The organism is Nostoc sp. (assembly GCF_036919555.1).
Taxonomy (GTDB): domain Bacteria; phylum Cyanobacteriota; class Cyanobacteriia; order Cyanobacteriales; family Nostocaceae; genus Nostoc.
This window is the reverse complement of sequence record NZ_JBALCS010000010.1, coordinates 1-40903: the sequence shown is the minus strand read 5'-3', so window position 1 is coordinate 40903 and position 40903 is coordinate 1. Positions and strand designations below refer to the sequence as shown.

37 protein-coding genes and 2 pseudogenes are annotated in these 40903 nt (G+C 43.1%); 18 read left to right on the top strand and 21 right to left on the bottom strand.

What is annotated here, in order from left to right; translation table 11 throughout:
* Positions 1 to 208 precede the first annotated feature (208 nt).
* Positions 209 to 2800 carry a primosomal protein N' gene (priA, locus tag V7K36_RS03975; RefSeq protein WP_335113394.1) on the bottom strand — a complete coding sequence of 864 codons (2592 nt, stop codon included), beginning with the start codon at positions 2798 to 2800 and terminating at the stop codon, positions 209 to 211.
* A 783-nt stretch (positions 2801 to 3583) separates the two neighbouring features.
* Between priA and V7K36_RS03970 the strand changes: the two genes are divergently transcribed.
* From V7K36_RS03970 to V7K36_RS03945, 6 genes are all read left to right on the top strand, one after another.
* Positions 3584 to 4756 (top strand): RpoD/SigA family RNA polymerase sigma factor, encoded by a 1173-nt coding sequence (locus tag V7K36_RS03970; RefSeq protein WP_334829369.1) that lies wholly within the window; start codon positions 3584 to 3586, stop codon positions 4754 to 4756.
* 290 nt (positions 4757 to 5046) lie between these two features.
* Positions 5047 to 5565 (top strand): GNAT family N-acetyltransferase, encoded by a 519-nt coding sequence (locus tag V7K36_RS03965; RefSeq protein WP_335113392.1) that lies wholly within the window; start codon positions 5047 to 5049, stop codon positions 5563 to 5565.
* 155 nt (positions 5566 to 5720) lie between these two features.
* Entirely contained in the window at positions 5721 to 6056 is a 336-nt protein-coding gene (petJ, locus tag V7K36_RS03960) for a cytochrome c6 PetJ (RefSeq protein ID WP_335113397.1), read from the top strand.
* A 415-nt stretch (positions 6057 to 6471) separates the two neighbouring features.
* Positions 6472 to 7197, top strand: a complete 726-nt coding sequence (locus tag V7K36_RS03955) for a pyridoxine 5'-phosphate synthase (protein WP_335113395.1) — start codon at positions 6472 to 6474, stop codon at positions 7195 to 7197.
* Between the two features lie 140 nt (positions 7198 to 7337).
* Complete coding sequence (locus tag V7K36_RS03950) at positions 7338 to 8057, top strand: SnoaL-like polyketide cyclase (protein WP_335113390.1); 720 nt, start codon at positions 7338 to 7340, stop codon at positions 8055 to 8057.
* A gap of 65 nt (positions 8058 to 8122) precedes the next feature.
* A complete protein-coding gene (locus V7K36_RS03945) occupies positions 8123 to 8452 on the top strand; it encodes an MgPME-cyclase complex family protein (RefSeq protein WP_300421040.1) in 330 nt (109 codons plus the stop codon).
* Between the two features lie 223 nt (positions 8453 to 8675).
* Here V7K36_RS03945 and V7K36_RS03940 read toward each other — a convergent pair whose 3' ends face one another.
* The 3 genes from V7K36_RS03940 to V7K36_RS03930 all read right to left on the bottom strand — a co-directional run bounded on the left by V7K36_RS03940 (position 8676) and on the right by V7K36_RS03930 (position 9576).
* Complete coding sequence (locus tag V7K36_RS03940; protein WP_335113388.1) at positions 8676 to 8996, bottom strand: hypothetical protein; 321 nt, start codon at positions 8994 to 8996, stop codon at positions 8676 to 8678.
* 115 nt (positions 8997 to 9111) lie between these two features.
* Positions 9112 to 9276, bottom strand: coding sequence for a hypothetical protein (locus tag V7K36_RS03935; RefSeq protein WP_335113386.1), 165 nt, complete (start codon positions 9274 to 9276; stop codon positions 9112 to 9114).
* A gap of 108 nt (positions 9277 to 9384) precedes the next feature.
* Positions 9385 to 9576 (bottom strand): hypothetical protein, encoded by a 192-nt coding sequence (locus V7K36_RS03930; RefSeq protein ID WP_335113384.1) that lies wholly within the window; start codon positions 9574 to 9576, stop codon positions 9385 to 9387.
* A 156-nt stretch (positions 9577 to 9732) separates the two neighbouring features.
* Here V7K36_RS03930 and glyA point away from each other — a divergent pair, with 156 nt between their 5' ends.
* From glyA to V7K36_RS03895, 7 genes are all read left to right on the top strand, one after another.
* Positions 9733 to 11016, top strand: coding sequence for a serine hydroxymethyltransferase (gene glyA, locus V7K36_RS03925; protein ID WP_335113382.1), 1284 nt, complete (start codon positions 9733 to 9735; stop codon positions 11014 to 11016).
* Between the two features lie 97 nt (positions 11017 to 11113).
* The gene (locus tag V7K36_RS03920; RefSeq protein WP_335113380.1) at positions 11114 to 12364 is read left to right on the top strand and encodes a competence/damage-inducible protein A; all 1251 of its coding nucleotides are present in this window, start codon (positions 11114 to 11116) and stop codon (positions 12362 to 12364) included.
* 154 nt (positions 12365 to 12518) lie between these two features.
* The gene (locus V7K36_RS03915) at positions 12519 to 12674 is read left to right on the top strand and encodes a hypothetical protein (protein WP_335113378.1); all 156 of its coding nucleotides are present in this window, start codon (positions 12519 to 12521) and stop codon (positions 12672 to 12674) included.
* Positions 12661 to 12831, top strand: coding sequence for a type II toxin-antitoxin system VapC family toxin (locus V7K36_RS03910; RefSeq protein ID WP_335113376.1), 171 nt, complete (start codon positions 12661 to 12663; stop codon positions 12829 to 12831). The genes V7K36_RS03915 and V7K36_RS03910 overlap by 14 nt, the downstream gene beginning before the upstream one ends.
* A gap of 84 nt (positions 12832 to 12915) precedes the next feature.
* On the top strand, positions 12916 to 13083 hold the full coding sequence (locus V7K36_RS03905; RefSeq protein WP_335113374.1) for a hypothetical protein: 168 nt from the start codon (positions 12916 to 12918) through the stop codon (positions 13081 to 13083).
* Positions 13084 to 13093: 10 nt separating this feature from the next.
* Complete coding sequence (locus V7K36_RS03900; protein ID WP_335113372.1) at positions 13094 to 13705, top strand: hypothetical protein; 612 nt, start codon at positions 13094 to 13096, stop codon at positions 13703 to 13705.
* 2 nt (positions 13706 to 13707) lie between these two features.
* Positions 13708 to 13917, top strand: a complete 210-nt coding sequence (locus V7K36_RS03895; RefSeq protein ID WP_335113370.1) for a type II toxin-antitoxin system HicB family antitoxin — start codon at positions 13708 to 13710, stop codon at positions 13915 to 13917.
* An 89-nt stretch (positions 13918 to 14006) separates the two neighbouring features.
* On the opposite strand, the gene V7K36_RS03890 is transcribed toward V7K36_RS03895, so the two are convergent.
* Positions 14007 to 15539, bottom strand: a complete 1533-nt coding sequence (locus tag V7K36_RS03890; protein ID WP_335113368.1) for a hypothetical protein — start codon at positions 15537 to 15539, stop codon at positions 14007 to 14009.
* Positions 15540 to 15741: 202 nt separating this feature from the next.
* Between V7K36_RS03890 and V7K36_RS03885 the strand changes: the two genes are divergently transcribed.
* Positions 15742 to 16536: an LmeA family phospholipid-binding protein gene (locus V7K36_RS03885; RefSeq protein ID WP_335113366.1), complete on the top strand. Its 795-nt coding sequence runs from the start codon at positions 15742 to 15744 to the stop codon at positions 16534 to 16536.
* A 911-nt stretch (positions 16537 to 17447) separates the two neighbouring features.
* Here the strand turns inward: V7K36_RS03885 and V7K36_RS03880 are convergent.
* The 8 genes from V7K36_RS03880 to V7K36_RS03845 form a co-directional block, all read right to left on the bottom strand.
* Entirely contained in the window at positions 17448 to 18839 is a 1392-nt protein-coding gene (locus V7K36_RS03880) for a UDP-glucose dehydrogenase family protein (protein WP_335113364.1), read from the bottom strand.
* Between the two features lie 123 nt (positions 18840 to 18962).
* Complete coding sequence (locus V7K36_RS03875) at positions 18963 to 19913, bottom strand: UDP-glucuronic acid decarboxylase family protein (protein WP_335113362.1); 951 nt, start codon at positions 19911 to 19913, stop codon at positions 18963 to 18965.
* 401 nt (positions 19914 to 20314) lie between these two features.
* The gene (locus V7K36_RS03870; RefSeq protein ID WP_335113360.1) at positions 20315 to 22453 is read right to left on the bottom strand and encodes a cation:proton antiporter domain-containing protein; all 2139 of its coding nucleotides are present in this window, start codon (positions 22451 to 22453) and stop codon (positions 20315 to 20317) included.
* 139 nt (positions 22454 to 22592) lie between these two features.
* Entirely contained in the window at positions 22593 to 23249 is a 657-nt protein-coding gene (locus V7K36_RS03865) for an HAS-barrel domain-containing protein (RefSeq protein ID WP_334829399.1), read from the bottom strand.
* 95 nt (positions 23250 to 23344) lie between these two features.
* Positions 23345 to 23542, bottom strand: a complete 198-nt coding sequence (locus tag V7K36_RS03860; RefSeq protein WP_335113358.1) for an NAD(P)H dehydrogenase subunit NdhS — start codon at positions 23540 to 23542, stop codon at positions 23345 to 23347.
* A gap of 309 nt (positions 23543 to 23851) precedes the next feature.
* A complete protein-coding gene (gene rodA, locus V7K36_RS03855) occupies positions 23852 to 25180 on the bottom strand; it encodes a rod shape-determining protein RodA (RefSeq protein WP_335113356.1) in 1329 nt (442 codons plus the stop codon).
* A 15-nt stretch (positions 25181 to 25195) separates the two neighbouring features.
* A complete protein-coding gene (locus V7K36_RS03850; RefSeq protein ID WP_335113354.1) occupies positions 25196 to 26290 on the bottom strand; it encodes an Mrp/NBP35 family ATP-binding protein in 1095 nt (364 codons plus the stop codon).
* Between the two features lie 186 nt (positions 26291 to 26476).
* Complete coding sequence (locus V7K36_RS03845; RefSeq protein ID WP_334829407.1) at positions 26477 to 27001, bottom strand: SRPBCC family protein; 525 nt, start codon at positions 26999 to 27001, stop codon at positions 26477 to 26479.
* A 454-nt stretch (positions 27002 to 27455) separates the two neighbouring features.
* On the opposite strand from V7K36_RS03845, the gene hemF reads away from it, so the two are divergent.
* Together hemF and V7K36_RS03835 are read left to right on the top strand one after the other, a co-directional pair.
* Positions 27456 to 28499: an oxygen-dependent coproporphyrinogen oxidase gene (gene hemF, locus V7K36_RS03840; protein ID WP_335113352.1), complete on the top strand. Its 1044-nt coding sequence runs from the start codon at positions 27456 to 27458 to the stop codon at positions 28497 to 28499.
* A 260-nt stretch (positions 28500 to 28759) separates the two neighbouring features.
* Positions 28760 to 29128 carry an STAS domain-containing protein gene (locus V7K36_RS03835; RefSeq protein WP_334829410.1) on the top strand — a complete coding sequence of 123 codons (369 nt, stop codon included), beginning with the start codon at positions 28760 to 28762 and terminating at the stop codon, positions 29126 to 29128.
* A gap of 92 nt (positions 29129 to 29220) precedes the next feature.
* On the opposite strand, the gene V7K36_RS03830 is transcribed toward V7K36_RS03835, so the two are convergent.
* Entirely contained in the window at positions 29221 to 29826 is a 606-nt protein-coding gene (locus tag V7K36_RS03830; RefSeq protein ID WP_335113350.1) for a chromophore lyase CpcT/CpeT, read from the bottom strand.
* Between the two features lie 209 nt (positions 29827 to 30035).
* Between V7K36_RS03830 and psb29 the strand changes: the two genes are divergently transcribed.
* Positions 30036 to 30743 (top strand): photosystem II biogenesis protein Psp29, encoded by a 708-nt coding sequence (gene psb29, locus V7K36_RS03825; protein ID WP_335113348.1) that lies wholly within the window; start codon positions 30036 to 30038, stop codon positions 30741 to 30743.
* Between the two features lie 114 nt (positions 30744 to 30857).
* On the opposite strand, the gene V7K36_RS03820 is transcribed toward psb29, so the two are convergent.
* The 4 genes and pseudogenes from V7K36_RS03820 to V7K36_RS03805 form a co-directional block, all read right to left on the bottom strand.
* Positions 30858 to 31220 (bottom strand): phage holin family protein, encoded by a 363-nt coding sequence (locus V7K36_RS03820; protein WP_335113346.1) that lies wholly within the window; start codon positions 31218 to 31220, stop codon positions 30858 to 30860.
* 224 nt (positions 31221 to 31444) lie between these two features.
* A complete protein-coding gene (locus V7K36_RS03815) occupies positions 31445 to 32128 on the bottom strand; it encodes an ExbD/TolR family protein (protein ID WP_335113344.1) in 684 nt (227 codons plus the stop codon).
* Between the two features lie 44 nt (positions 32129 to 32172).
* Positions 32173 to 32901, bottom strand: a complete 729-nt coding sequence (locus V7K36_RS03810; protein ID WP_335096956.1) for a MotA/TolQ/ExbB proton channel family protein — start codon at positions 32899 to 32901, stop codon at positions 32173 to 32175.
* Positions 32902 to 33040: 139 nt separating this feature from the next.
* Positions 33041 to 35283 (bottom strand): annotated as a pseudogene (locus V7K36_RS03805) (ATP-binding protein).
* Positions 35284 to 35563: 280 nt separating this feature from the next.
* Here V7K36_RS03805 and V7K36_RS03800 point away from each other — a divergent pair.
* The gene (locus V7K36_RS03800; protein WP_335113342.1) at positions 35564 to 35890 is read left to right on the top strand and encodes a YkvA family protein; all 327 of its coding nucleotides are present in this window, start codon (positions 35564 to 35566) and stop codon (positions 35888 to 35890) included.
* A 53-nt stretch (positions 35891 to 35943) separates the two neighbouring features.
* Here the strand turns inward: V7K36_RS03800 and V7K36_RS03795 are convergent, their stop codons facing one another.
* The 3 genes and pseudogenes from V7K36_RS03795 to V7K36_RS03785 all read right to left on the bottom strand — a co-directional run.
* Entirely contained in the window at positions 35944 to 36321 is a 378-nt protein-coding gene (locus V7K36_RS03795) for a GxxExxY protein (RefSeq protein WP_335113341.1), read from the bottom strand.
* A gap of 8 nt (positions 36322 to 36329) precedes the next feature.
* The gene (locus V7K36_RS03790; protein WP_335113339.1) at positions 36330 to 39536 is read right to left on the bottom strand and encodes a glycoside hydrolase family 15 protein; all 3207 of its coding nucleotides are present in this window, start codon (positions 39534 to 39536) and stop codon (positions 36330 to 36332) included.
* Between the two features lie 446 nt (positions 39537 to 39982).
* A pseudogene (locus tag V7K36_RS03785) lies at positions 39983 to 40903 on the bottom strand (ribosome assembly protein 4); the annotation flags it as partial.

The window sequence follows — 40903 nt, the reverse complement described above, 5'->3', positions numbered from 1 at the left end:
TCAATCGAATATGCTGCCATCTCTAAATAATCTGTTTTTTTACATCTTTCAAGTTTACAATCTTTGTGGCTGGTTTGATATCAAATTGCTGTAAGATGTTTCCAGGAACTAAAACCTTGGTTTTTAGGCTTTATAGAATGAGCCTTCTGAGTTTCGTACCGGGAACTAGTCTAAACTCCAGTACTGATATTAGCCGTTTGGAATTGAGTTAAATAATATTGATCGGGTCTACATCAATGGTCAAGCTAACAGATTGGGGACAAAGCGATCGCACTTCTTCCCAATCTGGCAATTGTGGTAAGGCATCGGGGGCAAATTTAATCAATATCTGCCAGCGATAACGATTAGCTACCCGTAAAATACTCGCTGGTGCTGCGCCTAATATCTCAAATTCTTCTTCTGTACTCAAGGCTGTGGCAATAATTTGCGCCGTATTCTGCACTTGAATGGGATCGAGACTACTTAAACGCAACAAAATTAACCGCCCATAAGGGGGATAATTGAGTGCTTGGCGTTGTTCTAACTCAGCTTCAGAGAAAGACAGATAATCGTGCGATCGCACTGCTGCAATTACCTGATGCTCTGTAGTATAAGTCTGCACAATTACCCTACCCGGATCATCACCTCTCCCAGCACGTCCAGCGACTTGAGTCAAGGTTTGAAATGCCCGTTCACTGGCGCGATAATCTGATAAATTTAGCAATCCATCGGCAGCAACGACGCCCACAAGTGTCACCTGCGGTAAATCTAAACCTTTGGTAAGCATTTGCGTTCCTACTAATAAATCTGCTTCGCCGTTGGCAAATTGGGTAAGTAGGGTACGGTGTGAGCCTTTGTTGCGGGTGGTATCGCTATCAAAGCGAATCAAGCGCAATTCTGGGAATTGTCGCGCTAATTCTTGCGTTACTCGTTGAGTACCGCTACCGAAAAATTTCAGGTAAGGGGAACTACAATCAGGGCAGAATTTGGGATGCGATCGCGCATAGTTACAATAATGACAACGCAATAATTCCGGCGCTTTTTCTTCGGTGTGGTGATAGGCTAACGACACATCACAGTGCGGACATTCCAACACATATCCACAACTGCGGCAAGATACAAAAGTACTGTGTCCCCGGCGATGGATAAATAAAATCCCCTGTTGTTTTCTCTCTTGCAACTGTTGCAAAGCTGCTTGCAGCGATCTACTAAATATAGAACGATTTCCCTGCTGCAACTCTTGCCGCATATCGACGATTTCCACTGGCGGGAGAGGGCGCGAGTTGATGCGTTCCGGCAAACTTAAGTAATGAGTGCTGAGTGCTGAGTGCTGAGTGCTGAGTGAGGAGTTAAAATTTCTTTCTTGTCCCCCCTCTCGGCTTGGGGAGAGGGGGCTAGGGGGTGAGGTTCCGACGCTAACCCAACTCTCCAACGAAGGGGTAGCGGAACCCAACACCAAGGGGCAATTTTCTAATTCTGCTCGCCACTGGGCGACGGTACGGGCGTGGTAGGTGGGTATGGGGGAGTCTTGCTTAAAGCTGCTGTCGTGTTCTTCATCTAAGATGATTAAACTCAAGTTGAGCAAAGGAGCGAAAACGGCGCTGCGGGTACCAATGACAACTTGGGGTTCTCCTGTGAACATTTGTCGCCAAGTGTCGTAACGTTCACCATCTGAGAGGGCGCTGTGATAGACGCTGACTTTATTACCAAAACGGGCGCGAAAACGATCAGTTAGCTGGGGTGTGAGGCCAATTTCTGGGACTAAGACAAGGGCGGATTTGCCTTGGTTGAGCAGGGGTGCGATCGCTTGCAAATATACTTCGGTTTTCCCCGAACCTGTCACCCCATGTAATAAAACTTGAGCAAACCCATCTAACATCTGGATTGTTTCTAAGGCGCTAGCTTGGGCTGCATTTAATGACTTTGGTTGATCTTGAGCGAATGCTGGGCCTTGTTCTGTTCGCAATACTTCCCGTTCTTCGATGACGATGTAACCCTTTTGGGCGATCGTCTTGAGGGTAGAGGAACTAGCATTGCAAATTTGCAATAATTCATTTTGCCATAACTCACCACCACGCCGCCGCAGCACTTCTAAAATCTCTCGTTGGCGAGTAGTTAAATCATGATCGATTGTACCTATGAGCGTGACTGCTTTTTGGAGCTTTGGTCGAGTTAGTCGTGGTGGTTCTAAGTAGCTTTCTACTAAACCGAATCGTAACAACTCCCGAATTCCCCGATAAGCAGATTTGACTTTTTGTTGGAGGTAGACGAAACTGTAGTCTCCTACCGACTGCGCTTGTAAAAGTTCCCAAATTTGCCGTGCAGTTGGAGTCAGAAAAGCTGAAGGATTGGGAGATGCCAGTAAATAATTACTTCCCTCTGCCCCTCTGCCTCTAATGACGCGGATACGACGCTGCGATCGCCCCAGCAACCCTGGTGGCAGAGCAACCCGGATCACTTGAATTAGAGGCGTATAGTAATATGCAGCAACTCGATTGAGTAATTCCCAATAAGCACTTGGGAAAAATCCAACGCTGACTATATCTTCTACTTCCCGGATTTTTTCTGGTGGTAAATCGACATTTGGTTGTGACAGTAACCGAATAGCGATCGCTCCTAATTGTTGCGCTCCAAATGGCACACTCAGAATATCCCCTGGTTTTATTTCTAACTGGGCTGGCAATCGATAAGTAAATAGTCCTATACTTCCTGGACAGTCTACCAGTACTTCAACCCACCTATTAAGAATTGTACCCGACTGGTATGATTCACTAGGTTCAGCTACCACCAAAGGAGATAAATTTACGTCATTAATATACATATTTGCTGACTTTATAGTTTAACATTTTAGTCACAATTAACCTAGCTAACTAAACTCTATTTTTTTGCTTTTTTGGACTCAAATGGTATTTCCCAATACTGTTATCCTTCATAATACTTGATAAGTTTCCTCTTATGTAATCTACTAGACAATTTTGCCTCTTCTATACGTGCAATAAATATTTTGTGCCTACCTTACAAATAAAAGCATCTCGGCTAAATCTACAAAAGTTACTCCAACTACTAAATAGGGAGTAGCCTTTTTCCGCCTATCGATAGATATTCAACCCTTTCTGTATATGAGATTATTTTATACATGATCATCCCGAAATTAAGCTGCCATTATTGTAATTTCTATCATGTCGGTAACTTTAAATCGGGAATGCATAATCCCAGCAGCAGGTTTTCGATTTATCCAGTGGCTTCCAACCCCTAAACATTAAAATTGTTTAGAAAAATATATGAAAGTTTAGAAAATTGGGATGGTTAGCTGAGATTTTTATATTTGTTAAGGTTGAGAAAGTTTGAGGAGGATTTGACATATTTGATAATTCAGAAAAAAATGAAGAATATATATGTTGTGAACCTGAGAAGAAAGTTTTGTTGGGTACCAGGGCTAGTTTAGTTATAAGTTGTATCTAACCGTAACCTATAGTTTGTCGGTAGATACGTATTTTTATTTCTCAATAGAAATTAGCAGAAGCTTGTATTTCGCTATATAAACGGGTGCATTCGTCCATTAGGGAAAACTACCAAGCCTCAAACGAGTAGCTGTAACTAAATTATGTACCAAACAAAACAACAATCCCTAAAGGAAACTATGAATATTGTTGAATTGGGAAAAATGGAAATACTGGAGAACACTGCTGATAGCGAAGAACCATCACTCGAAAGTTTAGATCCAGTAGCAGATGAAGAATCTCCAATTGTAGTAGAAAATCTGGAATCAGACGAACGGGATGGAGATGAGATGGGGGCGGCTCGTCCTTCGGGATATAATAAAACCGAACATGATGATGCCGTAGGCGCGTTTTTTAAAGAAATGGCGCGTTATCCGCTTCTAAAAGCTGATGAAGAGGTAGAGTTAGCGCGGCGAGTCAGGTTTCTAGAAGAAGTTAGGGAATTACAAGCTGCCTTACAGTTAAAACTGGGACAGGAACCTAGCAAACTAGAAGTGGCTTCCGAGCTAGAAATGACGGAAAAGCAATTAGAAAGTCGCTTGTATCAAGGTAGAGTAGCGAAACGCAAAATGATTCGCTCCAACCTGAGATTAGTAGTTTCTATTGCCAAGCGATATTTGAATCGGGGAGTGCCTTTTCTGGATTTAATTCAGGAAGGAGCAATGGGATTAAATCGCGCTACAGAAAAGTTTGATCCAGATAAAGGATATAAGTTTTCTACTTACGCCTATTGGTGGATTAGACAAGCGATTACCAGAGCTATAGCTAATGATGCGCGGACAATCCGGCTACCTATTCATATTGTTGAAAAGCTTAACAAGCTGAAAAAAGCCCAACGCGAACTCAAACAAAAACTCTCTCGTAATCCCACCGAAGCTGAAATGGCAGAAGCTTTGGAAATTAGTGTGCAACAACTACGCCAGCTACAACAACTACGGCGTCAAGCACTTTCTCTCAACCACCGCGTCGGCAAAGAAGAAGACACGGAATTGATGGATTTGCTAGAAGATGAAGATAACTTGTCTCCAGAAGCAAAAATGAATGAAAACATGATGCGTCAGGAGATTTGGGAAGTCTTGGGTGACGTGTTAACTCCACGGGAGAAAGATGTGATTTCTCTGCGTTATGGTTTGACAACCAGCGAACCATGTACCTTAGAAGAAGTTGGCAATATGTTTAATCTTTCTCGTGAGCGAGTGCGACAAATTCAAAGCAAAGCTATGCGAAAATTGCGGCGTCCTCACATTGCTAAACGTTTAAAAGGTTGGTTGATTTAATTACATTGATCAAGATATACCTGATCTAATTAGCTCTACTAACGAATATGCTTTAAAGAAAGTGCAAAACTGTGAAGTACCCCGTCTTACCTTGTCTGCGACACGCTGCGCGAACGGTTGAAGATGGGGTTTCTAAACTTCAACTAACATAAGGATGCTCTTATTCGTCTTCCGGGTTTCCCGTTTCAACCGCTATAGCTACGTTAGGTATACACAAGGGTTTTATTTAGTCATTACTCATAAAAAATTGCACAGTTGACCATAGACTATGAACTATGGACTATAGAGGAATGACTTTGCGTAGCAATTTGATTGTGCGTTTTGCTGAACCAGCCGATTACAGCGTACTGTTTGAATTAATTCAAGGACTTGCAGAGTATGAAAAATTATCTCACGCGATCGCTGGCAATGCTCTGGCACTTAAGGAGCATTTATTTGGTTCACGGAGGTATGTAGAGGCAATCTTAGCAGAATATGCGGGTCAAGCTGTTGGTTTTGCCCTATTTTTTCATAATTATTCAACATTTCTGACTAAGCCAGGAATTTATCTGGAAGATTTATTTGTTTTACCAGAATATCGCAGGCAAGGTATTGGTAAGGCTCTCATTACTAAAGTAGCCCAGATAGCTGTAGAACGTGATTGTGGGCGATTAGAGTGGAGTGTATTGGATTGGAACGAATCAGCCCAAGAATTCTACCGTAGTATGGAAGTATCTATATTAGATGATTGGCGAATTTGTCGTGTTACAGAAGATGCGCTTATTAAATTAGGACTGTCAAATAGTGCCCCGACAACAAATGTGGTTTAAATAAATGAAAACTGCTGTAAAATCCCGAAGATTCAAAATCTAAAAACTTTAATAAAAGAAGTTTGACAGATTGTCATTTGACTATGGCAACGCCTCAACTGACAATTAGGGAAGATATTGCACCGAATAAGCCGTTATTGTACAGGGAACACCAAATGAAAAAAATGATTACAGTGATGCTGTTAGGCATAGCAATCTTCACCTTTGCCTTCAGTAATCCAGCATTGGCAGCAGATGCTGTTAGTGGAGCTAAAGTATTTAGTACCAATTGTGCTTCTTGTCACGCGGGAGGTAAGAATCTGGTTCAAGCTAACAAAAACCTGAAGAAAGATGCTTTAGAAAAGTATGGTTTGTACTCAGAAGAGGCGATTATTGCCCAAGTTACAAAAGGTAAAAATGCCATGCCTGCTTTCGGCAGTCGTTTGAAACCTAACCAAATTGAAGATGTAGCAGCTTATGTGCTTTCAGAAGCAGATAAGGACTGGAAGTAAACTAAAATCTAACTTCAAAAATTAACAATTAGCGGGGCTTTTTGTCCCGCTAATTTTAGGATTGCCGAAATTGTCAAATAGGATGCTTATACCAATTTTGGATTTTAGACTTTGGATTTTGGTGAAGCAGCACGATGAGCCAGACACTAACAGTGTGTTTCCCGACGACAACCCCTTTCTCTCCTTATAATAATTCTCATTATTTAATAAATGTTGTCTCTTGTTTTTTCTGCAATAATTTATTCTTTGCAAGTCACATTATATAGGTGTTTTTTTACAGACAATCACTACTATCAAAGTAAATATTGGAATCCGACGTAAACGCATACCTGTACAGAGGTTGTTAGTACAGATAATATAAATAAGGAGAGTGTCAAGAAATTTGGCATATACATCGATTCGGGAGAAATTTGGGGTGCCTACACTTGGCGTTAACATTGACCACATCGCCACTATCCGGCAAGCACGGCGGACGGTGGAACCAGACCCCGTGGCGGCGGCGGTACTGGCAGAATTAGGGGGTGCAGATGGGATTACGGTGCATCTGCGTGAAGATCGGCGGCATATCCAAGATCGGGATGTGCTAATATTGCGGCAAACAGTGCGATCGCATCTTAATTTAGAAATGGCCGCTACAGATGAAATGCTAGCGATTGCTCTCGATATCAAACCAGATTACGTGACTTTAGTCCCCGAAAAGCGCCAAGAAGTCACAACAGAAGGCGGACTAGATATTATCGGGCAAATTGCTAGAATAGGTGAGATTGTCGATAAATTGCAAAGCGCTAGCATTCCAGTTAGTTTATTTATCGACGCAGAGATAGCACAAATCGAAGCATCTGTCAAGGTGCAAGCGCAGTTTATTGAATTGCATACCGGACAATATGCTGAAGCTAAGGATGAAACAAATCGCCAGCGAGAACTAGCCATATTAGCTAAAGGCTGTGAACAAGCGATTAAAGCAGGATTGCGAGTCAATGCTGGTCATGGACTCACCTACTGGAACGTCTATCCGGTGGCTGCGCTTCCAGGCATGGAAGAACTGAATATCGGTCATACCATCATCAGTCGGGCAGCATTAGTAGGTATGGAAAGGGCAGTCCGGGAGATGAAACAAGCTATAAGAGGGAATGGGGAATAGGGCAATTCAATTTTGGATTTTGGATTTTAAATTTTGGATTAAATTTCAATCTAAAATCTAAAATCTAAAATTCTGTCTTAAAAGAGGGATTGTCACTGCGAAATCTAGAAATTGGGATCAAATCTTCAGCAAAAACTTCTATGAGCGCAACACAATCTAACGACCTGCCGCTTTGGGTACAGGATAGAGATAAAGTGATAGCAGAAAGTACTGATGTTGAGTGGCGCTATCAGACACCGCCTGATTATTCCCGTTCAAACGAGAATCTCGCCCAAGAAAGTATCTACAATCATCTTGAAGGTACATTGGAAGCGATCGTGCAAAATTTGGTGAGAACCTTCGAGATGGAGGTATCCTTCAAAGCTAACCCGCAAGAGTGGTTATCTATTGTGAATGACAAGTTTCGCGTGAGTAGCAATGGTGGAGTAGAGTACACCGCAGCAGATGTATCAGCCCAAGGTACTTACAATCTATTTATGGCTGATTCAGAGCATTACAAGGCTTCAGAAGAAAGCTTTGAATCATCCGCAAAAGTCTTCCACACAACATTTCCCCAAGGATTTCCTTGGGAAGTGCTGGAAGTTTTCTCAGGGCCACCAAATGTCACATTCAAATGGCGGCATTGGGGACATTTTAACGGAGAATACAAAGGCCATGCACCGACTGGAGAGACAGTAGAAATTATCGGCATGAGCATTGCAAAAGTTACCGATGACTTGAAGGTTATTTCCTTAGAACACTACTTCGACAATAATCTGTTCTTGGAAAAGCTAACATCTGGTGGCAAACAGACAAATGCTGAAAACAAGGGAAGTGCTTGTCCGTTCAGTTCTTGGTTCAAGAAATCCCACAAAAGTTAGTTTGTAAGGGTACAGAGTGTAGTATTGTACCCTTACATTATTCAAATAGCAACCAAAGGATGAAAATGCAAACATACTATTACGTTTTGGCTAGTCAACGTTTTCTTCTCCAAGAAGAACCAATACACGAAGTTATCAAAGAGCGTACCCGTCACTACCACGAACAAGAAAAACAAATAGATTTTTGGTTGGTTGAGCAACCAGCTTTCTTGGAAACACCGCAGTTTACAGAGCTAAAGGCGAAGTGTCCCCAACCAGCAGTAGCGATTATTTCCACTAATCCCCAATTTATTACTTGGTTAAAACTGCGTTTAGAGTACGTCATCACTGGTGAATTTCAGGCTCCTTCTGAGACAATACCAGATGCTTTGGCATCGTTGGCTACTGTTTCCTGATCTGAATATTGGGTTAGGGGACAGGTTACAGTTAAGGAGGCAGAACGCAGGAGAGGCAGGGGAGGAAAGAGAGTTATTATTAAGCTATTTTTCAACGCCAGCTTCTCTTCTCTCCTGCTCAAGAAAGCTCGCCTCAACAGATAACTTTGTTAACCGAACCGTATTGCCTACTCTCCCCTATACCCTATCTCGCCTCAACAAATAACTTTCCTTTCCTTAGCTGCTACACCGGCTTGAAATATACGGCTTTTAACATTGCTCGACCATCTGTGGTTATTTCTGCATTCTTACAGGTCGCCAGAAGGGTTGACGAGCCTGATTCTGGATTGGCTTGGTTGCTTTCAATCTCACCGATGAAGTATCCAGACTGCTTAAGACGATTTAGTAACTCAAGCAATTCTTCTCGATTAACCTGTTTACCCTCAAAGTCCTCAGCAAAAAAGCTAACATCTCGCTGCCCTTCCTCATCGTGTTTAATCTTATTGAGCAGGACGTAGACGATTTGATCCGGCAGGTTATCTGTTGGTGTCAGATCAAGTGACATAGAATACTCCTAAAAATCCTAAACTAAATATTATTGCATAGCTATTAAGAATCTTTATCAAGAAATAATTTATTATTAGCTGAAAATCTAAGCAGTATCTACCTTATAAACTAATTTATGATTGAGGAAAGTTGTCAACAAACACTGAAACGTTGAGTTGGGCTTGCCAACGGGAAGCAGCCAACACCAACTTCCTCCCTTTGCAAGTAGGAATTGAGCGATCGCTGAGATAATAAAAGCGATCGCTTAACAATGGCGCAAGAATTCTATGGGTTGGCACAATGGAAGTAAACTTTACCCACAAGACTTACCTGCTCTGCCTGCTGCTGTTTTTTAGTTAGTCGAACTCACGTTAAACTGACAATCCCACCGCCACTTGCCCACTTTTTTACACCGTCCCCTGTCTTTGTATATTCCCAACTTCTGACTCGGAATTTCCTGCGCTGTTATACTGAAACGCTAAACTTTCTCTTACAGAGGAGCGATCGCAGAAAACTTCAATTAACGCAGGTTCAAAAAGCAAGGTTATGATCATTAATGCATTAATCGAGGTTGGGTCTAATAATAAATAAGTTGGCACAAATAAATCTCCATACTGCGGAGACGATTAATTGCCTCTGTAAAGCAGTCAAAAACCATTGAACTATAGACTTTAGGGATGGACACTTGACTGTTACTTGGGTGCTACATCCAACCAAAATCAGCCGTTGTACAAACTTCTATAAGGATAATTGAAGTGACTAGGACTAATTCAGACTTTCTTACCTCCAGTGATCCGGCGATCGCGGAGTTAATCAACGACGAACTACAGCGTCAGCGAGATCATTTGGAGTTGATTGCTAGTGAAAACTTTACCTCCGCTGCTGTACTGGCGGCTCAAGGTTCGGTACTGACAAATAAATATGCCGAGGGATTACCTGGTAAACGCTACTATGGCGGTTGTGAGTATATCGACAAAATTGAGCAGCTAGCGATCGACCGCGCTAAACAGATATTTGGCGCTGCTCATGCGAATGTGCAGCCTCATTCTGGCGCACAAGCCAATTTTGCAGTGTTCCTGTCGCTGCTGCAACCAGGGGACAAAATTATGGGAATGGATTTGTCTCATGGGGGACATCTCACCCACGGTTCACCTGTAAATGTCTCAGGTAAGTGGTTTCAAGTTAGCCACTACGGTGTCAGCCAACAAACAGAACAACTTGACTATGACCAAATTCGGGAGCTGGCGCTGAGGGAGCGTCCTAAGCTGCTGATTTGTGGTTATTCAGCTTATTCCCGGATAATTGACTTTGAAAAGTTCCGTAGCATTGCTGATGAAATCGGCGCTTACTTACTTGGCGATATTGCTCATATCGCTGGTTTAGTTGCTAGTGGTCTTCATCCCGATCCCATTCCTCATTGTCATGTAGTAACAACAACTACACATAAGACTTTACGCGGGCCTAGAGGTGGTTTAATCTTGACCAGCGACGCAGAACTAGGTAAAAAGCTAGATAAATCTGTTTTTCCTGGCAACCAAGGCGGGCCATTGGAACACGTCATTGCGGGTAAGGCAGTAGCTTTTGGAGAAGCTCTGAAGCCTGAATTTAAAACCTATTCTGCCCAAGTGATTGAAAATGCTCGTGCTTTGTCCGAACAACTACAAAATCGGGGTTTAAAGCTAGTGTCAAATGGTACTGACAATCATTTAATGCTCGTGGATTTACGTTCTGTCAGTCTAACTGGTAAGCAAGCGGATCAGCTAGTCAGTACTGTGAATATTACTGCTAACAAAAATACTATTCCCTTTGATCCGCAATCGCCATTTGTTACCAGTGGATTGAGGTTAGGTTCGCCGGCAATGACCACGCGGGGCTTGGGAGTAGCAGAATTTACCGAGATTGGAAATATTATTAGCGATCGCCTACTTTCTCCAGATTCCGACATAGTAACCCAAGATTGTCGGCGACGGGTAGCAGCATTGTGCGATCGCTTCCCCTTATATCCTCACCTAGAAATTCCTGTACCAGCCTTAGCATAATTGGGCATGGGGCATGGGGCATTGGGCATTGGTTATTTCCCCCCACTCCCCACTCCCCACTCCCTACTCCCACTCCCTACTCCCTTTACCCAATCCAATGAGTGCAGAAATTATTTGTGTTGGTACTGAACTGCTGTTGGGAGATATCCTCAACGGCAATGCTCAATTTTTGGCGCAACAATTAGCGCAACTAGGTATCCCCCACTACTATCAAACAGTGGTTGGGGATAATCCAGAACGGTTGAAGCAAGTTATAGAAATTGCTATTTCCAGAGCGCAAATTCTTATTTTCACTGGTGGACTCGGCCCGACACCAGATGATCTCACCTGCGAAACGATCGCCGATTTTTTTAAAGTCCCGTTGGTTGAACGCTCTGACATCATCGAAGACATAACCGAGAAATTCGCCCAACGTGGTCGGGTTATGTCACCAAGTAACCGCAAGCAAGCTTTGATTCCCCAAGGTGCAGAAATTCTACCCAACCTGACTGGAACAGCACCCGGTATCATTTGGCAACCCCGCCCTGAAATCACGATTTTTACCTTTCCTGGTGTTCCCAGTGAAATGCATTTGATGTGGGAAGAAACAGCCGTGCCATTTCTCAAAAGTCAAGGTTGGGGTAAAGAAATTATTTACAGCCGGAGTTTAAAGTTTTGGGGTATTGGTGAATCGGCTTTGGCGGAAAAGGTTGCTTCCTATTTGAAATTACCAAATCCCACAGTAGCCCCTTATGCAGGTAAGGGGGAAGTTAGATTGCGAGTTTCTGCTAAAGCAAATTCAGAAGTAGCAGCAGAAGCCCTAATTGCGCCCATTGAGAAACAACTTAAAGAAATTGCCGGACTGGATTTTTACGGTGTCAATAATGATACTCTTGCTACCGTGGTCGGTCAGTTGTTGCGAGCATCAAAAGAAACGCTTTCTGTGGCAGAATCTTGCACTGGTGGCGGTTTAGGGCAAATGTTGACTGACATTTCTGGCAGTTCTGATTACTTTTGGGGTGGAGTAATTTCTTATGACAATTCGGTGAAGATTGGGCTGCTGGGGGTTAACCGAGAAGATTTAGATAAATTTGGGGCGGTAAGCGCTACCGTTGCAGAGCAAATGGCTGTTGGGGTGAAAACCCGCCTTGCAACAACTTGGGGATTGAGTATCACTGGTATTGCTGGCCCAACTGGAGGGACAGATACGAAGCCGGTGGGTTTAGTTTACGTTGGTTTAGCTGGGCCAAAGGATGAAGTGGCAAGTTTTGAGTATCAGTTTGGTGCGGCGCGAGGTCGAGCTTTAATTCGTCATGTGAGTGCGAATGCAGCGTTGGATAATCTGCGGCGGAAGTTGTTAACGAGGTAGCAGATATGTTAGTCTTGTCATACGATTGTATGACAAGAGAGCATAACGATGCGAATTAATGCCCGATTAGATGACGAGTATGCTGACAAACTAGCTTATATTCAACAGCAGACTAATCAGGCTGTAACAGATGTAGATTAAGTCTGCCCTGGAATTGTACTACCAACAACTTCAGCAGCAGCAAAAGAATTCTTTCTCGATGCTCACCGAAACAGGCTTTATTGGTTGCGGCGAGGCAGATCCCAACCTGTCTGTAAATTACAAATCAATTTTGAGAGATGGCTTAAAAGCTAAGTATGATTATCGTTGATACTGGCTTTTGGTTAGCATTGGCAAATCGCAATGACTCGTACCACACTCAAGCAATAATGGTACTTGCCAATCTCAACGAACCTCTAATTACGACTTGGCCTGTCGTTACAGAAACTTGCTATCTGCTCTTAACAACGATGGGCGATCGCGCCTAAGTAAGTTTCATTAATAACTTATTTTTAGGGGTCTTTACGGTTTTTGATTTGCGATCGCATTATGGTAAACGTATTTGTGAACTGATGGAAAAATATACGAACTTACCAATGGATCTTGCCGATGCTTCGCTAGTGGTTTTAGCAGAACACTTGGGACATGGAAGAATTTTGTCGATAGATTTTAGAGATTTTAATGCTTACCGATGGAAAAATCAGCATCCGTTTGAAAATCTGATGCAGATGGAGGTTTAATCGTGCAGCTATGAGCAAAATTCCCATCCTTCAACCAAATAACTCGTACACTTTCAGAAGCTATTTTGAGATGGCATTCGAGCCAGAAGATATACTGGCTGAATTTGGCTATTCTTTAAAACGTTCCTCTCTCAATCTACAAAAGTCCAGCATTGAATTAGACAGACTCGCAAATCTCAAATCTAGGATTGAGGAGAGTTTGCCATATATTAGTTTGACTAGTGAAGCAGCCCGCAGAGAGTTACTAATTGCCCCAATTTTATTGGATGTTGTTCATTACACCCACGCCCAACTTAGAATCGAATATCCTTTAATTGTTACAGAACAGTTAAAAGGTTCCCTTGACTATTATCTCCATGCAGACCATAAACTCTTAGTTGTGGAAGCTAAAAATGCTGATTTGGCAAGGGGCTTTACCCAGCTTGCTGTAGAACTGATTGCTATCGATGCGTGGACTGATTCTCAAGAGGCAATTCTACAGGGGGCTGTTTCTACAGGGGATATTTGGCAATTTGGTTTATTAAATCGAGAAAGTAAACAAATAACTCAAAACCTCAATTTATATCGTGTTCCTGCTGATATAGAAGAGTTGCTGCGTATTTTAGTGGCGATACTGAGTTAAGTATGAAACACTATTACATTAATATTTTCTATAGTGAAGAAGATAAGGGCTATATTGCTGATATTCCTGATCTGAAATACTGTTCAGCATTTGGTTCAGCTGAAGAAGAAGCGCTTCGTGAAGTCTTACAAGCAAAAGCAGCATGGTTGGATGCTGCGAGAAAGGAGGGAAAACTAATTGCTGAACCGAGATATCGATCTGCAATTTCTTAGATAGCGTCATGATTAGCAGAGAGGCGATCGCACTTTTGTGTAGAGGTGGCGATCGCCTTTGGTAAGAAATCTTAACACCAATATTCAGGTTATTTAATTGCAGCCAAATCACAGTTAAACTTTTTGTTAATAGAATGTATAATCTTAGCTTCTGCTGGTGTAATTACCCCGTCTAGATCAGCAATTTTTTGACATTGCGCTAGTAGAGGTACAGCAAAATCACTATTAACTTGCTCAAGTAAGGTTTCTAAAAATGGTGGAGATTTTATATTAGCTGCGATCGCATCGATTGACTTAGGGCTAAGATTCGCAGCTTGTAATTCTGGTAAAATATCTTCCCAAGATTTATCTGGATTACCTGCTAAGACAATATGAACCAAAATCTGATCCATAATCATTTCTTGGGAAATAGCAGCTTCGAGAAATTTTACGCTCTCTACCTGAGCATCTACTAAAGTTGCCTCTAAAGTTAATGGACTCTGCTTTGCTTCATAAAACTTACAAGCCGCATAACCTAATGCGTATATCATTACTGCATTTGAACTAGCACCAATAACGGCTCCTGCTACTGGCAGATTTCGTAGTAAACCCAAACCTGCTTTGATTGCTGTTTTTCCTCCTACCCCTAAAGCAAAAATTGCTACTGCTTCTGCTCTGCGATCGGAATCGTTTAAATCCATTCCATAGGCAGCAGCAATTTGATAGACTAACTCCACTGATAATGCAGATGTAGCAGCCCAATCCACTACAAACATTGCAGCTGCTTGTCCTGGTACAACACTACTAGCAAACCCTGTTGTTCCTACTAAAACAGCTTTTTCCAACATAAGATGATGGGCAATTTCTGCTGGGTGTTCATTTGGGTATTCTTGCTGTAACTTTTTGACAGCAGCCTCTGCTTTAACTAAATCAACCTGTTGAATTAAAGGATTTAACCAATCTTTATTTAGAGATTTTATTGCTACTTGCAATTGAGGATTATTACCAACAATTGTTAGCGCCTGCCCTGCTATCTGTGTTCCCTGAAAAGCTGCGCCACCAATTGCACCGCCAATGTCTACAGCCGCTCCTGCAACAGCTTGCCCTGCGTGAACGGCAGCACCTCCAATAGTCCCACTGATGCTTATCGCTGCTCCTGTAGCAGCTTGTCCAGCTTGAACGGTAGCACCTCCAACTACTTCGGCTGTTCCTGCTACTGTTTCAAACAATGAATCCCAAAAAGATGGTTTTTTTACAGTTAATTTATTATCTGTTGTTGTTTTAGTAATGGGAATTGAAGATTCCACTTCAATATTTGTTTTAGGTGTTAATACAGCTGAATTTACTAATGCTTCTAACTCAATTTCTTGTTGCCAATCGGGAAAATCTTCACCTGTGATTCTACCGTATATTTTGACACTCTTAAAAGATTGGATACTTAAACTAATTAATCCATCACAAATAACCGGGACTACTAACTTTTGTACTGGAACTTCAATTGATTCCAGCATTATCTGTAGACAATTTTGTTTGAAACTAGTTTTTGGCGTAATTATGGGTAAATTTAACCACTGACTTACCAGAGTGTTAATCGCGTTTGTATCGCCCTGCTTGGCAAGTTCTAGAATATTTAGCTGTATCATACTTAGTACTGATGCGAATCTTATCGATAACTTAATTCAATTATTCCCACTCCTAAGCTCAAAAGTAACATCTAATACATTGAACCTTTAACCATCAGCCATCCTATACCTACCCATCAGCAGAATTAATCTGGGGATCGCTTGCTGTATTCTTCACGATTTGTTACAAAAGTACAAATAACTTCTAGAGACTAAAAACCACATGTTCGGCGGACTTACTGGTTTACAAGATCCTAAAGGCACAGATTGGGGAGAGCGGATGCTCAACACAGTCGCCAGCCAAACGATTCGCCACCTGTTTACCCAAAGCGAGTCAGTAGAAGTCTTTGTGCGCTGCTACCCCTCCAGCAAACTGTTGCAAGGCAGCATTGATAGCTTCAAAATGAGCGGTCGTGGCTTGGTGATTCGGAAAGATTTCGCGGTAGAGGAGATGTCTTTTGAAACCGATGCGGTTGCCATTGACTTCGGCTCGGTTTTAAGTGGCAAACTCAACCTTAAGCAACCCACTCAAGCGATCGCTCAAGTAATCTTATCAGAAGCAGGCATCAACCAAGCCTTTAATGCGGAACTAGTGAAAAAGCGCCTGCTGAACCTCACCGTACCATCCCTGACAGCATTATCTGGCGGAGAACCAGTCTCCTTTACGGAAGTTCAGGTACAGCTATTGCCTGAAAATCGCTTACATCTTGTAGCAAAAGCAGATTTAAATAATGGCGAACTTGTATCCCTGAGTATGATTCTAACTATAGGCATTGAAAGGCGGCGGCGAGTTTCTTTCAAAGATCCGAAAATTGAACTTGACCAAGTGCCAGAAGCGCAACGGGAAATTTCACAAACCTTGAGCGTGGCGCTGGTAGAAATTTTAGATAATATGGTCGATTTGGATCGTTTTGACCTCGATGGAGTGAAAATGCGGCTCAACCGATTAGAAACTGAAGGTCAAAAACTTATTTTCAGTGGATATGCTGAAATTGAACGTATTCCACATAGCGCTTGATATGAAGGTAACACGCAAAAGCTCAAAGTAAAGTTTATCTGAGCAGCTTTGTGTAAAACTTTAAACAAATTAAATACCGCCTAGAGCATCGATTCAGTAATCAAGAACCTAACCCCCCAGCCCCCTTCCCTTGTAGGGAAGGGGGAGTTAAACTCCCCTTAATAAATCTCGCACTGCCTTTCTATCCCGCCTCGGAATTAATTCCGAGTCTCATAGCTGAAGTCCACTCAAGTGGACTAAATGATCAATTCAGTCCAGTTGAGTGGACTTCAGCTATCAGCCCTGAACTTCAGTTCTGGGCGAGATTGCCTGTCTGCGTGACAGTTTCACTCTGAGAAAAATCTGGGTAGAGGATTTTTCGACTTGTGTGTACACCGTAGCTCCTACGAGGAGAGGGGTAGGGGGAGAGGTTCTTCGACGATTACTGAATTGGTTTTCTAGATTAATCTGAGCGGTAGTTTAAATCTTTAAGTTTTGAAGGGAGTTAGGAGTTATTGATTATGGGTTGTAATTAATTTTTATTTATCACTCCTATAGCGCTTCTCGAATGGAAGCAATACACTTTGACCTCACTTCCATTCCTCTCTCCTAAGAGGCTACGGTGTACACACAAGTGTCTCTTGACGCAATTTACAGTTTATCGAATAGCTTAAAGAAACCTCACCCTGGTTATACTACGCAAAACCTGTCCCTCTCCTTATTAAGGAGAGGGATTAAAGTCAGGACAGGGTGAGGTTTTTGTGTAATTCGATGACTTGTGTGTACACGATAGCCTAAGAGGAGAGAGGCTTTGAATCTTACTCCCCTTCCTTTGTAGGGAAGGGGCTGGGGGTTAGGTCTGTATTTTATGCAATTAAGAACCGCTATAACTCCTAACTCCTAACTCTCTATTTCGCTATCTCTCTAACTCTCTACCGTCCCACGCCTACATATTGGAATCCAGCGCGTACCATTGCTTCGGGGTCGAGGAAGTTACGACCATCGATGATAACGGGGTGAGCCATCAATTTCGCCATCTTCACATAGTCAAGAGTGCTGAACTGCTGCCATTCGGTGACGAGTACTAAAGCATCGCACCCGTCAGCAAGTCTTTCGGCATCGGTTTCTACTAGCACACCAGAAAGACCATGACGCATACCTGTTTGGGAAATAATCGGGTCGTAAGCTTTAACTTTGGCTCCCAGTCGGTTTAGCTGCTCAATTAGGATGAGTGCTGGAGCATCGCGCAAGTCGTCGGTATCTGGCTTGAAGGTCAGTCCGAGTAGTCCGACTGTTTTGCCTTTGAGAATTTTCAGAACTTGTTGGAGTTTCTCCAAAGCAATCAACCTCTGGCGCTCGTTGACAGTGACAGCAGCTTTCATTAGCTGGGCTTCATAACCATAGTCATCAGCAGTGTGAATCAGAGCTGAGACATCTTTGGGGAAGCACGAACCACCCCAACCAATACCAGCTTGTAAAAACTTGTTACCAATGCGGGAATCTAAACCAATACCTTTGGCTACTTCAGTAACATCAGCACCGACGCGATCGCAAATATTAGCAACTTCGTTAATAAAACTAATCTTAGTGGCTAAAAAGGCATTAGCGGCGTATTTGATCATCTCCGCCGAACTCAGGTCTGTTGCCAGAATTGGCACTGGGGGTAAAGATTGATCCTCAGCGTACTTGCGTTCCACAATTGGGGCATACAGTTGTTTCATTAAGGCTACTGCCCTTTGACTATTGCCTCCTAGTACAATGCGATCGGGGTTGAAGGTGTCGTGAACTGCCGAACCTTCGCGCAAAAACTCTGGATTGCTCACGACATCAAACTCGGTTGCTAACTCAGGTAATTTCTCATCACTCGATACCCCACCTGCGGTTACGAGTGTTTTCTGCTGTTCAGCAACACCATCTAGAACAAGCATCCGCACCCAGTCACCTGAGCCAATGGGTACTGTAGATTTATTTACGATGACTTTATAACCACCCTTGAGATTTTCCCCAATCCCACGGGCTACAGCTTCAACATAACGAGTATCACTTTCACCAGTAGGTAAAGGTGGTGTTCCCACAGCAATAAACAGAATTTCTCCGTGGGTAACTCCAGCAGCAAGATCACTAGTAAAATGAATTTTCTCTGTTTGAATGGCTGACTGCATAATTTCTGAGAGTCCCGGCTCAAAAATTGGGGACTGTCCAGACTTCATTAACTTAACTTTTTCTTCGTTGTTGTCTACGCAAATTACATCGTGCCCAATATGAGCCAAGCAAGCACCTGTAACTAAACCAACGTAACCAGTACCAATCACGCAAACACGCATTTTTTAACTCCTCACTTTTTTCGAGTTAGTCTTTTACACACTGGCAGGAAACTCAGCCACTAAGCATACTAGCTACCGATAGGGTCAGCCTACATGAAAATTCACAGCGACGCTAGACGCCACTCAGGTGGTTGAATTATTGGCATCGCTTTGAATGCGATCGCGAAAATCTTCTATTGTTAGTTTTAGCCCCTCTTGCAGAGCAATGGTAGGTTCCCAATTTAACCAAGTTTTTGCCTTGGTAATATCAGGCTGGCGACGTCGGGGATCGTCCGAAGGTAGTGACTCAAACTTAATTTGCGCGTCCGGGTTGATCATGTTTTGCACAGCTTGTGCCAATTGTAAAATCGTGTATTCACCAGGATTCCCTAGGTTTACTGGGCCAATGTAGTCGCCATTCATCAGGCGGATGAATCCTTCTACCAAATCGGAAACGTAGCAGAAACTCCGAGTCTGCGAACCATCTCCGTATACGGTTAAAGGAGTACCCCGCAAGGCTTGAACTATAAAGTTGCTCACCACCCGGCCATCATTTTCTAACATTCTCGGCCCGTAAGTGTTGAAGATCCGAGCAACTCGAATATCAACTTTATTTTGCCTATAGTAATCAAATGCTAGAGTCTCAGCAATTCTTTTACCTTCGTCATAACATGAACGTATCCCAATGGGATTGACGCTCCCCCTATACTCTTCGGGTTGGGGATGAACTTCTGGATCTCCGTAGACTTCGCTAGTTGAAGCCAAGAAAAACCTAGCTTTCACCCGTTTAGCCAGCCCCAACATATTCAGCGTTCCAATCACGTTAGTTTTAACGGTTTTAACTGGGTTGTACTGGTAATGTATCGGTGAAGCAGGACAAGCTAAATGATAAATTTGATCCACTTCTAACCGAATTGGTTCGGTAATATCATGGCGGATCAGTTCAAAGTACGGATGACCTAACCATTTAAGAATGTTCCGTTTATGACCAGTGTAAAAATTATCCAAGCATATTAATTCATGCCCATCGCTCATTAGTCGGTCGATGAGATGGGAACCAATAAACCCAGCACCGCCCGTCACCAAAATTCTCATAGTTTCCCAGTTACTTACAAATATTTTCAGTAGCTATTGCACTTACTTTTAGATTACCCAGCTTGGAGACAAAAATACAAAACCAAAAAAAAGAACAAGGCTCAATCAAAAAGTGTTATTGAACTTACCTATTTTTCTCCGGATGTAGTTTTGTAATATTTATACCTTTTTGCTTAACAATTTAATTAGCAAAATACCAAATTTAGTCTCAAAGTTGTCAGTCTTCCACCTAAAATTCATCAAATCTTCAATAAAATAGAGTCTTTTTATGGTTACTACTGTTTTCAGTTGAATGCAAAGTAGCAGGGATTAGGTTGAAACTCGTCAAATTTCAAGCATACCTCCGGGGGGCTACGCGATGCCTCCGGCGGGCTACGCCAACGCAGCCCAAGTTCACTCAATCATACAGCAGATGTAATGCTGGTAATCGTGTTCGACATAACTACATTTGGGGTTTGAGTGCGTTGCGGTTCTCCAAGCATGACAATGGAGCAGGTAATTTGTCTGGCTAACTGGGTTGTGACATCGCTAATAGCTAACCCTCCAGGACTGGTACGATTACGTATAAAAGGTAAAACTACCAAATCATATAATCGTGCTGCCTGCAAAATTGCTTGAGCAACATTTTCATGAGCGATGATTTGAATTTCTGGGGTATTGGCCAAAGCTAATTTAGATACTAATAGGGAGAGATGCGATCGCCTCCAAGCAATTTTACTGGAACTAGTGCGGCGATCGCACACATTCAGCACAGTAATGTGGCTCTGATTTGCCTCTGCCAACATCTGGGCAAATTGTACAGGCTGTAATGTCGGTGATGTTAAATTTTCTACTGGTACTAAGATGCGCTGAATTTTTTTCGGTGATTCTACTAGACGTGTCACCGCTACTGGACAATGGGATGCCCAAAGCACACCATCAATCACATTCCCAAATAAACGCGCTCGTAACCCAGTCCGTTTACCCCAACCCATAACAATTAAATTAGCCTTTTGTTCACGAGCAGCTCTGCTAATTCCTTGAGCAAAGGCATCATCAATTCGCAGCATTGGTTCTGCGGCCACGCCCAAGATTCGACTGTGTGCCGTGGCTTTGGTTAATAACCGCTCACTCCGTTGTAGAGAAGCTTCTAACTGCGGTGCATCCATGTGAGCGGCAGCAGTAGCGATCGCCAGGGGTATAATTTTGCCATGAGACTGACGCGCTAATAACGCCGCCATTTCAATCAAATACTGCTCGGTCTGAGGATTATATACAGGTACGACGATAGTAAAAGCACTGTTTGTCTCTGATGCGTTCTGTTCAAGTAGGGGTGGTGCTGGATCTTCGGCTGGTGAGGAATTCAAACCAACAGCTATTCGACTGGTCATCAACGGCCCCAAGGTTGATGTGACAAGCATTAAGATAATCACACTGTGTAATACTTCTAGTGGCAGCAACTGGGCCCGATATCCTACTAACGTTGCTGCTAAAGTTGTACCAACCTGGGGAAGTGACAGCGACCACATCGTGAGCATTTCTTGCCAGTTATAGCGGTAAACCAGTTTTGTCAAGAAAGCGGCAATCAATTTACTGATAATCAAACCGACTATCATTAACAGTGTTAACTTGAGCGTATCTAGATTGTTCAAAAAGGCGGGTAGATTGACCAGTAAGCCAAGGTGAACAAAGAAAATGGGAATGAATAGCACACTGCCAATAAATACCACCTTTTCTTTGACTGGACCTTCACCCACAGCTTCATTCACCGCCAAACCGGCTAAAAAAGCACCAACAATTATTTCTATCCCCATTAATTGAGCGCCTACAGCCGCCAGAAACACAGAAAGCAACACAAACAAAAACTTGTTTCCTTCGTCGTCTCCAGACCGCTTGAAAAATTCTTTGCCTGCCCAATCAAAGCCTGTGACAACGGCAACAGAGTAAATAACTAACCAACCCGATAAGGTGAGTAGTTTAGCAAAGCTGAATGTTCCAGCATTAGCGACGGCTAGACAAACGGCTAAGATCAGCACTGCGCCAATATCTGTAAAAATCGTCGCTCCAATGATGACGCTAACAGCTTCGTTGTTTATTACTCCCAAACGGCTGATTATCGGATATGCCAAAAGGGTATAGGAAGCGAATAAAGAGCCAATTAATATTGATATATTCCAGTCATAGCCTAAAATCAGCCCTACTAAGGTTCCCATCACCAGGGGTATACTGAAAGTCAAGCTAGCAAACCCAAAAGCACGACTTTTCTGGCGGCGGAACTGTTCTAGATCAACTTCTAGCCCAGCGACAAACAGCAAGTAAATTAACCCAATGTCTGATAGCAGGTTAATCATCGGCGAGTCAGACTGAAGTAGATTCCAGCCTGAAGGCCCAAGTACTAGCCCTGAGAAAACCAAACCCACTAATCCTGGTAATCTTAGCCGCTCAAATATGATCGGTATAACTAAGATCACCACCAGCAAAATAGCAAAGGGAACAATTGGTTCCTTGCCAAGAACTTGGGAAGTTGGTTCCAGAACAAGAACTTGTGATATGAGTTCCATAGGTAGGAATTGAAGGGGCTATGGTAAAATTGCGATTACCTTGGGGCTGATCGCTTGATTGATAAATACAGAAGCCACCTGACGAACAATTAAAATTCTTAACTTACACTAACTAGGCAATTATCTGAGAATTAACTACCTACGGGTGGATTTGACTCAAAATGAACCGCAAGCGATCGTAGTCGTCTTTAAGTAGCACACTCAAGTTACGTCCAGCTTTAATTAGCCATTCTCGGTCAGCTTTGCGTAACTGGTATACATCTCGAATCGCAGCTGCGGTCAAAGACTCTATTGGCGCACCATTAATACAAAGCAGTGTCCGCAAAAAATCTAGTTCTTCAGTAAATTTAATGATCGCTTCTGGTTCGCACCGATAAACAGCTTGATGAATTTGTGGGGGACGCGGTGGTAGATATTGATATATTCTTTGGTTATAACCTCGATTCTGGGAAGACTGCTCAAATCCCACGATCGCAGCCCGGAATTCAGTTCTGAGCATAGCAAATATTTGGGGTTGTTCCTCGCGTAAATCTTGCAAAGACAACCCCAAGGCTCTCGCCCGGTGTACTGAATCTATCGGCATAGTTGTGGCATAATACACTACAGCATAAATTTGATTGCCAGATTCTTCATCTACAGAACAAACCCAACTACCAAAGGGTGGCATTGAGGGAAAGCTCAAATCTTTTGGTTCCAAACACTGAGCTAAAAATTCAGTACTAGTAGTCTCAATCACCTCCGCAATATGATTGGGATGGCGATCGCCAATAGCAAACTGTGGTAGGGGGAGGCGCATGGGAGTGCTGAGTGCTGAGTTAAGAGTGATGAGTTAGGAGTGATGAGTTGAAGAATTATAATTCCTAACTCCTAACTTCTCACTCCTAACTAATATTATTTAGCTTTTTTACGTCCGGCGGTGGTTTCTACGAGTTCCAATTCGCTCAGGCGGAAGGTAACTAATTTATCCCAGTTACCACTTTCAAATAATACGGCTACTTTGCCATCAGTCAGTCGTTGCACGAGTCCTTCGTAGCGATAATAGGTATCTGCGGGATTCTTGACGCGAACAGTTGCTCCAGGCAGGATCATGTTTTTAGCCTCGCTTGTTTCCTTTTAATAGCTTAATACTTCTTAATAGTCATTGGTCATTGGTCATTGGTCATTGGCAAATATTGATTGACTCTAGGCAAATAGGGCTATTTCGTTCTAGACATAAACCGCCCAGAACTAAAGTTCCTTTTCTATGGCTAAAGTACGTTTTAACGGACTATAACCTTTTCTCAGTCGTCTTGAGAGGAATGAGTGCTATTAGACTGGTGAATTCATTCTGAGGCGGGCTAGATGAGAATGAAATAGCCCTGCTAGGCAAAGGACAACTGACCAATGACTAATGACGAATCAATAATATTTCTTTCTTTGGCGAAAATTTGCTACCGATTCTACTATTCCCAAGGAAATGAAGTTAGTCAGCATGGCAGAACGCCCATAACTCATCCAAGGTAAGGGAATTCCTGCCACAGGCGCTAAACCTACAGTCATACCAACGTTCACAATCACCTGAAACATGATCATGGAAAAAACGCCAATAGCCAACAAGGAACCAAAGTTATCTTTGGCGGTTTGGGCAACATGCAGTAGACGCAAGCAAATTAAGGAGAAGACAAACAGCACTACCAAACAACCAAGAAAACCGAATTCTTCCCCCACCGCAGAGAAAATAAAGTCTGTATGCTGTTCAGGTACGAAATTCAGTTGCGTCATTGGCCCTTTGAACAGACCCCATCCCCAAATTTCACCAGCACCAATAGCAATGCGAGATTGGATTAGGTGATACCCGGCACCGAGGGGATCGTGATCGGGGTTTATGAATACAGTTAGCCGATTTTTTTGATAGTCTTTCAAAATATGGTTCCAGGCGAAGACTCCTAATTCGCCACCCAAGATATTCAGACTCCAGGCACTAATAGCGCCGAAACCAAATCGATGCCAGGGGAGAGCTCGCCAGCCCACAATTGCCATCGCAACTGACCAAATTAGCCCTAATAGGCCAAAAGCTAATGGGCCAAAAGCTAATCCTTTAAATAAAACTATCGGCTCTGTTAATGGCCAAGATATACTAAACAAAATGGCGGCAACCACCGGAGAAATCATCAGAATTAACCAGCCTGGGTTAGCATTTGCCCAGTAAAGCATTCCTAAAACGATCGCACCAAATACCAGTGATGTTGCTAAATCTGGCTGCAAAAATACTAATCCCCAAGGTATGGCAGTGATTGCCAGAACGCGGAAAACACCTTCGATGCTAGAAGCAGTGCGCCTGTGTAGCAAAGCTGCTAAGGTGATGATCATGCCGACTTTGGCAAATTCTGAGGGTTGCACGTTAAAGCCGGCGATCGTAATCCATCGCTGTGCCCCTTTGGCACTAGTACCAGCAATCATCACCGCGATTAAGCTGAAGTTGGTCAGTGCGTATGTTACCCAGTGCCACTGCATCAAGATTTCGTAACGGGTGCGAGATAAAAACAGGGCTATAAGCACGCCGATAGCCGCTACCATCCAGTGCCACCACCAGTCAGTTACTGGCTGCTTCAGTTCCGTACTGAGGATCATGATGCCACCAAAGATGCTGACAGCAATCGGCAAACAAAAAAGTAGCCAATCTACATCCTGCCAGGGCTTAACCCAAGACTTCCAGCGAATTTTGGGGATCGATCGTTTTAACAACATTGTGCCAGTTTAGACTTAGCTTTGAGATTTTAAAATTTCTGATGTCAGGGCAGCAACTGATACTTTACCAGCAATGGTAAGAGCGATCGCTGTTAATGCTTTTGCCGAAGCCGAATCTGGTTCCCCAACCACTATCGGCACACCACTGTCACCACCAACTCGCGTGGAAATCTCTAGGGGTACGCACCCCAACAATGGCACTCCCAATTCGGCGGCTGTTTTGGAGCCACCACCGGAACCAAAGATGTCATACTGCTTATCCGGTTGATCCGGGGGTATAAAATAGCTCATATTTTCTACGATTCCCAAGACCGGGACATTCATTTGTTGGAACATCCGCAATCCCTTGCGAGAATCTAACAGGGCTACAGTTTGCGGCGTGGTGACAATTACTGCCCCTGCCATCGATACTGCTTGGGTTAAAGTTAACTGAGCATCTCCGGTTCCCGGTGGCATATCTACAATCAAATAGTCCAGTTCTCCCCATTCAACTTGATAGAGAAACTGGCGAATTACACCATTGAGCATAGGCCCCCGCCAAATTACTGGTTGATCTCGGTCAATCAAAAAGCCCATTGAAACTAATTTGACGCCGTGATTAAAAGCAGGTTCCAGGATGTCACCTGTTTTGGTTGAGCGGACAGTAATTTGGGCATCAGCTAGACCCAGCATGGTGGGGTCATTAGGGCCATAAATATCAGCATCTAGCAAGCCGACTTTCGCCCCAGTTTGGGCTAAAGCCACTGCTACATTCACCGCCACCGTACTTTTACCAACGCCACCTTTGCCACTGGAAACAGCAATGATATTTTTCACCCCAGAAATGCCAGTGCGGTCGGGCAAACTTTTTTGTTGCGGTGTTTCTGCCGTTACTTCTATGTTGACATCTGTAACGCCGGGGAGTTTTTTGACAGCTTTCTGACAGTCTTCGACGATAAATTCACGTAAAGGACAAGCAGGAGTGGTCAACACCAAAGTGAAACTAACCTTGCCAGCGTCAATTTTGACGTTGCGAATCATATTCAGTTCTACCAGACTTTTGCGGAGTTCTGGGTCTTCCACTGGTCGCAACACTTCTAAGACAGAGCGAGAATCGAGGACATCGTACATAAAAAATTAAAATTTAAAATGAAGAAATACACTCGTGGCGAACATCTTAGCTATTAACTGGATGCTTTCTTAATTAAGGTCAGGTTAGTGTTTTCACCTAATGCAATCTTAACTTTCTTTGGGCATTGGGCATTGGTTATTTCTCTCCCTACCTCCCCTGCTCCCTCATGCCCCACTCCTCAGTACCTAAAAATCAAAGCAACTGTCATTAAGGGATTTTTTCTTACCAGATACCGTTGGCAATGCCGTCTTTTCTACTGCCTCGACTAAAGACCGTGCAACGCGGTCTGCGTAAGGACGGGATAAAGACCAAATCAGGGGCGATAACCAACCCCGTAGCGTTACAGAATAAGACAGACAAGTACCACAAACTGTTGACTCTACTTGATAAGTCACCCGTTCCTCTATCCCAGGAATCGCCAGCACTCGGATACTCAGCATCTCTCTAGGATTGACGCGTTCCACAAAAATCCGAATGGGAATCGGGGAAAAGCGTGTTACAGCCTGAAAAATCAATCCTGGTTTGGGTACTAATCCGTAGGGGACATTAGTACTCTTAAGTAGTGGATGCCAGGAAACATCTGTTAAATCAGCGACTTTTTGCCACATTTCATCTACAGAAGCAGAACTAATCTCTCGATACGTCCGCACCAGAGAAGCGCAAAACCGACGACGTTTGCGGTGGATGAATTTGGATAACCAACCTTGCATTTTCCTAATCCTCCTCCCTAGACACTTTCTGGTAACTCTGGTATTGTGGGCAACTACGCTTAGTTCCTAAATTAAAACTTTCTCCGAAATACCCTAAACATAGCAAGCCTCGATTCGGCGCAGATGCCAACATCCAACATAGCAATATGGCAAAGAAGTTTTGAGCAGGCAAGTCTTAACCTTGAAGTATCAAGGGTAAGACTATAGTCTAGTGTTTATACCAAAATATTCCAATTAAAAATAAAATTTCAAAAAAAAACTCAGTCAATATACAAAGCGTATACGCATTTGAGGGAAAATAACTGTAGTGATGCCCATCAATCGTATAAATGCTTAACCACTAAGAAAAAGCGGGTTGGGCAAATAGAGCTTGATTGTTGACGCGTGTTTCCCCCAAATTTTAAGATAAGAAATTTGTGGCTTTCTGGAAATTGTAATTTAGGTTCGGGAATCTATGTTGACCAACTCGCAAATACCAACTGTAGCAGCAGAATCATCCAAGTCTTTGCCAGCAACTGACGCTCAGACTAGGGTCAGTCAGTTTATGAAACAATTGCAAGACGAAATTACCGAATCATTGGCAAAACTAGATGGTGTGGCTAAGTTTCTCGAAGATAGTTGGGAACGCCCAGAAGGGGGTGGAGGGCGATCGCGCGTGCTGCGCGAAGGTGCAATATTTGAACAAGCAGGTGTAAATTTTTCTGAAGTTTGGGGTGACCATTTGCCAGCCTCAATTTTAACCCAACGCCCTGAAGCAGCAGGGCATGGCTTTTATGCCACGGGCACTTCAATGGTATTACATCCTCATAATCCTTACGTACCCACAGTTCATCTAAATTATCGCTACTTTGAAGCCGGCCCAGTGTGGTGGTTCGGTGGCGGTATTGACTTGACACCTTATTACCCCTTTGCTGAAGATGCGGCACATTTACACAAAACATTAAAACAAGCTTGTGACCAAAACTACCCAGACTATTATCCGGTGTTTAAGCGGTGGTGTGATGAATATTTCTACCTCAAGCATCGTGATGAGACACGGGGTGTAGGTGGTCTGTTTTTTGATTACCAAGATGGTGAGGGTGCTTTATATCGTGGTCCAAATCCCAATGGAGAAGCGGCTATTTATAGCAAGCAGGTGGGAACACCAGCAACCCGCAATTGGGAAGATTTGTTTGCCTTTGTGCAAGACTGTGGTAAGGCATTTTTACCAGCCTACGTACCAATTGTAGAACGGCGACATGGGATAGAGTATGGCGATCGCCAACGGAATTTTCAACTCTACCGCCGGGGACGGTATGTAGAATTTAACTTGGTTTATGACCGAGGCACAATTTTTGGTCTGCAAACCAACGGACGCACCGAATCAATTCTCATGTCCCTACCTCCCTTAGTGCGTTGGGAATACGGCTATCGGCCAGAACCTAATTCCCCTGAAGCTGAATTATATGAAACCTTCCTCAAGCCCCAAGATTGGATTAACTGGACACCACCTCAATAGTGCTGAGTTAGGAGTACAGACGCGATTAATCGCGTCTGTACAGGAGTTAGGAGTTCTTCCCCATCCCTGTTATCTTTCCCACTCCCCACTCCCGATTAAAAATTGCTACTCAGCACTATTTCGGTAAGTTAAACTACTAAAGGTAAGCACTTAAGAGAAAAAGGTGACAATTTTAGCTATAGCTTGTTAATCTCAAGTGACAGCATTAGAAAATTCTGTCGCTAGTTAATCTGAAAAGGAATGCCACGGGGAGGGCTTTAGTGATTCATATAGACCAAAAAAGTTATACAACCCAAGACGGAAACACCGTTATTGTCTTGACACCAGCCGGTCGCCTAGACATTACCACTGCTTGGCAATTTCGCCTGAAGTTACAAGAGTGTATTTCCAAACTCAGCCGCCATGTAGTTGTAAATCTGGCTCAGGTAAATTTTATTGATAGTTCCGGTCTAACCTCTTTGGTAGCTGGGATGCGTGATGCTGATAAAGTCAAGGGCAGTTTCCGCATCTCGAATGTACATCCAGAAGCCAAACTTGTGTTTGAAGTGACGATGATGGATACTGTCTTTGAAATCTTTGAAACAGAAGAGGAAGCTTTAGAAGGTGTACCTCGTAGCATTGCCAGCTAAAAAATGAGTTAGGAGTTAAGAGAGACGCGATTAATCGCGTCTGTACAGGAGTGAGGAATTAATTCAAAACTTATAACTCATGACTGATAAGTTTATCTTATTGAATAGTGATTTCGCTTGGTGTAACGATAAGGCCCCATAATCGCTCCCCAAGTTGCTTTTCCAGTTGCTGGATCAATTCCTTTGTCGTAGCTGTGAAATTCTGCCGCAGTAGCTTCAAATCCCAAGGAAACATAGACGCTATTACCAAGATAAGTAAAGCTGCAACGAGTCTCTGGTAGTGAGAGAGCGGTAAACTTATAGCGATCGCGCGCTAGTGTTTCCTGGGTAACTGTTAGGCTACAACCTGGTAGTAAATCTAATTGTTCGGGTGTCAGTGTGTTCAGTAGGGCAGGATTATCACCAGCGCCTCTTAATGCACCTGGAGCTTGAGGTATGTAGTATTGTACTTCCAGAGATGCATCGGAGTTGCTCCCCTGACGCAACCGCATAATTCGCTGGCGGTAAGGTTGATCTAGGTTAATAATGTTAGCCTGTTCGGCAAACAGGGTGATGCTATCTTCTGTGAACAGATTAACTGGTCTTTGCCACAGCCGGAGGTGGACATACCAAACTGGCTCTGCTATGGCTTGTTGCCGATTATCAAATTCACCAGCTAGGTACTCACCTAAAGCAATTAACTGGGGCGAGAAGTTCATAAATGCGATAAACGAATCATTAAGGATAATAATTTTTGGCTAGTTTTTTAGGGTAAAAGGTCTTATCCCCAGTGTCTAGCAGCTTATAAAGTGCTTCTGATTTGTCTATATTGTAAATGAAACCGTCACCAGCTAAAAGCTTAACTTGGCAAACTAGCCTTTAAGCGAGAAAATAAAGATACGTCGCCCTTAACATTCTCTTTTTCTTTGTGAATAACGTCCGTACTGTCTCTGATACAAAGCGAACTTTCTACAATCTTCACACTCGTCCGATCAACACTATTTATCGTCGGGTAGTAGAAGAATTGATGGTGGAAATGCATCTGCTGTCAGTAAATATCGATTTTAGCTACAATCCAATTTATGCCTTGGGTGTCGTCACTACCTTTGACCGCTTCATGGAAGGCTATCAACCAGAACGTGATCAAGCATCAATTTTTAACGCCCTATGTCGGGCTATAGAACGAGATCCGCAACACTATCAACAGGATGCCCAAAGATTGCAAACTGTAGCTAAAGGTTTACCAATTAAAGATTTAATTGCGTGGCTAGGTCAAACTACTCACTTAGATCGAGATGGTGACTTGCAAGCACACCTGCAAGCGATCGCCAACAATCCTAACTTTAAATACAACCGTTTGTTTGCAATTGGTGTATTTTCGTTATTAGAACTGTCAGATCCCGAATTAGTCAAAGATGAAAAACAACTCACTGAGGCACTGAAAGCGATCGCTGCTGGCTTGCACCTCTCTGATGACAAACTCAACAAAGATTTGGAGCTATACCGTTCTAACCTAGACAAGATGGCGCAAGCGCTGGTGGTAATGGGAGATATGCTCTCAGCCGATCGCAAAAAACGCGAGCAACGTAAACAACAATCAACGACCCCAGTTGCTCCCCCAAGTTCCAACGAATAGTTAGGAGTTAGGAGTTAGGAGTTAGGAGTAGAGACGCGATTAATCGCGTCTCTACAGGAGTTAAGAATTATTAACAACTCATCACTCATCACTCCTAACTCCTAACTATTGATTTTAGACGCCCAATAATTTGTAGATTAAGCTGTTAATTATAGTCAGCGCAAATGCGCCGATAACAGCACTCCAAATCCCGTAACGCAAGCGAAAGCCCTCTACTAACCAAGCAGCAATACTAAAACAAACCACGGCAATCATAAATGTGAAAATACTGGATAATAAGTCCAATGTGAGTAAATTTGGTACTGCAAAAACGAGGCTTAAAATCGGTCTGACTATTGATGTCACGATACCAAGCACTGCGGCTGAAAGGAAAGCTTTACCTGGAGTGTCAATTTCAACTCCTAGAGGCAATTTGCTAATTATCAACAGGGTGATAGCTGTTACTATCCAAACAATTAAAAGCGTCACGATATTCATGCCACAACCCCTGAAACGTGAATGGCAATTGGTGATAAATTACTTTAGTTTATCGGTGGAAAAATCTTTAAAGCTCAACCAATTATCTATAAATTAGCAGGAAATTTTTCTCTAACCGAATTTTATTTTAGATATCTTTAGGTTTGGGAAAGAGCTTGAAGGGGAGTGAGGAGATGAGCGAAATTCTAACTTTCCCCTGCTCCCCCGCTCCCCTGCTCCCTATCTCATCTTTTAAGAGTAGGTTGGGTTTTTTTGGGTGCTACAGGGGCTTGGGATGCTGGTGGGTTGGAAATACCAGGATTGATCGGACTGATACCTTGCCCAGTTGAAGGTTGACCAGTGACCGTCGGCAAGGGTACGGAATTAGGTGCTAAGGGAAAATTAGGGGTAAGATTCCCTTCAGGGTTGATACCTGGAACTGGTGCAGCACCAGGATTGATTGGGAATGACGGAACAGCAGGCTGGTTGAGTGAGTTTGTGAGCGGTTCAGATGGGGCAGGAATAATTCCCAAAGAAACGCGATCGCCCCCTACTTGCCGTAGCAAATCCAATGTCTCAATCACATCATTGTAAGTTGCTGTTCGGGAAGCATTCAGCACCACAATGGCACTGGGATTTTGTTGGAGATACTGTTTTAACCTCTCTCGCAAATCCTCCCGTTTTACAGGTTGTTTTTCTATGTAAGTATTGCCAACGGCATCGATCGTTACAATCAGACTTCCACTCTGTGATGTTATTCCAGATACTGAACTGGGGCTGGCTTTAGGCAAATCAACATTTATTGCTTGTTGCCGCGTAAATTGCAAAGCTGCTAACAAAAAAAACGTCAGGATACAAAAAACAACATCAATTAAAGGGATGATTTGAACTTGGACTTCTTCAATTGGAGTATGTAGATTAACTTTCATCGTCTCACTCTAACACCTGGTTTGGGGGTTGAATTCTTGACTAATTAATTAGGTGCATTCGGGGGTTCAGGAGGTTCAGAAAACCTGGTCTTTCCTGGCTTGCGGGGTGGAGTAAAATTTTCTGGTACAATTGCTGATGTTCTATTACTAAAGTCAGGCGGAGACTGCCGGTACAGTAATTCCATCTCATTCCCTGCCTTCCGAAAAACTTTGACTTGGTTAACTACAAAACTTTGAAATAGGCGGTAAAATGCCAAACTAATAATGGCGACTATTAGCCCCGTTGCCGTAGCAATCAGTGATTCACCAATACCAGTAGTTACCCCAGCAGTAGATTCAGTTCCTAAATCGCCAATCCGAATTGATCGCAAAGCGCGAATCAAACCCAAAACCGTGCCCAATAATCCCAGCAGCGGCGCTAAGGCAATCACGGCTTCTAAAAGTTTTTCGCCCCGCCGCATTCCAGCTAATTCATCTTCCGCCGTAGCCTCCAGTGCTAGTCGAAAGGTTTCCGCATCAGTTTTGGCGAAGCGTAGAGGGGCATAGAGAAAACGCCCGACGGGCTGATGGCTTGCAAGTCTGGCAATGTCCGCAGCTACTTCCCAATTATCCTGGGCAGCATCCAGGATGCGATCGACTATTTGCTTTTCCTGAGTCAACATTCGCAACCAGAACCACAAACGCTCGAAAATCACACTCAAAGACAGAATCGAGAGAACTAGCAAAGGCCACATTGCTGGCCCGCCCTTATAAAATAAATCTAAAATATCCACTGTTTAAGTTTCCTCCCTCCATGACTAGAGCAAATATGCCGAAGCATTTTAATTTTAGAGATTAATCCAAAATGAGGGACTTCTAAAATATAAATTTCTCGAAAACCTAAAAAGACAGTGTAAGCATGGCGTATTTGACTTAGACTGCCGTAGAAACTTGCTGCTGGGTAGGCAATTGAATGATAAACTCACTCCCTTCACCAAGAGTAGAAAAACATTCCAATTTGCCACCATGTTTTTGGGTGATAATTTGATAGCTGATTGCCATGCCCATGCCGGTTCCTTTGCCTACAGGTTTGGTGGTGAAGAAAGGATTGAAGATATGATTTTTAACCTGTTCTGGCATTCCCCCGGCATTATCTGCGATGCCTTCTCTTCGAGACGCTTCGCGAACGGCGGGCTTCGCCAACGCAATTTCCACCGACTGCGAATTGCTCATTGAGGTGCGGATGATAATCTGGCTAGGATTTGCCTCTATTTCCTGATAGGTGCGATTGGCGTTTATTTCGTCTAAAGCATCGATCGCATTCGCTAGAACATTCATTAAAACTTGATTGAGTTGTCCAGGATAGCATTCTACTTCGGGCAACTTGCCATAATCCCGAATCACTACAATTGCTGGACATTCTGGTTTGTCTTTCAGACGGTGTTGCAAAATCAACAGCGTACTTTCAATTCCTTCATGAATGTCAACTGCTTTGAATTCTGCTTCATCTATCCGAGAAAAGTTTCGCAGTGATAATACAATAGTCCGAATCCGGTCAGTCCCCATTTTCATAGAAGCTAGCATCTTCTGTAAATCCTCAATCAGGAACTCCAGATCGATTTCCTCAGCTAGCGCTTGCACCTCTGGATCATTACTGGGATGACGTTGTTGGTAGAGATGGATCATCCTGAGCAAATCTTGAGTGTATTCGTTTAGGTAGGTAATATTGCCGTGAATAAAGTTTATCGGGTTGTTGATTTCATGAGCCACACCTGCTACCAGTTGACCCAAACTAGACATCTTTTCACTTTGAACCATTTGTGCTTGGGTGCGCTGCAATTCACTCAAGGCGGTTTTGAGTTCAGTGGTGCGTTCTTCCACTTTGTCTTCTCAACTCTGCCTTACCGTTTTCTAAGGCTGTAAAAGATTCTCGCAGTTGCCCTACCATGTGATTAAAAGAGTGGGCAAGGACATTGAGTTCCTGGATATTGTTGATATCCAAAGTTTGGTCTAAATCACCTGATGCCATTGCCTGACTTGCTCGCTTGATTTGCAGAATCGGCTGTGTAATCAAGTGAGAGGTTAAATAGCCCATTAAAGTTGCCACAGCCAAGGCTCCAAGACAGAGCAAAATGCTAGTGCGGGTAGTTGGCGTTGATTTGTGCCATAAAAGTGTGTTCTGGCACACTCACAACTACTAGCCAATCCAGTCCATATTGATCACGCCAGGGGGTGACATTGACAAAATTTGCTTCTCCTTGCCAATTCAGTTGCAGTTTTTTGGATTCGGTGATCGACTCAAAGCCATTGAAGGTTTGCTGAATTTGTTTGGCAATGGACTGAATTGAAGGATCAGGACTGTCGGTGGCTTTTATTCGGCGAATATCTTCCTTGACCAAGATAAAAGGCTGCTGTGTGCTAGAGTTCGCTATCAGCATCCCATTCCGCTCTAAAATGAAAACTTGTCCAGAACGGCTAACATCCAAATACCGTAGAAACTCACTCAATTTTAATAGATGGATATCTGCTGCAACCATCCCCAGTAATAGATTCTGCGCGTCATAAATGGGACGACCCGCAGAAGCACTAATGTATGGATGATTAGGATCATTCCAGGTGAAAATCCGCGACCAGATGGGTTTACCAGCTTTTACAGGCTCGGTGTACCAAGTTTCCTTAAAGTTGTCCCAATCAAGAATAGTATTAATATGGGTGCGATCGCCTTGGTTATCTGTGGCGTAGTTGTAGTAATTTTTCGGAGGTTTGGCACTCCAATCATCAATCGTGACGGTTTTGCCATCGTAACGAGCTGCTCCTGTACCTTCACCTGTGGTCAGCCCGATGCCGATGTAGGTTAGATCATAAGCCTGCATTTGTTTTAAGAAATATTTTCCCACAGTTTTGCGAACGCGCACATCTAATAAGCCCATCTGAATGGCATCAGCATTAATTTGATTCACCTTATGGGGAATAGATAGATAAGAATTTAAATGTTGATCTACTATATTGCTCGTTCGATCCATCAACTGTTCTGCCAAGTCGTTGACGGCTTTCTGTCCATTTTTAAATGACAAATAACCTACTAAACCTACCGCTCCAAATATTTGTAATACAAAGGGAATAATCCGAACCATCTGTAGGGGGATTTTAGATATGCCAAAGTGATGCTTCTTCATCGGTAGGTTCCATCCTGCGTTAGTGCTTCGCCTTGTGAAAAGCAAATAAATTTACACTAAAGAGGCGAAACTTTAGATTTATATAACTAGGATTCCCTTTTAAAATACACAATCAACATTATTTGTGATCAGCTAATTACTAGACTCTTGTGCAGAATCACAGAGTAGGTATTTAGTGACAGATTACGAGTAGCGTCTTCCAGACTAACTAGGGCGGTTATTCCCACCGGAAGTTTTTAGGATTATTTGTCAAAATTAAAGATAACTGGAGGTTCAAAATATGAAATTTTCAATCCAATCACTTTACACTTGGTATCGCAATGTGCTTCGTAACCCCAAGTACCGTTGGTGGGTAATTTTAGGAACATTGGTCTATTTGGTCAGCCCAATTGATGTTCTCCCAGATTTTATACCCGTTGTGGGACAGATTGATGATGTTTTCCTTTTGACCCTGTTAGTTAGTGAGGTGTCTGGACTGGTGATTGAAGGCTGGAAAGCTCGTAAGGGTGATGTAAGTGGTGATGTGGGTACTGAAGCAGCTAATACTACTGAGCCTTCTACTTCCCCTGCAAGCACTATTGATGTTGATGCTGTTTCTGTTAAGTAGATTTTAGACACAAAGGAACGCGGAGGGAAACGCAAAGGAACGCGGAGTCAGAGTTAGAGGTTGTTGGCTACGCGTTTGATACCTTCTTTGAGGTGGAGGACGTTAAAGTTGAGGAGAAGACCTAGTTTGCAGTTTGCGAGTTTGAGATAGGTTAAGAGTTGAACGGAGTGAATCGGGTGGAAGGATTCTACAGATTTAATCTCTACAATTACTTGGTTTTCGACTATCAAATCTAATCGATAAACACATTCCAATTGCACATCTTTATAAATCAAGGGCAATGGAATTTGCTTACCAACATTCAACCCGACTTCCTTCAACTCATAATCCAAGCACACTTCATAAGCCGACTCCAATAAACCAGGCCCCAAAGCAGTATGCACCCTCATCGCACAACCAATAATCACCCCACTCAACTCATTCTCTTTCATCCTTTGCGTTAAAAATCTTTCACAAATTCCGTCAAGAACCGGAAAGCCTTCAAAATATAACTAGCACAATCGCTAGGAGAAGTATTGTAAAACGATCGCCACGCACTCCCCTTATCCTCATCATAGCGATCGCCTCTATCGGGATGGTGTTCTAACCATGCCAATCGTACTGCATGACCAATTAACACATCCAACACGATATATTCTTCGATTTGCAGGTTAGGATTATTGGCAGCGATCGCAGCTAATTCTCTTAATGCTTCAATATTAACTTGGCGATATTCTGGAGCTTCAATTTTATTCAGCAAATGCTCAACTAACAGAGCAAAATTTCTTTCGCCAGCTGTCATTTCCGATAACATTATCTCACTATCTAAACGATTGCGGCGCTCTAGTTTATCGCCAATTACTAGACCCTTGCAATGTTGCATTAATAGCCAAACTTGCTTAAAAAATTCTTTTGGTACGCGCCCCGTCGCACCCTCAGCTTGACGAAACCGAGGCCAACCGTCTGGTGGGACTTCTATTCCTTCTCCTATTACTGGTAACACCACCCAAGCAATATCACTTTCTTTTTGCTTGACGTGCAGTGATTCTTGCTGGCGTAACAGGTTACTCATGCCAGTATATCGAGTTAATACCTGACGCAAGCGCATTTTCACTTCAAAGGGTGAAAATTGCATTAAGTGATCGTATGCTTCATCTTGAGTAACATCCAATTCCTGCGCTAGTTCGCTGGTTATCAATAGGATAAGATAGCCGACTCTTAGCGTTAGTAGTCCCTGGAATAATTCCGGTTCCGAGCGAATTAAGATACCAAGATAGATTAAAATCTCTTGGGTGAGGACGCGATCGCGGATATCTTCACGACAAAAATGATTAATTTTATCGGCAATTTCATCGTGGGACATGGGTACGGTAATCAAGGACGCCTCACTGTAAGCTTTACCCACAGCAATTTGCTTACCTCGCACCAAAATACTCGTCACTGCATCTGATAGGCTAATATCAACCATTTGCCGTAACCCCGCAGCCCGACGCACTACTGCCCAAATAGCTAAATCTCCAGCTTTGGTGTAAACTTCGTCTAGTAAATCAGCTACGGTGACAGGATATCCTGGGCCACCATACCCTGTATCAAATTTCATTCCTTGCAAGCGAGTTAAAGTTTGTAATAACTCAATTTGCTCGTAGATATTCTCTGATGCACGTAAACAAGAAAGTAATAATCCCAAGTTGGTTTCATACTCCATCTGAAATTCTTGGGTATTTCTTAAGCGCCAGTTTTTCTCAGGATGATAAGCTAGGTAATAGCAACGTAGCCCAGCATTTTTCACTGGCGATCGCGAGAATTCTGCATTTGGAAGAAAATCAATTCTTTGGATTCCAGATGTCAGCATTAGCTGATTTAGCCGCCCTAATTTCACCCGCACACCGTTACAAACACCATCTTTCAGTTCTTGCATTAGTTCTAATAATGCTTCCGAACCGATTTCTAACATGGTATGCGTCAACATTAAAGTCAGAGTCGGACGCCCTAAATCGTTCCAATATTTTTGAATGTAAGCTAGTTCGCTTCTAATTTGATCCAGGAGAAAATGGTAATCAAGGGTTAAGTAAAACTGTTGAGAATCTGAAAATGCAGGCAAAAATACAATTGTTTCGCCGCGAATCCGAAAAATTCTAGATGTTGTTAAACTCCGTAGCCGCCGTACTGGCCGCCCAGTTAAACCAAGTTTATCGTTACGTCCAATTTGGGTATAAATAGCGGAAAATTCTCCAGCTTTTCTCACCTGAATCGGTTCTACTTGGGTAGGCGTTTGTGTTTCAATTCCGTGAACTTCTAGTTTCGTCTGTAAATCTTCATCTTCTGCTAATAAAGCGATTTGTACCAATGCCTCGCGCTGTTTTCCCACACACAAATGTCTCCCCAAAGGGTCGATATCACCAACCGCTACTAACCCTTCACTCAACATTTCACTGAGAAAATATAAACTTTGCGCCCACACCAAAGGAATATTTTCATTGGGCAAACGTGGTTGCGTTTGGGGTGCTAACTTTTCTACTTCTATGTTTTCGGCTGAAACATAATAAAGTTCTGGCAATAAACGCAAACCATTTTGTTCTATAAGTAATGCTTCTAAAAGCTCTTGGTATTTTTTAACTTGTTCTTGTTCGCCGCGAAATAATCCATCTAGAACTAAATAAGTGAAAAATAACGGCCATTCGCATTCAATATGCTCAAATTGCTTGAGTTCCCACGGTTCGTAGTGTAAGCGCTGATGATCTTCTAAAACGGTTTGGTGTCCATCACGCAGAAAGCGTTTACAGCCGTATTTACCTGCGAGTTTGTTGATAATATCGTTTAAAGTGCGATCGCGTAATTGCAAATCTTCCACTGCAAAGGCAGGATAACTAATAATACTCAACAGCGCTGCATCAATTTCTTTGGAACCAGATTCCCTCGGTAATAGGGATTCTAAAGTAATTCGGGCGCGGGCGATTTCATCTGGTAGCACATGAATCACCGATGCTTGACTACCACGCACACCAAACAAATCCAGTCCATTGATAGCTTCTAAAGCAGCTTTTGCCATGCCTACGGAACTGGCATTTAACTCAGCACTACCACGATTAATTTTATTACCACGTTCCCAAATGCCGTAATCTGGTGTGCGGTAAGCTCGTCCAATGTAGTAAACTAAGTTTTGGACGAAATTCACTTCATCAATGGTATAAATTATTTGCAATCCGCCAGCCGTCATTTGCCCCAACATCAGTAAAAATATAGATGTGGCATCCAGTTGCAAATGTCCCCATTTGTCATCACCAACAACAATGTCGCCCGTCGCGGTATTATATTTGGCGTGCAGTCCATCCAGTAGCGACTGAGTATGTTTAAATGTTTCTACTTTATGAGCCTGTCGCATCATCGCAAAGAGCAACCCGCGCATCAGTTTGATGACACTGTGTTCTAGTTCATAAGTGCGTCCCTCGTCGTCGTCAATCTTGCGGTATGCAAGTCCTAAACCCCAAACTGCCAAAATGCTGTAAACGTTGTCTCGCACCCAGGCATCAGTATAATCGCCGTGGGCTGTAATCGCTGTACTCGCAGGTAGTAAACCAGTAATCGGATTTTGCCGAGTCAGAATAATTGTCTTGATTTGCTGGTAGTAATAGTCCAGACGAGCTAGCAATTCGGTAGATGTTTTCATGATTTGGTTCAGAACTACTTGCAAAATTCGACCCTATGACTGTGAAGTTAATTATCTAAACCAAGCCAGAACAACTTCTGTAATGGTTGATGGGACAACAGCTAAGGGTGGTGTGAGTTTATTATTATCTCGTTTTAATAGGTTTCTGGGTACTTAATTTTAGGGAACCCGAACTAAAATACGATATTTGTTCAAAACCCTATCCTGACAAACCTCCCTCTCCTTACTAAGGAGAGGGACAGGTTGTGCGTAGCAGAACCAGGGTGAGGTTTCTTAGAGCTATTCGATAAACTTAAGGAAGAGGAATGGAAGTGAGGTTAAAACGACTTCGCTAAGGAATAAGAATTAAATAACATCCAATTTATGTCCCTAGCTTACCTCACCCTCAATCCCTCTCCTTATAAAGGAGAGGGAAGCTAGAGCCAGGATGAAGTTTTGCATTTTATTTAATCTACGTTCCGTAACTTCTTAAGCTCTGCATCTGTAAACGGATTTTTCCCCGCTCGTAAATCTTTCACCCAGCGCTGCCGTTGTGCTTTACTATCTTTATCCTGAGTCTGGGCGATGTATGCCTCAAAATCAGTAATCGCCCCTTGATAATTCCCTGTCAGCGCCCTAGCTAAACCACGACTATCACGAGTGAGGCCATCAGGTGCAAGTGCAACGGCTTTTTCACAGGCTGGTAACACATCAGCCGCTTGTTTTTGCAGACTACCTTGACGACATAGAGAGTTCCAAGAACTTGCAGGAATTTCAACTTTTGGATCAAACTTGAGAGCTTCGGTATAATCTCCTAGCGCTTCCTTAAACTTTTTCTCCTCTTGTAAGCGTCTATCTCCTTCATCAATTAAGCGTTCAGCCTTGCCTTTGTTGACAAACTCTTGTGCTTTTACCTGGGGATCAAATTTTAAATTAGTATCCCACTGCTGTGCTTTGCGGAATTTGATAACAGCATTATCAACATCTTCATTTCGCGCTAGCTTCTCACCTTGGATAACTAATACTGTAGCGGCTTGGACTTTTCTAGGCAGAGTTTGACATTCTGTTACTTCTTCCAGCACCTCAGGATGGACAACTAAATAATTGTTGAGTAAGCCACAACCATCTGTCACTAACTTATTTAAATCCAAATTCCATATAATTATAGTCTTGTCACCACTTGCTGAAGCCAGCCTTTTCCCATCGGGGCTGAACACCACGCTATTGACCAAATCGCGTCCACTCAGGGTTTGCAGAGGTTTGCCTGTGGCTGCATCCCAGAGTTTGATGGTGTTGTCACCACTTGCTGAAGCCAGCCTTTTCCCATCGGGGCTGAACACCACGCTATTGACCAAATCGCGTCCACTCAGGGTTTGCAGAGGTTTGCC

Excerpts from the sequence above, each read along its gene's own strand:
- V7K36_RS03880 (WP_335113364.1), bottom strand. The coding sequence starts at position 18,839 with ATGCGTGTTTGCGTGATTGGTACTGGTTACGTTGGTTTAGTTACAGGT.
- priA (WP_335113394.1), bottom strand. The coding sequence starts at position 2,800 with ATGTATATTAATGACGTAAATTTATCTCCTTTGGTGGTAGCTGAACCT.
- V7K36_RS03895 (WP_335113370.1), top strand. The coding sequence starts at position 13,708 with ATGAAACACTATTACATTAATATTTTCTATAGTGAAGAAGATAAGGGC.
- V7K36_RS03845 (WP_334829407.1), bottom strand. The coding sequence starts at position 27,001 with ATGCAAGGTTGGTTATCCAAATTCATCCACCGCAAACGTCGTCGGTTT.
- V7K36_RS03870 (WP_335113360.1), bottom strand. The coding sequence starts at position 22,453 with ATGGAACTCATATCACAAGTTCTTGTTCTGGAACCAACTTCCCAAGTT.
- V7K36_RS03795 (WP_335113341.1), bottom strand. The coding sequence starts at position 36,321 with ATGAAAGAGAATGAGTTGAGTGGGGTGATTATTGGTTGTGCGATGAGG.
- V7K36_RS03965 (WP_335113392.1), top strand. The coding sequence starts at position 5,047 with ATGACTTTGCGTAGCAATTTGATTGTGCGTTTTGCTGAACCAGCCGAT.
- V7K36_RS03890 (WP_335113368.1), bottom strand. The coding sequence starts at position 15,539 with ATGATACAGCTAAATATTCTAGAACTTGCCAAGCAGGGCGATACAAAC.
- V7K36_RS03905 (WP_335113374.1), top strand. The coding sequence starts at position 12,916 with ATGGAAAAATATACGAACTTACCAATGGATCTTGCCGATGCTTCGCTA.
- V7K36_RS03875 (WP_335113362.1), bottom strand. The coding sequence starts at position 19,913 with ATGAGAATTTTGGTGACGGGCGGTGCTGGGTTTATTGGTTCCCATCTC.
- V7K36_RS03850 (WP_335113354.1), bottom strand. The coding sequence starts at position 26,290 with ATGTACGATGTCCTCGATTCTCGCTCTGTCTTAGAAGTGTTGCGACCA.
- V7K36_RS03885 (WP_335113366.1), top strand. The coding sequence starts at position 15,742 with ATGTTCGGCGGACTTACTGGTTTACAAGATCCTAAAGGCACAGATTGG.
- V7K36_RS03920 (WP_335113380.1), top strand. The coding sequence starts at position 11,114 with ATGAGTGCAGAAATTATTTGTGTTGGTACTGAACTGCTGTTGGGAGAT.
- V7K36_RS03865 (WP_334829399.1), bottom strand. The coding sequence starts at position 23,249 with ATGCGCCTCCCCCTACCACAGTTTGCTATTGGCGATCGCCATCCCAAT.
- V7K36_RS03910 (WP_335113376.1), top strand. The coding sequence starts at position 12,661 with ATGATTATCGTTGATACTGGCTTTTGGTTAGCATTGGCAAATCGCAAT.
- V7K36_RS03900 (WP_335113372.1), top strand. The coding sequence starts at position 13,094 with ATGAGCAAAATTCCCATCCTTCAACCAAATAACTCGTACACTTTCAGA.
- V7K36_RS03940 (WP_335113388.1), bottom strand. The coding sequence starts at position 8,996 with ATGTCACTTGATCTGACACCAACAGATAACCTGCCGGATCAAATCGTC.
- hemF (WP_335113352.1), top strand. The coding sequence starts at position 27,456 with ATGTTGACCAACTCGCAAATACCAACTGTAGCAGCAGAATCATCCAAG.
- V7K36_RS03970 (WP_334829369.1), top strand. The coding sequence starts at position 3,584 with ATGTACCAAACAAAACAACAATCCCTAAAGGAAACTATGAATATTGTT.
- V7K36_RS03830 (WP_335113350.1), bottom strand. The coding sequence starts at position 29,826 with ATGAACTTCTCGCCCCAGTTAATTGCTTTAGGTGAGTACCTAGCTGGT.
- V7K36_RS03815 (WP_335113344.1), bottom strand. The coding sequence starts at position 32,128 with ATGAAAGTTAATCTACATACTCCAATTGAAGAAGTCCAAGTTCAAATC.
- V7K36_RS03945 (WP_300421040.1), top strand. The coding sequence starts at position 8,123 with ATGCAAACATACTATTACGTTTTGGCTAGTCAACGTTTTCTTCTCCAA.
- V7K36_RS03950 (WP_335113390.1), top strand. The coding sequence starts at position 7,338 with ATGAGCGCAACACAATCTAACGACCTGCCGCTTTGGGTACAGGATAGA.
- petJ (WP_335113397.1), top strand. The coding sequence starts at position 5,721 with ATGAAAAAAATGATTACAGTGATGCTGTTAGGCATAGCAATCTTCACC.
- rodA (WP_335113356.1), bottom strand. The coding sequence starts at position 25,180 with ATGTTGTTAAAACGATCGATCCCCAAAATTCGCTGGAAGTCTTGGGTT.
- V7K36_RS03790 (WP_335113339.1), bottom strand. The coding sequence starts at position 39,536 with ATGAAAACATCTACCGAATTGCTAGCTCGTCTGGACTATTACTACCAG.
- V7K36_RS03860 (WP_335113358.1), bottom strand. The coding sequence starts at position 23,542 with ATGATCCTGCCTGGAGCAACTGTTCGCGTCAAGAATCCCGCAGATACC.
- V7K36_RS03820 (WP_335113346.1), bottom strand. The coding sequence starts at position 31,220 with ATGAATATCGTGACGCTTTTAATTGTTTGGATAGTAACAGCTATCACC.
- V7K36_RS03800 (WP_335113342.1), top strand. The coding sequence starts at position 35,564 with ATGAAATTTTCAATCCAATCACTTTACACTTGGTATCGCAATGTGCTT.